Below are 53,708 nucleotides of genomic sequence, written 5' to 3' on the forward strand. Positions count from 1 at the left end.
AATCTACATGGCGGTAATTTCTTACAATCTCCATAGGCTCTGGAGTGCAGGGATGCTATAACTTGCAACTTGCGTTAAAACCTATTTCAATACCCCCTGAAACTATTCTGGTTAAAACCCAGTATCCGTGCAAGCTCCCGTCTTTCAGGTTTACCACATGCTCAAGATGCGCTTGCACCGCGTATGTTTTCTTAACCATTACAGAAAACTATGTTATAATAAACGAGGAGGTTTTGCAATGGCTATAACTGTTAGAGTCCCCACGCCGCTGAGAAGAGTAACCAACGGTCAGGGTGAAGTGCAGGTGCAGGCTGGCACCATAAGAGAAGCCATAGAGAAACTTGAAGAGGCATACCCTGGCTTTAAAGAAAGGCTTGTGGACGAGCAGGGTGAGGTAAGAAGGTTTGTGAACCTTTACCTTAACGACGAAGACATAAGATTTCTTAAGGGTCTTGATACAGAACTCAAAGATGGAGATGTTCTCTCTATAGTCCCTGCCATTGCAGGTGGTCAGAGGTAAACCCTTTCCAGATAAAGTAAGAGCTCTTCAAAAAGAGCCATTGCCATTTCTTCCGACGGCATATCCATATTTACCCTCTCCACACCGCCTGTAGATACCACAATCCTCTTTCCCTTTAATTCTACTGTCCTTATATGATAATACGGCACAACAAGGGTTTTCTCGTCAGTCCTGTAAATCAAGTATCTGCTCTCAAGCTCCACCCCCAGCTTTTTGAGGTTTTCCCTTATGCTCTTCATACCAAGCCTGGTGGTATCTTTATGGGGCTATGAAACCTTTCTGGTTCCTCCTTGACCACCATGGCATAGACTCCAAAGCAGTATCTGCCTAGCTCTACGACCCTTCCAACCCTCAAGCCTGCCTCCTCAAGCATAAGACCCACCTCCCATTCAGAATAAACTTCCTCTGGTGGAGGACCCTTGTCCCTCTCTTCCTTTTTCCAGTCTATTATAGCTACATAAGCGAGAGTTTTGCAAACTCTTTTTATCTCCTGCATAAAATCCACAGGGTTCTCAAGCTCATGAAAGACGAAAGCCATAAAGACAAAATCCACCGTGTTTTCTGGTAAAGGTAGACGGTTTTCTTCAGAGGGCAGGACCTCCACGTTGGAAAGTCCAAGGCTTCTGACTTTGTTGCTGGCGTATTCCACAGCGAGTGGCTCTATATCTATAGCATAAACTCTTCCTTCTGGTCCTACGGCCTCCGAAAGATAGGGAAGGTAAAAGCCTGCACCCGTGCCCACGTCAAGCACCCTCATGCCTTTTCTCAGCCCGAACTCTCTGAGGGTCTTCTGGGGGTCAAAAAGCTCAAGCCTGCCTGGGTCGTCCAGCTTCTGAAGTTTTGAGGGGTCAAACTTGTGTCCCATGGAAAAAATTATATGAGCTTTAAAAGCTCTCTTAGCTGTTTTATCTCATCTCTGAGCCTTGCAGCCTTTTCAAACTCCCACTTCTTTGCACACTCCCACATCTCCTTTTCCAGCTTGTTTATACGCTCTATAAGGTCTTCTTCTGAGGATATGCCCTTTGGAAGCTTCACCGGTAGTTTTACATAATCCAGCTCTTCTATTGCCAGCAGTTCTTTTATGGGCTTTACTATGCTCTTTGGTGTTATACCATGCTCCCTGTTATACCTTTCCTGAATCTGCCTTCTTCTGTTGGTTTCTTCTATGGCCCTCCTCATGGACTCGGTGACCCTGTCTGCGTAAAGTATGGCTTTGCCATTGATGTTTCTCGCCGCACGCCCTATGGTCTGTATAAGGGAGGTGTAGCTCCTTAAAAAGCCTTCCTTGTCTGCCTCCAGTATGGCAACAAGAGACACCTCTGGCAGGTCAAGACCCTCTCTCAGAAGGTTTACGCCCACTATTACTTCCACTGCACCTTCCCTCAGCTCCTTTACCACCTTCGCCCTTTCTATGGCATCCAGGTCTGAGTGCATATATTTTGCCTTTATACCCCTTTCGTTAAGGTATTCTGCAACCTCCTCCGCAAGCCTCTTTGTGGTGGTAAGCACAAGAGCCCTTTCCTTCCTTTTTCTTCTCTCCCCGATTTCCCTTATCAGGTCCTCAATCTGGTTTCTCGTGGGACGCACCTCTACCACAGGGTCAAGAAGTCCCGTGGGTCTCACGATTTGTTCCACCATTATGCCCTTGCTTCTCTGAACTTCCCATTCTCCCGGAGTTGCAGACATGTATATGACCTGGTTGAGTTTCTGCAGAAACTCTTCAAACTTGAGGGGTCTGTTGTCAAGGGCGGAGGGCAGTCTCCAGCCATACTCCACCAGCTTTTCCTTTCTTGACCTGTCTCCGTTATACATGGCTCTTACCTGCGGTATGGTCACATGGGACTCATCCACTACAAGGAGGAAGTCATCGGGAAAATAGTCAAGGAGCGTAAAGGGAGGTTCTCCTGGCTTTCTGCCATCAAAGTATCTGGAGTAGTTCTCTATACCCTTACAGTGCCCGAGCTCTCTTATCATCTCCATATCATGCATGGTTCTCTGATATAGTCTCTGGGCTTCCACCATCCTGCCCTGAGATTTGAACCACTCCACTCTTTCCTTGAGGTCTTTCTCTATCTGCTGGAGGGCTTCTTCTATTGTGTCTCTTGGTGCTACGTAGTGGCTTGCGGGGAAGAGCACCACCTTTTTAAGGTCTTTTATCTTATGCCTGTTGAGGGCATCCATCAGCTCTATGGACTCTATTTCATCATCCCAGAACTCTACCCTGATGAGCTGGTCTTCCATATCAGATGGCACCACTTCAAGGGCATTACCCTTTACTGCAAAGGTCGCCCTTCTTATAGCGTAGTCGCTGCGCTCATAGCCTATCTCCACTAGCTTTCTTGTAAGCCTGCTCAGGCTCAGCCTCTGTCCCACTTCAAGGGAAACTCTCATTGAGTAGTAAGCCTCCGGAGAGCCAAGGCCGTATATGCAGGAAACTGAGGCGACCACGATAACGTCCCTGCGTTCAAGCACGGACACGGTGGCTGAGTGCCTGTATCTTTCCAGAATCTCGTTGATGCTGGCGTCCTTCTCAATGTAGAGGTCCTTTTCGGGTATGTATGCCTCTGGCTGGTAGTAATCGTAGTAGGAGATAAAGTATTCCACCGCATTGTCTGGAAAGAGCTCTTTCAGCTCCCGATAGAGCTGTGCGGCCAGTATTTTGTTGTGGGCTATTATAAGGGTCGGCTTTCCGTGTTTTTCAATGACGTTGGCTATGGTGAAGGTTTTGCCTGTGCCTGTGGCACCCAGAAGCACCTGCTCCTTTACCCCAGACTCAAGGTTTTCCAGTAGCTCCCTTATAGCTCCCGGCTGGTCGCCGGCGGGTTGGAGGTCTGTTTTTATACTAAACCCCGACAGGGTTTTCATAACTTATCATAATTTAAACCGCTCCGTTGGCCTTGACCACATAAATCGCCGTGCCATTCTCTGGCACTCGTCAGACAGGGCAAGAATGCCGTCAGCAAGTTATAATTTAGACCCGTGAAAATACTGATTCTTACCGAAGGCTCTTCTCATATAGGCCACGGACACATCACTAGGTGTCTTTCCCTTTATGAAGCCTTCTCAGTATACGGTCAGAAGCCTTTTATGTTAGTGGCCGGAGACGGCTCGGTGGAGGGGGTTTTGAGAGGGGTAAACCATCGCATTTTTGACTGGCACGGGCGGTGGAAGGAGGTGAGGGATATCCTGAAAGACTATCACCTCGTTGTGGTTGACTCTTACATTGCGGGGAGAGAAATCTACGAAGACATATCCGGCTCTGCAAGGCTCGGGCTGTTCATAGACGACTACAAAAGGCTTGATTACCCACCAGGTGTTGTGCTCAACGGCGGAGTTTACGCAGAAGAGCTCTGCTATCCCGAAAGGACTGGGGTCAGATACCTTCTTGGACCAAAATACATACCCCTCAGAAGTGCCTTCTGGAAGATAGGGAAAAAAGCCATAAGAAAAAGGCTTAGAAGGGTTCTCATAACCTTTGGTGGGGACGACACCAGAAACATGACGCCACGGGTAGTCAATCTTCTTCTGGAAACCAGAAAAGACTTAGAGCTCTTTGTGGTTGTAGGCAAGGGCTTTGGCAACAAAGATGGCATTTACAGGTTCAGGCATGAAGGGGTAAAGATTTTTGAAGGTCTGTCTGCGGAGGGTATGAGGGATATAATGCTTTCTGTGGACGTAGCCATAAGCGCCGGCGGTCAAACAACCTACGAGCTTGCAAGAACTGGCACGCCTACCATTCTCGTTGCGGTCGCCGAAAATCAACTTCTAAACTGCAAGGGCTGGGAAAAGCAGGGCTCTGCCCTCTACGCCGGCTGGTGGGAGGAGAAGGTGCTTATGGAGAACTTGCTTTCTGCCCTTAACAGGCTTGCGGACTGGAACTTGAGAAAAGAAATGTCCAGAAGGGGCAGGAGGCTGGTGGACGGCAGAGGTGCTCTGAGAGTTGCCAGAGAGCTTTTGAGAACATATGATTATAAACATGGAGCAAGCAGAGCTTCAAAAGAGCTATACCATAAGAACCTTCCACGACATAGTATCAGCCCTGAAAGAAAACCCGGCCTGGCTTGAAGAACTCAGAATGCTCATACTCACCACAGAGCTGGTTGAACTGCCAAAGAAGTTTGAAGAGTTTGCGAAAGAGGTCAGGGAAAGATTTGACAGACTGGAAAAGGAAGTTGCATATCTAAAGGAAAAAAGCCAGAGCACGGAGCAGAAACTGGAAGAGGTCAAGAGTGATACTGAAAATCTAAAGACAAATATGGCAGTGGTGAAGGAGGATGTGGATACTCTCAAAACCGATATGACTGTGGTAAGAAAGGATATAGAATTCCTAAAGGGGGAACTGCAAATTGTAAAAACTGACGTTGCGGAGCTCAAAGGGGACAACCTTGAAAGGAAGGTAAGAGAGAGGGCCGGTGCTTATCTTGGCAGGCACTTCAGGTATTCGGAAGTTATAGACTTAAATGCCTTTGTGAGAAAACTTGACGAAGCAGAAGACAGTAGTATCATAACCGCAAAGGAAAGGGAAGATGCCCTTGAGCTTGACGCAGTGGTAAAGGCTAAAATAAAAGAAACAAGGCAGGATGTTATGCTTGCCATAGAAGTATCTTACTCAGTTCACGCAGAGGATGCAGAAAGAGCCATGAGGGGAGCCCAAACCGTCCAGAAAGTCTACAACATGACCACCCTGCCTGTAGTTATAGGCGTGAACGTGAGTAAAAACCCTTGCAGAAAAATACAGGGATGTGGTTTTTATAAAGCTCGCTCGCTCGCAGGATTAATCATCCCCATCACGATAACATCTTTCCACCTGCCATCCTTGAACACAAACTCCCTGAGCCTGCCCTCCTCCACAAAGCCCATCCTTTTGTAAAAATTTGTAGCCCTCTCGTTGTCCTCTATAACCTCCAGCTTGAGAGTGTGAAGTCCTGCCACCTCAAAGGCAAGACTTATGGCTGACCTTTCAAGAATCAGCCCCGCACCGTGTATCTTTTCCTCAGGGTTTGCGTAGATGCCAAAGTAGGCATTGCGGTTGTGAAGGTCCACTTTATTTAGATAAATGACACCGATTAACTTACCCTCTGAGCATACCAGATAGTAAAAGTTCCTTTTATCTCTTTTCAGGTTTTCTACAAACTCCTTGTGTTCCTCCACGCTTATTTCATGGTCCGTATACATCCACCTTCTAACCTCTGGATGGTTTCTCCACCTCCTGACCATCTCCCTCTCTTCTTCAGTCAGGTTCACAAAGTTTTTCAGAAGAACTTTTCCAAGCTCTATATCTCTCCTTAAGCTCTCTGATGGGCGTGTCCCATCCCTTTTCTCTGATGAAAGGTTCAAAGATTGCGTATTCTCTCCTGTAGTGCACTGACCCCCCCCGTGTTGCTTAAGTGGCTTGATTTCCATATTTTTTATTCTATCCCAGTTTTCTTTAAAAAGTTTCTGAATCTCTCTGTGAAGTTTCAGGTATGAGCTCCTGAGGGTTTCTTTTTCCTCATCAATGAAGACCTCCCTCTGCAGGAGAATGTCCCCTGTGTCCACGCCCTCGTCAACAAGGTGAATGGTAACCCCCTTGGGCGTATCCTCCAGAAAGCTCCAGACGTTGGGATACGCTCCCCTGTTGTAAGGCAAAAAGGATATATGCAGGTTTATTATCCTTGGACAGTATGCACGAACCACATCTCTGGGTATTATGTGCTTGTAGTTGTAGCTTATTATGAAGTCTGGGCTTATAGATTTCATATACTCAAGGTTCACCTGCTCTTCTGTGTATACTACATCCTCTACTATTTCTTTCAACCACTCAAAAAGCTCTAAGCTGTGCTGGTTTCCGCCAAGGAAAAGGATTTTCATAGTATTTTCCTCACCAGTTTAAAGCCTTCAGCATATTCACAACCTACCTGCATGCCCCTCAATTTTGCTAAATATTCTATTCCTTCTATGGACCTTGGATGGGGGTATTGCCTCAATTCACTCCTGTAGCATTGCATTGCCTCAATTTTCTTCCTGATGTGCTTCTCTGAAAGCGTAAAGTATGTGTCTGGTTGAAAACTGACTGGGTAAGCCCATTCTGTGGAGGATAGAACTTCACAGGAGTATATCTCTTTTACAGAACTACCCGGCTGAGGCCTCGTAGCCGTTAGCACGGCTCTGTAAGTTATCTGATGGTCTATGTTCAGGTCTCCTCCGTGATGGGTGAAAATTATTTCCGGTTTTATCTCCTCTATTACTTTTTCCACTGTTTTTACGATATCAAGCAAAGGGACGCTATCAAACCTGTTGTCCGGAAAATCACAGAATATTACTTTTTTAACACCCAGTAATCTGTTAGCCATTAAAGCATCTTCTCTGAGAGCTTCAAGCTCCACCTTTCTTGTCTTTGGCTCTCTTTTCTCATCCCTTGACGTTATACCTTCTCCAAGTATCAGAGTATAAACCTCATTGCCCTCTTCAGAAAACTTTGCAACTGTTCCCCCGCAACCGAGAACTTCATCGTCTGGATGTGCAATGATTAACAAAATACCTGAACTATGAGTCATCTTCTATAACCTCAAACCTGCCTACTACTTTATCTACTTTTAGAACTGCCTCAGTAAACTCTATTTTTAGTTTCCCCAATTTTATAAATGCCTTTGGATAATCTTCTGCATCAAGCATGCGTATAAAATCGTAGAAATCCTCTAAATTACTTATGTTCGCATCTAATATGTTGCTATTCTCTGGTTTTAGCCTTCTATATATGCTTCCTTTGCCTTCTTGCTTATAAGGCGTGATGTTACATTCAATAATTGTAGGTATCATGCTAAAGAAAATAATATTAGATATCTTTATAAACAACTCTTCTGCTGTGCCTAATTCCAACCAGATATCATGCTTTAAAAAGATATCTCCTTCATCAATGCCCCCTGATATCCTAAAGGCTGTAATTTTTGTTCTATAAATTTTTCTAATTATATGGTTTTGTAAAGGGCTCCCGCCTCTGCCTTCAGGCAAATCTCCTATATGAAACCCTATGCAATTATATTTAGTGTATAGCCACTCTGGGATCATCCAAGACCAGTGCGGGAAGAATACATAATCTGGATTAAGACTGTATAGCATATCTTCATTTAGGTCTTCAGGTTTTTCAACTATATGAGTTTGATATTTGTCTTTATATAAGTCTCTAAATCTTAAGGCATTTTTGACATTCCATCTTCTTATAGTAGCAATCAGAACCTTTTTCATAGTATATTTGTCTTATATAGTAGAGATATCTGCTTTTCCAACGCAAAACTTGTTCCATTCTTCATAATCCTTTTCATACTCTCCATACCCATGGCTAAAGTTTGCACCCGAATAGTATACTATAAGCTCACCCGTATTTTTCATCAATGGCTGGTTAGCAGTAGTTATCATTCCACAATCCCACTCTCCTTCTTCTCCAAGGGGTATGATAGGCTCATCAGAGACAAGCTCCCATTTTCTGCAGTCTTTGCTATAAGCAAGGTAGACCTCAATCTTCCCGTCGTGGGTGCCTCTGGGTATCTCATGGTCTATCATAAAAAGCCACAGAAAACCAAGGTAGTGGTCTTTATAGTTAAAGGGGCACAGCCCATAAAAGTCTGCCCATTTGAAGCCTCTCTTCTGGGCTATTCTGTCCTCCCTTTCTAAGGGTATCCATACAGTCCTTGGTTTGCTCCAGTTGAGGAAGTCTTTGCTTGTGGACATGCCCACACACCGGCGGGTTCTTCCCTGTGGGTCTATCTTGTAGGTCTTTACCATAGCTCTGTAGACCTTCTTCTTTTCGTCATAAAAAACCGGTGCCACATCGCTATACCAGACCTTTCTGGTCTTTTTGTTGGGAAACTTGAGCAGAGGGATAACTGGGTTTTTATCGTATTCTACAAAGTTTATTCCATCCTTTGAAAAGACAACACAGTAGCCCCTGTCTGTGTAGCCAAAGAGCTTGTAGGGATACTCGTCCTCTGGTATGTATATCACTGAGGGTATGTGGTAGTTTGCCACCACATTGCTCATACACTCCAGGGACTGGGTTTTGTGGTAGAAGTCAAGGACTTTGCCCTCCACCTCCACGGTGGGATACAGATGGGGCAGGCTCTCTTTGAGGGGTCTTATGAGGGGCTTTTGCCAGTGGATACCATCGGTGGACTCCGCAAGGCATACAAAAAAGCCTATCCCATCCACATAGCTCTGATAATACATCCTGAGCCTGTCGGGAAGCTCTATTACTGAGCCGTAAAGGTAGGTATGCTTTTCTTCCCATGGGTATTGGGGACACAGGACGGGTCTGGGGTATTTTTCAGCCCTGAGCATGCACCTCCTCAAAGTTCAGAATATCCATATACTCCCATTCCCTGAAAGCCATGGCGTAGATGCCTGCCTGAGACAGGAGCCTGATAAAACCCTCGCTGAAGCTAAGACTGCCCATGATGAGAATTAACTCTTTGTCCGCATACTCAGGGAAGTATTGCAAGAACCTTTTTGCCTTTTCTTTGAACTCCTCTATGTGCTTTTCTCTCGGTGTGGTCTTGACCTCAAGGAGAAAAACCTGCTTTTCACACACCGCAAAGGCGTCAAACTCTTCGTATATGCCCTTTTTTCTGTTTTCGTAAACCACCCTGAGATACGCCCTTTCAGGCTCACACTGGAAGTATTTCCTGACCACAGGCTTGAAAGCTGGAAATACAATATCCTCCACTATGGTTCCCATCTTATTCGCAATCTCACCCCAGCGTTTGTTTAATTCCCTTAGCTCTTTCCTGTGTTCCTCCCTATACTCCTCTATCTTGCGGTCTGTTTCTGCCGTATACCTTATAACCCATTTTTTAAAGTCCGCCATCTCTTCAATGAGGTATTCCATCAACCTCTCAAGCCTGTCAACTCTTTCCTCTACCTTTTCCATCTTAAATCTCCAGCTTTTAAATTTAAACCCTCACATCCTTCTGAAAACGGGCTGTAGCAGTTGCCCCTCCAGTAGCTCCTCCACCATCTCATACTCCACCGCATACTTTACGATGTCAAGCACCTCGTCGTAGACCTTCAGAGTTCTCTCTATTACCTTGTCGTCGTGGGGCAGAGCCATGTTGTGTCCGCCTGTAAAGAGCACTCCCCTTTTTGCACACTCCTGCTGAAAAAGTGTCTTGAGCTTCAGGCTCTCATCCCTGAAGTCCAATAAAAACCTGACCGGATAGCCCTTCGCATAGACAAGGCCCTCAAGTTCTTTCTCTTCTATGAGCTTCTGGATGCCCTCTTTGAGCTTCCGTCCCTGCTGCCACAGGTAGGGTATCACCTCGTGGTCTTTTAGATACTCTACGGTAGCCAGGGCTGACGCTATGCTTGCGGTCTCACCGCCAAAGGTAAAGGAAAAGAAAACCTCTTCAAAGAGCTCCATTATCTCAGCCCTGCCCACTACCGCAGATATGGGCATGCCGTTTCCCATGGCTTTTCCAAAGCAGGCAAGGTCTGGCACAACTCCAAAGTATTCCTGAGCACCACCGAGGGAAAAGCGAAAGCCGGTAACCACCTCGTCAAAGATAAGAAGTGCTCCGTGCCTGTGGGTCAGCTCTCTGACCTTCTGCAGGAAGTCTCCCTCTGGCTCTTCTATGCCTACCGGCTCCATTATGACGCAGGCTATCTGGTCAGGGTATTCTTCAAAGAGTCTCTGGAGGCTCTGGAGGTTGTTGTATTCAAAGGTGAGAGTGAGCCTTTTTACTTCTTCTGGCACCCCTCTACTACGGGTGGTCGTGCCAATATACCAGTCCTGCCAGCCGTGATATCCACAGCTGGCTATGTATTTCCTGCCGGTGTATGCCCTTGCAAGCCTGACCGCTGCGGAGGTGGCGTCAGAGCCGTTCTTTCCAAAGCGCGCCATTTCACAGCATGGTATGACTTCTCTCAGAAGCTCTGCAAGCTCAGCCTCCAAGTAGCTCGGCAGTGTAAAGACCGTCCCCCTTCTCAGCTCCTTTTCAACCCTTTCCAGCACTGGCTCAAAGGCATAGCCCAGGACGCACGCCCCCAGACCCATGGTGTAGTCTATGTAGGTGTTACCGTCAAGGTCTACCAGCTGACAGCCCTTCCCCTCCCTTACAAAGAGGGGCACTGCCCCCACAGAAAACTGAAGGTAGGACTTGCTAAAGGTCTGAGAGCAGTTAGGGACGAGCCTCTTTGTCCTCTCAAAGTGCCGAAGGCTTTCCTCAAGTTTTAACCTTCTTCCCTTCAGGCTTTTTATGAACTCCCTGTCCTCTCTCAGAGACCTGAGGTATCCCTCGTTAACAGGAATTTCTTTTTCTCTTTCAAGTAGTTCCGGTCTTTCCTTTATGAGCCTTACCACATCCCAGTATACAAAGTCCTCTCTCTGGAGGGCTGTGATTATCCTCTCTATGACAATTAGGTCCTCCGGGTAGTCCAGGCTCAGGTGGATGTGAGAGAGGTCTTCTTCATGAAGCCTATAAAAGAGCCTTTTTGCCCTCTTTGATTTCCTTATGTAAGGGCTCACATGCTCTCTCTCTGAGGGCAGTTTTGCCTTCTGGTCTGCTCTAAGTATCCACTCCCCCTTTATGACCTCCACATCAAAGCCATTGACTATGGCATTATAGGCGAAGTAATCAAGGTCTTCGTCCTTGTACAGCTCTACCGCCATATCAATAAGGTTGTGGTCTATAAGAGGGCAGTCCGCAGTCACTCTAATTACCGTATCCAGTTCAAAGTTGGCGGTCGCCTGTGCGTATCTGCTGAGAACATCAATGGGATGTCCTCTAATAACTTCCCAGCCCTTGCATACGCCTATCCTTTCTATTATGTCATCCTGCTCAAGCCACGAAGTGACAAGCACCCTGACATCTACCTTTGCCCTGCCAGCCCTTGAAAGAACCCAGTCCAGCACAAGCCTTTCGTAAAGAAGCTGAATGCTTTTACGGGGATACCTACTTGAGCCATTCCTTGCCTGTATGACTAGCCCTACTCTCATAACAGGACAAGTATCACTTTCTCCACCACCCATTCCAGCTCTTCCTCCCTAAGTGCCGGATAGAGTGGTAGGCTCATGACCCTCTCGTAAAAGTCCTCTGCCACAGGGCATAGCCCCCTCCTGTAGCCAAGCCCTTCCATAAAGGGGTGCCAGTAGACGGGGATGTAGTGCACCTGCGCGCCTATGCCCTGAGCCCTGAGCTTTCTGAAGACCTCCCTTCTCCTTTCCTTTTCCCTGAGCCTTACAGGATACAGGTGGTAAGAATGAAGGGCATAGGGCTTTTCTGCAGGGAGACTTATGGCGTCAAAGTCTTTGAACTTTTCCCCGTAGAGCCTTGCCAGCTCTCTGCGTCTTCTGACAAAACCCTCTAACTTCCTGAGCTGAGATATGCCAAGGGCACACTGAAAGTCCGTTATCCTGAAGTTAAAGGACGGAAACTCAACCCAGTATTCCCAGTCTTCGCCCCTGACTATGCCGTGGTTTCTGCACTGCATGAGCCTTCTGTATAGCCCTTCGTCGTTGGTGAGCACCGCGCCTCCTTCGCCTGTGGTTATGTGCTTGACAGGGTGGAAGCTAAAAACTGTCGCATGAGAGTATCTGCAGGAGCCCGTTTTATGCCCCCTATACTCAGAGCCAAGGGCATGGCAGGCGTCTTCTACCACATAAAGCCCATACCTCTGAGCGACCTGCCAGACCTTTTCCATGTCCACGGGATGCCCGGCGTAGTGAACTGGAACTATGAGCCTTGTCCTCTCCGTTATAAGGCTCTCCAGCAGGCTCACATCCATGTTTCCCGTGTCCCCTTCCACATCGCAGAATACGGGTCTTGCTCCCAGAAGAACCCCAGTGGAGACCGTTGCGGTAAAGGTTATGGGAGTGGTTATAAACTCATCACCCTCGCTCAGCCCTAGGGCTCTGTATACACAGTAAAGGGCAGAGGTGCCAGAGTTGAAGACAACCGCATATCTGGCTCCGCAGTAGCCAGCAAGGGCTTTTTCAAACTCTTCAATCTTTGGTCCCTGAGTGATAAAGTCAGACCTAAGGACCTCAAGCACCGCCTTTATGTCTTCTTCATCAATGAACTGCTTTCCGTAAGGTATCATTCTTCAAACTCGTAGCTGTGGTATAGCTTTATGCCCCTTTGCTTTGCAACTGCATGATTTAAAATTTATGCCTCCACACCCTCAAGGGCCTTCTCCAGAAAAATCTTCAGCTCTTCTCCTTCCAGCCACCAGTCGTTTCTGTCGCTCCTGTAGAAAAAGCCCTCGGGCATTCTCGGGTATCTCTGCCACTTCTCAAGAGCTCTGGCTTCAAAGCTGAAATGAGGCAGTATGACAAAGTATTCTTTATCCTCGTGCCTTACGAGCCTTACATCCCTTGCTTCATCCTCTGATATTAGACTCTCGTGGAGCTTCTCTCCGGGTCTTATCCCAATAAACTTAAAACTACATTCCGGACACATGGCTTTTGCAAGGTCCACAATCCTGACACTGGGAATCTTTGGCACAAAAACCTCCCCGCCATCTGCTTCCTGAAGGGCAAAGAGCACGAGCCTGACGCCCTCTTCAAGGCTTATCCAGAAGCGAGTCATAGCGGGGTCTGTTATGGGCAGCTCCCTTGAGCTTTCAGACAGGAGCTTCAGAAAGAGGGGTATGACGCTTCCTCTGCTTCCCACCACGTTGCCATACCGGACTATGCTAAAGGAGGTTTCCTTTGCACCTGCATATGAATTGCCAGCAATCAGCAACTTTTCCATGGTGAGCTTTGTGGCACCGTAGAGGTTCACCGGGCTCACCGCCTTGTCGGTGGAGAGGGCTACAACCTTTTTGACCCCCTTTTCAATGGCGACCTCTATGATGTTCTGGGCACCTATTATGTTGGTCTTTACCGCCTCAAAGGGGTTGTATTCAAGTATTGGCACATGCTTGAGGGCTGCTGCATGGACCACATAGTCCACACCGTCAAAGGCAAACCAGAGCCTGTCCTTATCTCTGATATCTCCCAGAAAGAACCTGAGCTGGGGATACTGGCTCTCTGGAAACTCTTTGCTCATCTGCCACTGCTTGAACTCGTCCCTGCTGAAGACGATTATCTTTTTGGGTCTGTGATGCCTGAGCACATACCTTATAAAAGCCCTTCCAAAGGAACCTGTTCCCCCGGTGATAAGGATTGTCTTTCCCTCCAGAAAGCTCATTCTATTAGCTCCCAGCTCAGGGGGGTGCCGGCAGGTATGTCAACCCTTGCCCTTCTTCCGAGGATTTCCTTCAGGTATCTGGGGTGAAGACCATAACCGGGTCGGACGCTCCGCACCTTCTCCTGAGTGAAAACCTCTCCAGCCTTGATGTCCTCTGCCACAAAGAGGCTCCTTGAGAACTTTCTCATCCTTTTCTGTTTTTCAGTTAGCTCGTAGCTCACCTTTCCAAGAGCCTTCTCCACCTGCCTTATGGCTTCCACCATGGCTCTGAACTCTGCAGGCTCAAGGGAAAAGGCACTGTCAGGACCTCCAAGGCTTCTGTCCAGAATGAAATGCTTTTCCACCATCACCGCTCCAAGGGTAACGGCCGCCACAGGCACCGCAATCCCCAGCGTGTGGTCAGAAAGCCCCACGGGCACACCAAAGGTCTCAATCATGTTGGGAATAGTCCTCAGGTTCGCATCTTCAAAGGGAGTGGGGTATTCAGACACACACTTGAGAAGGATTACCTGGTCGTTTCCGACCCTCCTGCATGCCTGCAGAGCCTCTTCTATGTCCGAGAGGGTGGCAATGCCTGTGGAGATTATGACCGGTTTTCCCTTGCTGGCAATGTATTCTATGAGGGGTATGTCGGTTATCTCAAAGGATGCCACCTTGTAGGCGGGCGTTCCCAGCTCTTCAAGAAAGTCTACCGCGGTCCTGTCAAAGGGTGAGGAGAAGCATATTAGCCCCAGACTTCTTGCAAACTCAAAGAGCTTCTGGTGCCACTCCCATGGCGTGTAGGCTTTTTTATAAAGGTCATAAAGATACTGCCCATCCCATAGCGTTCCCTCTCTTATCATGAAGTGTTCGTTTCTAATGTTCAGGGTTATGGTGTCTGGGGTGTAGGTCTGGAGCTTGACGGCGTCCGCACCCGACTCCTTTATGGCTTCTATGGTCTTCAGAGCCAGGTCAAGGTTCTGAAGGTGGTTGGCGGATAGCTCCGCAACTACAAAAACTGACTGGCCTTCACATATCTTTCTTTCTCCTATTTTCATCATCCAAAGTCCTCTAAAAGTTTCCTAATCTCCTTTCCAGCATCCCTGAGAAATTTATAGTATAACCCATAAAACCCTTTCACAAACTCTTTCATCCCATGCCCCTTCAAGCTGAGGGCGTGCCCCAGAGCTATCTGGCTCCAGCGGTGGGTGTTGTGATAGGTGAGGTTGTAAAGAAGAGGGTTTTTCATTAGCATAAGCTTTCTCACCAGCTCGCTAAAGCTGTAAACCGTATCGTGATAAGAAGAAAAATCAAACCTCCCTGGAAACTCTCTCACAAACTCTGAGAGGGTTTCAAAGTCTGTATGGAGCTTTCTCAGGACTTCTGAAGGCTTTACCATGTTCACATAGCGCGTGTCAAAGTTATCTTCTATGTTCTTTATAGCTGTATTCTTATCGGCGGATTTTTCCAGCCTGAAAAAGTCTATGGGCAGTGGGATGGCTCCCTCTATCTTTGCACCATCAGAGGTGTTGTAAACTTTTATTCCCTTTTTCTTTATGGTCTGCTCTATACCATACTTGGTGTTGAGAAACCACACGTGAGTTCTGACCTCACCCCCGAAGTTGCCCGGGACTGGTATTTCAAATTTAATCTCCGCCTTTGAGAGAAGGCTCTGGGGGTTGTAGTAGCTTGTGAGCTTTGAATGATGACTCTCTGTCTTTGAGCCAAGGTCAACCCCAAACAGGTATACCTCCTCAAAGCCAAACTCGGCGGCAAGGGCAACGCCTGCGGCGGTAACCGTGGGTCCCGTATGCCATATAATAGGCGAACCTGTAGGCTCAAGAAGCAATGCCCCTGTGTCATTGAGTTTGAGGAACATATAACCCTTTTTAAAGAGCTTAAAGCAATCCGTCCAGAGGGGGTTGTTGGCAATGAGCCTTGTCTTCTTTAGAAAGCTTCTGTCAAGCTCAATGAGCGTGTCGTAGGTGTATTTCGTTCTCTCTATTTCCACGTGAAAGTCTGGCACAATGCCAGCCCTCTGAAGGGCAGATATGGCAGTTCCGCAGGAGAATATGACAGCCCTGTCTTTATACTCCCTTATTTTATCTATGGCGTAGTCCAGAGAGGGACCCGCCCCCACCACAAAGGCAACCGAACCTTGAGGAACTTTCTTTTGAGGGTAGTAAAGGGGTATTTTCCTTTCAAACTTCTCAAGAGTCCATCTGAGAGACCACAGCTCGTCGTCAAAATATCCATGAAAAAGCTCCTGAAAGGCCGGGGAGGAATTAAACCAGTCTATGAGCCTGAGGGGTGGGTTATACTGAAGGTGTTCAAAGTAGTAGCCCCAGTAGAAAACTCCCGGGTTTAACTGTTGTATGGTTCTCAAAAGCTCCTGAAAGGCAATGTCAAGGTCTGGCTCAAGTATGAGCTTGTCGTGGACTATGAAGTTGAGCGTCCTGCCGGGCTTTGAATAGTATTCAAAGAGCCTTTCCCAGTCAAGGTAGTAAATGCTGAGCCTGAAAAAGGCCGGCACATCAAGGATTATGAGGTTCTGCACCTCGAAACGCTCCAGCAGAAGCTCAAGGTGTATCCCAAAGCCAAGCCCAGCCATGAGTAGCAGGGGAATATGTCTTGTGTTTCTGATAGTCTCTGGCTCAACTCTGTTGCCAATGAGCTTTATCAGTTTTGCATCGTATCTATGGGCGATAATCTCAGTGTCTTCTGATGTATCTGAGAGGTCTATATCAGGGAAAATCCTCGTTGGCTTGTCTTCAAAAGCCTGCACCTGAGAAAGGCTCATTGCATAGGCATCCCCTCCGTAGATGCCCCCACCCCCAAAGTCCACATCCAGCCTACCATCTCTGACTATTACATTGAAGTTTTGAGGAAGACTTGAGATAAGCTGGAGTATGCCAGGTGCTCTTCTGCTCAAAAACTGGTGGTTTTTGTAAAGCCTCTCCTTGAGGAACTCCTCAGTTATTTGCATGTATAGGATTTTACAGTATTTCAGGCAGGATGGGTAGGTCATATCAACTCGCTCTGCAGTAAAGCCTCTCTTGAAAAAGGTTGCACGAAGTCATGTATTAGGGGCTTAAAAATTTCTCTTTCCATCCGATAAAAACACATAACAAACCTTAAAGGAGGTGCAAACCATGGCACTGAGAGTGAACTTCAACTTTGAAGCGGCAGCAACCCATACCGCCATCCTTTCCAACGAGAGGGAGATGAACAAGTCTCTACTCAGGCTCTCAACGGGTATGAGAATACTCAACGCTGCGGATGACTCCGCAGGTCTGTTCATCGCAGACCAGCTCATGGTGGTTGGCTCTGGTCTTGAGGAAGGCAACAGGAACATCCAGACAGGTCTTTCTGCCTTGAGAATTGCCGAGAGCTCTGCAGGACAGATATTCAACAGGCTCAACGAGATTTACAAGAGGACAGTGCGTGCGGCAAACGACATAAACGACCCCAATGCGAGGGCGAGTCTTCAGAGAGAGATTGACAACTTCATTGATGCCATCAAGAAAATAGGCACAGACACCGAATACAACGGCATAAAGCTCCTTGATGGAACCTTTGCCGGCAGGGCAATTCACTATGGAGCAAGAAAAGACCAGATACTGGAAATTGACATTAAGAGCGTTTTGCCCAATGATATAGGTGCCTTCATGGTTAAAGGTCAGGGTGCAAGGTATACAAGTAGTGCTAATGCTGTGACTGCTGGAACATTTGTTGATCTTCTTAGTACTTCATCGAACTGGCTTGTTGATTCAGGAGACTATGTTGACATAGCGGGCATCAGGGTGCTTGCTTATGATGGAGTGCAGAGGTTTGTGGATGCAAAAACTCTTGCCGAAAACATAAACAGTAACAAAGCCCTTCAGGCTCTTGGCGTTGAGGCAGTGGCAAAGAACACAAACCATGCAAGTGCAAACTATGCTGGGTTTGCCAATTTTGTACAGATAGTCGGAACTGCTGGAACTGTTGACTCTGTCACCTTAGAATTCTACATAGGTAACGTTAATGCTGCTGGAAGCGCAAACTTTACAGTAACTATCAACAGCAACATAACAAGCGTGCAACAGCTTGCTGACGCTATAAATACAGCAGCTTCTGGAGCCAATGCTCCTGTAAGCGCCAAGGTTGTAAATAACAGACTCTTTCTTGAGACAAACAAGGGAGAAACTATTGCGGTCAGAACAAGCATATCAGCTACTGGACTTCCAAGCACTGCAACTGTCAATGTAAACTTGGGTCAGGTACTTGAAAACGCAGGAACTGTTAACTTTACAACAACAAGTAATTATGCCTTCTACATTGACGTAGGCACTATAGACATAGCCGGCGTTGAGACTTATAAGCTGGATTACAACGGAGTTTCAACTGCAACTTCAGGTTTCAACTTCAACGTTGCCACTGGAGGCAATGCCAACGCTAAGAACCTGTATGCTGTGAGCGTTCTTACCAACGAGCAGGCGGAGGAGTCCATGCTCATAGTCAAAAAAGCCCTTCAGCGTGTGGACACCATTAGAGCCCAGATCGGTGCGGTCATGAACAACCTGCAGTCCATATACGACTCTCAGAAGGTAGCCCTTGACAACACCAGAGAGGCTGAGAACGTGATAAGGAACACAGACTACGCAGAGGAGATGACCAACTTCACCAAGCTCCAGATAAAGATGCAGTCCTCCATGGCGATGCTTGCACAGGCAAACCAGCTTCCTCAGCTTGTGCTCCAGCTCCTCAGGTAATAAATATACGGGGAGGTTCCACCTCCCCCCTTTTTAAGTGAGGGGAGAAATGAAAATAGGACCTGTTGAGCAACAGGTGAATGCCGGGCCTCAGATGGTTGCCCAGAGGCAGGTTCAGGATGGAGCACTTGAGGGTATGAGAAAGGAGGTGGAAAGGGAAGTTCAGCAGGCACAACAGGAGGCTCAGGAAAACATAAGCATGAAGTCTGAAGAGCTTCGGAGATTACTTGAGGAAGTGAAAAGAAAGTTTGACATGCTCAGCAAGTATTTAAAAATAGACATAGACACGGAGCTTGAAATACCCGTTGCCAAGATAATAGAGAAGGACACCAACAGGGTGATTCGTCAGATACCCCCTGACTACCTTCTTGACCTGATGAAAAAGATTGACCAGATGCTTGGTATACTTTTACAGAAGGAGGTATGAGCTTTGGCCGGGGAAATATACTTTAACAACTTGACAGGCAGGTTTGACTGGGGCTCCATAGTGGACCAGATAATAAGGTTAAAATCTATTCCCATACAGAGGCTCTCTCAGGAGGCCCAGCAGGTGCAGGCAAGGCAGTCTGCCCTTCAGGGTCTATCCAGTGCTGTATCGGACCTGTCAGGGCTTTTTGAAACTCTTAATGTGAATGACCTTTTTAAGAGCAAAAGGGCTACTTCCTCAGACAGTTCAATATTGACAGCAACAGCTACAGAAAATGCACCCAACATAACTCTGAATATCTCTGTAAACCAGCTTGCCCAGAAGGAGGTTCTTATTACACAGCAGGGCATTTCAGACCTGAACACACCCATGAGCTGGAGTGACTTTCAGATAGCTTACAACGCGGGAAGTTCAACCCTTTACTTTGATGTGCAGGCAGGCTTTGGCAGACTTTCAGACCTGATAAACGCTATAAACCAAGCTGCCGGTGACAAGATAGTTGCCAGCATATTTTATGATGGTTCACAATACAGATTGATGCTGTCTGAAAAGGATGAATCCTTTTCAACTGCTGAGACAGCCTCCGGAAGCACAGTCATATCTTTCAACACCCCACCCATCATAAATGGAAACGCCTGGAGCCTTGATACTAGCAATCCACTTCAGAATGCCCGGAATGCCAGTATAAGCATAGGCTCCAGCATCCTCACAAGCCCCGGCAACAGGTTTGAAAACCTTGTGAGTGGTCTGAGCTTGGAGGTAAAAAGGGTGGGTGATGCCACGGTTTCCGTGAGCGACGACTATTCAGCAGTTTCCAGATTTCTGGAGGACTTTGTTAAAGGCTACAACGTTGTTATATCTCAGGTTAACAAGCTAACCGGTAAGGATGCACTCTTTCAGGGCGACTACTCCATAGTGGGTATAAAGACCGAGCTTTCAAGGATGCTTGATGGGCTTTTTGCCAACGACCTTATAAACATAAAGGAGGACGGCACCCTTGAGGTGAACAGTTCTGGGGTTAACTCTTTAGCGAGCTCAGACCCTCAGAGGCTCGGGGAGATTCTCACAGAACTCAAAAATACAATGGGAGGCTACGCCCTGAGAACTTCCACAACCCTTCAGACTTTCAATAACGACCTTCAGAGCAGACTGGACGCCATAAACACAAGGGCTCAGGAATTGGGGCAGCAACTGGTAAGGGAAGAGGAAAGGCTCAGGCTTGAGTATGCAAAGGTTGAAGCCTTTATGAACCGGGCTCAGGATATAATGGCAAGACTGCAGACCTTTATAGTCAGCCTTTCAGAAATGCAGGGAGGTAAGAGATGATTAACGCATACCTTGAGAACATGGTTTTGACCGCAAACCCCGTAAGGCAGGTCATTCTTCTGTATGAGAAGGCGATTTCATGTCTTGATGAAGCTACGGAGCTTATGGAAAGGGGTTCTGCAGGGGCTGAAGATATGAAAAGAAAGTATGAATCCATGGGCAGGGCTACGGAGATACTTACTGTTCTTGATGCAACCCTCAATATGGAACAGGGAGGAGATATAGCAAGGAGCCTCCATGAAGTGTATCAGGCTCTTATAAATGACCTTGTGAGGATTACTGTGGAAGGTGATGAACCTCAGACGCTCCGCAAAATGATAAAGATACTTACAGAGCTCAAAGAAAGCTGGGAAGAAGTGGAGAAGAAAGTATATGGAAGACCTGAAGCAACTGCTCCTGCGGTGTGAAGTCTATCTCCAGCAGGAAGACTGGGATAAACTGATAGAAACGCTGAGCAGTATAAATCAGGAGCATATGGAGAATCTGGACCTCCAGACTGCTCAGGAATGCCTCAGGATTCTTGAACATCTTATAGCACTGGGAGAGGTGTTTAGAAATAAACTTGCAGAGGGTCTTGTCAACCTGAAGAGGTTTAAGGAAAGTTATGGAGCTTAGCTTTCTCTGTGTATTAGTTTCAGTATCAGGTTCTCTATGCCGCCGGAGGCATCAAAGCCCCTTATGAAGTGTAAGACCTTCTCAATTTCAGTTGCAGCCCTCTCTCTTGTTTTTTCAACCCCGCCGTGTCTCAAAACGAGTGTTCTTAGTTTCTCGTGCCCACCATCGTAAAAAAGCACCCTTTCCTCCTCTTTCAGTTCAGGGAGCACGCACAGAAGGGGATAGGTGCATTTACCCTCTGCAAGGTCAGAACCCACTGGCTTTCCCAGTTTTTCTTCACTGCCCGCATAGTCCAGAGCATCGTCAATTAGCTGAAAGGCTCTGCCGACTATAAGCCCCATCTGGTAAAAATCCCAGTAATCTTTTCTGTCTGCCATAAGAGCACCCACTGCCATGCATGCTCCAAAAAGGGCCCCGGTCTTATAGTCTATTATCCTCATGTATGTTTCCTCATCAATAAGCCTGCCAAGGCTTCTGAGCTCTAAAAGCTGCCCCTGAGACATCTTCATAACTGCATCACTGAGCACTTCAATACTCTGAAGGTTTCCAAAGCGTGAATACAGAGAAAGAGCCTTTGCATACATATAGTCACCTGTCAGAACACATGCCTGATTGCCATAGATAAGGTTGGCACTCTTCTTGCCTCTCCTCCTTTCTGCCCCATCCACCACATCATCGTGAAGCAGAGAAGCTATGTGCACATACTCTATACCCACGGCGAGAGGAATAACCCTCTCCACATTACCTCCCAGCGCTTCGCATACCATTATGGTAAGAAGAGGCCTTACTCCCTTACCACCGGAAGATATGATATAGCTGCCTATATCGTAAACTTCTCTTACTTCGGGGTCAAGGTAAGAGAGTATCTTCTCTCTTATATTCTGAGTATCTACCATAGGCTAAAATAGTATAAACCAGCTCTACCACTGGGCGGTAATCTTTGCTTTTTTGTTCAGGTATTTGTCCACAGCAAGGGCAGCTTTTACACCATCTGCCGCTGCTATCACAGCCTGCTTTATGTTGGTGCAGAGCACATCTCCCGCAGCAAATACTCCGGGAACTGAAGTCATCATTTCTTCGTTGACCACTATGCAGTGTTCTCCGTTCATCTCCACCTGGTTCATAAGAAAGTCCACCGAGGGCTTGTTACCACCCAGGAATATGAATACACCATCCACCTGCAGGAGCCTTTTCTCCTTCGTTGTAATATTCTGAACCCACAGCCCCTCCACAAGGGATGTGCCTGAGATTTCCACAACCCTGTGATGAAGGAGTATTTCCACCTTTGGGTTGAACTGTATCTCAGAGACCATCTCGTGGGGTGCCTTTATCCTGCTGGAAGGGACAACGAGGTAAATCTTGCTTGCAAAACGGGCTATAAACTCAGTTTCCTCAAGGGCGTAGTCATCCTCTCCTATTACAGCCACAGGTCTGTCTTTGAAAAAGGCTGCATCGCAGACCCCACAGTAAGATACACCCTTACCGAGGAATTCTTCCTCACCTTTATACTTGTTCGTCCTTTCCATAGCTCCCGATGCAACTATCACAGCCCTGCCCTTAAATTCTCTACCATCTATGGTATATACTCTCTTTATATCATTCATCAGGTCCGTAGCTATTACCTTACCCCTTATAAACTCTGCACCAAAGGCTTTTGCATGTTCACGAATAAGCTTCAGAAGCTCATATCCAGATAAGGGACCCCTTATACCAGGGTAGTTCTCTATCTGTTGCGTCACTCCAAGCGCTCCATCTGCCTCAGCCCTATAAAGCACAAGGGTTGAAAGGCCAGCTCTTGCGGTGTATATGGCCGCAGAGGCACCTGCGGGTCCACCGCCAATTATAATTACATCGTAAACCTTATCTGTATGAAAATCCAGTGTCAGCTCCATACCTTATCCTCCATATAGAATATAAAAATATAGTCCCCCCAGTGGGGGAAGTTTCAAGTCTGCAGAGCCTCGTAAACTCTCCCTACAAGCTCCTGAGATGGCTTGAGGGTTTTCTCACCCTCTTTCCACTTTGCAGGGCAGGCCTCATCGGGATGGCTCATCAGGTATGCGTTTGCCTTCATCTTGCGCACCAGTTCTTCTGCGTTCCTTCCCACGTTGTAGAAGTTAACTTCAGAGCCAACAAGTATACCATCTGGGTTGATTATAAAGGTTCCCCTCAAGGCAAGCCCCGTGTTTTCATCGTAGACTCCAAAGAGCCTTGAGACCTTTCCTGTAGGGTCTGCACCCATGAGATATCTGACATTCTCCAGTAGTTTTTCTGCTCTCTGCCATGCAAGATGGGTGTATTTGGTGTCCGTTGAGACGGATATTACCTCAACCCCCATCCTCTGGAGCTCTTCGTAGTGCTCTGCAAGGTCTGCCAGCTCTGTGGGACATACAAAGGTAAAATCTGCAGGGTAGAAAAAAAGCACTGTCCATTTCCTCTCCCTGAGAAGGTCCTCCAGGGAAACCTTCCCAAAGCCGAGAGTTTTGGGGTCATACACCTCCATCTCAAAATTTGGAACCTTCTGTCCAACCTTAACTGCTTCCATGTCTTACCTCCTTAATCAAGTTTTTGTTATTGAATATTATAAGCTATTGAGAAAAATTTGCAATATGATGTAAGTCAACTCCAGGAATGAGAGTTTATAATCTTTAACCAAGGAGGGTTTATGAAAAAAGCCATTCTTGTAAGGCTTGTAGGTGTAATGCTACTTGCCTTTTTACTTATACTCGCAACCACGCTTTATACCTTCAGATCTCAGGCTATTGGAGAGTCCAAGCAGAGGGCATACATAATATCTGAACTGGTCAGGGATACACTTACCTCTTTTATGGTCATGGGCGTAATAAACAGGAGGGATGAGTTTCTTAGCAGAATAAGGGAGATAGAAGGGGTGGAGGAGATAAGGGTTATAAGGGCAAAGAGCGTGGTGGAGCAGTTTGGAGGTGGCATGAGGTTTGAGCTGCCAAAGGATGAGCTGGAAAGGGCAGTCCTCCAAACAGGCAAGACCATGGAGCATCTTGAGGAATCCCTCACCTCAGTTAAATACAGAATAGTTATACCTTACAGGGCAGAGCCTATAAAGGGGGTAGACTGTCTTCAGTGCCACAGGGCTAAGCCAGGTGAAACCCTTGGTGCCATAAGTCTGAGCATGGACCTGACTCACATAAGGTCAGCTTCTGCAAAGGTTCTCTCCGTGCTTACTGTTGCTTTCCTGCTTGCCCTTGCCGCGGTTGCACTTTTTATGAATCTTTTTATAACGAAGATAAGTAGCTTTATAAATGAGCTTGCTCAATTTATGAAGTCTGCGGGGGAGGGCTCCTTTAAATATGAAATAAAAACAGACCCAGGATATGAAGCCAGTGCACTGAAAGAGATATTATCCCAGTCCTTCAAAAGCCTTCACAATACCCTGAACTCTGTTGAGGAGAAGGTCAGGAGCATGATAGGTTATGGGGTGTTGAAAACTGGAAATGTGCTTTCGGACACTTCAAAGATTGTGGACGAGCTTCTTAACATCTATAAGTTCAAGAGGGTAATAGAAAAGGACAGGCGTAAGAAGGACGTTTACGAGAGGATAAGGGAGGTGCTGGAGGATTACATGAGCCTTGACAACTTCTGTCTGTATGAAGTGAACCAGGCAAAAAACAGGATGAGTCTGGTTTATGCCATAGGTTCCAAAAGCCGCTGCAATGAGGTTATACTTGAAAATGCAGAGGAATGCAGGGCAAAAAGAACAGGAACCAGCGTGGATTCAAGAGAGTTTCCCTGCATATGCCCAAACTTTGGAGATAACCAGGCATGCAAAGAAGGTAGACTTCATTACTACTGCATACCCGCATACGTGGGTGGTGCGGTGGGCAATGTGGTGCAGTTAATCTACGAACCTGAGATGGAGCCCTTTATAAACCTGTTAATACCATACATAAAGGGCTATCTCAATGAGGCGGCGCCAGTGCTTGAGGCAAGAACCTACATGGACATGCTCAGAGAGCAGTCATTCAGAGACCAGCTTACAGGGCTATACAACAGGAGGTTCCTTGAGGAGACGATTGATAAGCTGGTTGCCCAGACAAGAAGGCGTGGGACAGCTCTGGGCATTCTCATGGTGGATGTGGATTACTTCAAAGAGGTCAACGATAGATACGGTCATGATGTGGGGGATAGAGTTCTCAGAGAGGTTGCCCATCAAATACAAAAATCTGTGAGAGAGGCAGACATGGTGATAAGATACGGTGGAGAGGAGTTTATGGTGCTTCTGGTAGACGTGCAGCCTGGTAAGTCTGAAGAGGTGGCTGAGAAGATAAGAAGGGCTATAGAAAACCACACCATAGAGGCACCAGGGATTGTGCTGAAAAAGACCGTTAGCATAGGTGTTGCTGAATTTCCCCATGACTCTGATAAAATATGGCAGTGCATAAAGTTTGCAGATGTTTCTCTTTACAGGGCAAAGCAGGCGGGCAGGAACAGGGTTGTAAGGTTCAGAACCGAGTTCTGGCAGGAGGAGAGTTACTAAAATATTCTATTGATGAGAGAAAGAGACCTTATAAGGCTTGAGTTTTTTCATGTTCTGGACAGGATAAAGACCTATGCTCATTCAAAGGCAACAGAGAGGTTCATTGACCAGATAAGGCCCACAAGCGACAGGGATTCGCTGAAAGAAAAATTGAGCCTTGTGGAAGACTTTATGAAAGTTTCCAACAGAGTAAATCTATACAACTTTGAGGATGTGGAAGAACTTATAAAGAGGACTTCCATAAAGGATTATGCCATAACAGTGGATGAAGCCCTTGCACTTCTTAAGGTGATAAGGCTTATAAGGGAGCTCAGAAAAGTTCTCGGGGAAATGGTTCAGACATACAGGAGCCTTACCAGGCTTACAAAGGGGCTCCATCTTTTTAGCAGCCTTGAGAACATGATTGAGTCTGTTATAGACCCGCGGGGCTTTGTAAAAGACTCTGCAAGCGAGAATCTTAGGGAGATAAGGCAGAGGATAAGGGATACAGAAAAGGAGGTGCTTAAGAGGCTTGAAGCTGTCTTCTCAAGACCAGATGCTGACAGGGTCTTTTCTGACAAATTCGTTGCCTACAAAAATGGCAGGTATGTGTTGCCAGTAAAGACCACAGAGGTCAAGAAAGTGGTCGGTGTAGTGCACGGGACCTCCTCCTCTGGCTTTACCACATATGTGGAGCCTCAGAGCGTAATTGAGCTAAACAACAGGCTTACAACCCTACGAGATGAAGAAGAGGAGGAGGTAAGAAGGATACTGAAAAAACTCTCTTCCATGATTGGTGAGCAGTCCCAGAGGCTTATGGAGGCCTTCAGAACTCTTGTGAAGGTAGATTATCTGAATTCTGTTTCTCAGTTTTCCAGAGCATATGGAGGAAGGTTCCCCTCCATGGGTCAGCATGTGGAGCTTCTGGGGGTGAAACATCCGCTTCTGGTGTTTCTGAAGGAGGATGTGGTTCCTCTTGATATAGTCATAAAGGGCAAAAGAGGGCTTGTGTTAACAGGACCAAATACGGGTGGTAAAACTGTGGCCCTGAAAACTCTTGGCCTTTGCTGTCTTCTTTTCCAGTCTGGCATACCCATACCTTTGCAGGAGGGCACACTACCAGTTTTTGAAAATGTCTTTGTGGACGTGGGGGACGAGCAGAGCATAGAGCAGAGCCTCTCCACCTTTTCCTCTCACATGGTCAACATTGCTGAGTTCCTGCCCCATGTGAAGGAAAACACCCTGGTGCTTCTTGATGAGCTGGGTGCTGGAACTGACCCCGTAGAAGGTTCAGCCCTTGGAGTTGCAGTTCTGGAATATCTAAGGGAGAAAATGGCCTTTGTGCTTGTTAACACCCATCACACACCCATAAAGGTGTATGCCCTCAACTCTGACTACTACACGCCAGCAAGCACGCTTTTTGACAGAGAAAGCCTGAAGCCTCTTTACAGGATAGTATACGATGCGGTGGGGGAAAGCATGGCACTTTTTGTAGCCCAGAAGTGTGGTATGCCGGAGGAGCTGATACAGAAGGCAAGAAGATTTCTTCCTGCAGGCTTTGAGGAGTATTTTACCGCAAGAGAAATGCTTGAAAGTTATATAAGGGAGTATCAGGAAAAGCTAAGGGAACTGCAGGAGGAGAGAGAAAGACTTGAAAAAATGATAGCGGAGCAGGAAGCCATGCTTAGGGAGCTTGAAAGCAGAAAGAAGCAGGAGATAAGAAGAGCCATAGAGGATGTAAAGGAGCGTTTTGAGGAGTTTCTCCATGAGGCAGAAAAGCACATGAGAAGTCTAAAAGACAGGCAGAAGCTCAGGGAGCTGTTCAGGGAGAAGGTAGAGGAAGCCTACAAAAAGGAAAGGGAGGAAACCATAGAGGTTGGAGACTGGGTGGAGATATTTGGCTCAAAGGGTAGAGTGCTTGAAATAAGGGAGGGAAAAGCCTGCCTTCTGGCTGGTGGTGTAAGGGCATGGGTGAAGCTCTCAGAGCTAAGAAAGACCGAACCACCTCCAGAAGAGCAGCAACCGGAGAAGGTTTTTGAGATAAAGAGAAGTTCACCATCGGAGATAAACCTGACAGGCTTTAGCGTGGAGGAAGCAATCACCAAACTTGAACTTTTTCTTCAGGAAGCCCACAGCATGGGTCTGAAGGCTGTAAAGATAATACATGGTTATGGGACTCTGAAGAGAGCTGTTCAGGAATTTCTCTCTTCTTCACCCCTTGTGGTTTTCCACAGGGAGGGGTATCCAAAGGAGGGAGGAGCGGGAACCTCCCTCGCATATCTGAACAGAGACTAGCAGGCAGACCCTGGTGAACCGGAACAGTCAGAGCACAGGTGAATTGGGTGAATCTTCAGAAGGAATTCAAGCCCCTTTTCTTCAAACCACGGCGCCACGTCCCCGTGTTTTACCTTCCACAAAAAGTATTTTTCAAAGGCTGACTTGATGTAGTGCATTATGGCACCTTTCCTGTAAAGCACCGTTGACCTGGGAGGAAGCACAGGAGAAGCGAAGAAGCCCATGGCATCGCCACCCATATCCGCTATGCATATGGCAGACAGCTCAGGAGCGTATCTGTCTGGATTGTTCCTTATGTCGTTGATTATGTTGTGAGCAACCGCAAGAGCCATCTGCTCTATCATCATACCAGTCTTGGGTGCACCTGTGGGTATGGGTGTTTGCTCCACAGGAGGTATGGCAGTGACCACTCCTACTCCAAAGATATTCCTGTATGTGGGGTTCTGAAAGCATCTGTTGACTATGACCATCTTGTTGGCTGGGTTTGCCACCTTTTCACCTGCAGACTGAACTACTTCGGGACCCATAAACCTTGGCATAATCATGGAGAGTTTTGCAGGTGCCTCATAGGTCTTGCCCTCAAGGTCTTCGTATATTACCCTGTCCGGCTCAACCTTTGTTATCTTCACGTTGGCAACCCACTTTATGCTCCTTTCTGCCATTACATCTTCCATGAGCCTTCTGGAGGGTCCGACACCACCAAGCCCCATATGACCCACGTAAGGTTCTGATGTAATGTAGGTTATGGGCACCTTATGCCTTATGCCTCTCTTTTTGAGTTCATGATGGAGCATGAAGGCAAATTCGTAAGCCGGACCGAAACAGCTCACGCCCGGTATGGCACCCACCACCACAGGTCCCGGGTTTCTGTAGAACTCTTCAAGCCTTTTGTTGAGCTCCATGGCGTGCTCTGCAGTGCACACAGAGGTGGAGTTCTGCTCCTGACCCTCTGCGCCAAAGACAAGCTTTGGACCTGTGGCTATGACCAGATAGTCATACTCTACAACCTTACCACCCTTTGTCTTTACCCTGTTGGCTTCAGGGTCAATGCTCTCCGCATCCTCGTTTATGAAGTCTATGCCGTGCTTTGGAAGGAGTCCTGCAAGGGGGACACTTATGTCCTCGAACTTCCTCCAGCCCAGAGCGAGGTGGGGCCAGGAAGGAGTGAAGCCGAAGTAGGGTCTTCCCGATATGATGGTGACCTTCAGGCTTTTGTCTAACTTTTTGAGGTCGTAGGCGGTGGCTATTCCACCTATCCCACCGCCGATTATCACCACATGCTTGCTCATAACACAACCTCCTGAGTTTTATAAGTAATAGCTTATAATTATATAAGCAAAATGTTAGACATGTCAAATAAAATTACAAAAAACTCCTTTTGTCCTTTATAATTCCTTCTGATATAATTAAAATGTTATGAACTATGTCAGGAGGTAAAGTCATGGAAACTTCAAGAAGGGACCTTATGGGTCTTGCCATAGGCGGTCTCGGAGTTGTGGGAGTCCTTGGAGTCCTGTATCCAATAGTCAAGACTCTTGCACCAAGCGCTGCCTCACTTGCGGGTGCCATGGTGGAGGTGGATGTGGCTTCCATCCCAGAAGGGCAGGTCAGGGTTGTATCCTGGAAGGGCAAGCCTGTCTTTGTGGTCAAGCTCCCACAGGGCTTCCAGTGGACCGGTAAGGCAAAGGAGGAGGTCAATGCCAGACTACTTCAGGGTCAGGAGGCATACGCTCTCATAGCGGTATGCACCCACCTTGGCTGTGTTCCTCTCTGGAAGCCTCAGGGTGAGGCTGAGTTTAACTACCCTGTTTTTCACTGTCCCTGTCACGGAGGTTTCTATTCACCGTGGGGAGATAACATAGCCGGTCCTCCGCCAAGACCACTTCACGTGCCTCCGCAAAAGAGGGATGGCAACAAGCTTGTTATAGGTGAAGCAGGCTTTGTCAAGGAACTTACATAAGGAGGTGTGAAGATGCTTGGAAGGATTGGCAGATGGATTGATGAAAGGGCGCACCTTTCTGAGCTTTGGCAGTCTCAGATGGTGGACTACAAAGTGCCCAAAAACCTCACCTTCCCCTACGCTTTTGGGATTATGGCAATAGTGGCCTTTGCCATTCAGGTCATTTCTGGCATATTCCTTACCATGTATTATCAGCCAAACGTTCATACCGCTTTTGACAGTGCCAACTACACCATAATGAAAGAAGTGCCTTTCATGTGGCTCATAAGGCACGTGCACGCCGCGGGTGCAAACTTCTTCCTTGCGGTAGTCTACCTCCATATATTCACTGGCATATACTATAATGCTTACAAGAAGCCGAGGGAACTTACCTGGATTGTGGGATGGCTCATTTACTTTGTTCTCCTTGTAACAGCTCTTACCGGATACCTCCTCCCCTGGGGACAGCTTTCTTACTGGGGCATGGTGGTTACCGCAGAGATTCCTACTTCAATAGACTCTGCACCTCTCATAGGTCATCTCAAAATAGGAGAGACCATATCCATATGGATGAAGGGAGGTTATGAAATAGGTCAGATAACCCTCGGAAGGTTCTTCGGTCTTCATATATGGCTCCTGCCCCTCATACTTCTCCTTCTTGTAAGCATACACCTCTATCTAGTGCGTGCAGCGGGTATATCCAATCCAGAGGGAAGAGAGATAGACAAGAAAAAAGAAGGTGTCCCCTTCCATCCTTACATGACCCTCAAGGAGGGTGCCTACATAATGGGCTACCTTGCGGTGTTTTTCTTCTTTGTCTTCTTCTACATGCACCACTTCCTGCCACCAGACAACTATGACCCTGCAGACCCCTTCAAAACACCAGCCCACATAGCTCCTGAGTGGTATTTGCTGGCATACTATACCATATTCAGGTCCATACCTGACAAGTTCCTCGGTTTTGTGGCCTTCAATCTTTCCCTTGTCTTCTTACTTATACTGCCCTTCCTTGACTTTTCACCACTAAAGAGTGCGAGGAACAGACCTCTCTTTTTCATAATGTTTATTGTGCTGGTAATATCCTCCATGGCTCTTACTATACTGGGGACCATGCCTCCCACACCCACCAACGCCATGCTTGGCCTCGTGTTTACCGCAGGACTCTTTGCCTTCTTCCTTTCTCTCCCCATCATATCCATCATAGAGTGGGGATGGTATAAAGCAAGAGGAGGTGAGAAGCAATGATTAAGACCATCTTTTTTACGGTTATCATAGTGCTGTTTTTTTACATAATATGGATTAACAACATTTTTGCCCATCGTGAAACTTACGAGATGCCCTCTCAGTATGCAAAGATAGCAAGTGATGTGAAGAGCTACGCAAAGGAGGGTAAACAGCTATTTGAGCAGAACTGTCAGGCATGCCATTCTGTCAGATATGATGCGGTTTACATAAGCTCTGTGCAGGCGAACCCAAAACTCAAAACGCTACAGGAAAAGTATGGAAAGGTTCTGCCAAGAGATGTATATGAGGCGGTATTCCATGAAGACCTCATGGCATTGAAAGAGTCATTCGGTAAGGTTCCTCCAGACCTTTCCACCATGTATCTTGTCAAGGGTAAGGAATACTTATTCAACTTTACCCTTGAGCCTCAGAAGGTGCTTCCGGGAACATCCATGCCCCCGGTCATGGCAGGAAGACCAGAGGAAACTGCAAAGATAATCGCCTATCTCAAGTCTGTATCCGAGCCCTCTCCTGAGGAGAAAAACAAGAGGGTTCTTATGGGTGTGGGAACAATAGCCTACCTTGTGGTTATGGGTGTCCTTCTGTGGTTATGGAGAGGAAAAATTCTCAAGAGGATGGGCTTGCACTGATGCATTTGTCCTTCAGGGGGCACTCCCTACACAGGGGGTTGCTCCTGCAATACCTCTTTGCGTGCTCGTCTATGAGGGCGTGGAATTCTCTATAGACTTCAAGGTCCTGGGGGAGGTTTGACTCAAAGAAACTCTTGAGGCTGTGGTAATTTCCATCAACTCCCATAAGCCTTTTCATAAACCTCTGTGTGTATTTGTCCACCACGAAACTCAATCTTTCACCTGCATAGAGAAGTATGGCATCTGCAGTTTCAGGTCCTATTCCTTTGACCTTTAAAAGCCCCTCCCTTGATACCTCTCTTACCATGTCCGTTGGATTTATAAACTCTGCCACCGCCTTTAGTCTCTCTGCCTTCTGATGGTAGAAACCGGAGGGTCTTATGAGTTCTCTGAGCTTCTCAATCCTGGCATTCCTTATAAACCGAAGAGACAGCTCACCCTCCCTTTTCAGGTTTTCTAAAGACTTCTCCACGTTCTTCCAGCTTGTGTTCTGTGTAAGCACAGCCCCTATTATGACCTCATCCCTCGGGTCCGTGCCCTTGAGTTTGTGGTATTGAATGTCCACAGGCCACCATTTTTGAGGACCGTAAAGCTCAAGTAAAAGCCCGTAGAGCCTGAGCAACCTCATCATAGACCTTCTCACCCCCTGAATATCTCATACCAAGCTCCTTTGCCCTTTCCCTCTGAAGGAAGCCTTCCCTGACAAGCAGTTGAAGAAACTGAGTGAGGTTGTGTAGCTTTTTTGCTTCTGGGCTTCCCCTTTCAAAGTCAAGCAGATAAACATTCCCGTCTTCTCCTATGAGGGTGTTTTTGTCAAGCCTCTGAAGCTCCTCTTTGTTTATACCGAGGGAGTCAAGAATCTTTATTAGTTCAAGTATCCTGAGGTATATATCCACCTTCTCCTGAATTGTGAGTTTCTTTTTTTCTATGGGAACTCCTTCTATAAAGGTATAGACTATAAATTCCTCCCCGCAGTAGAGGAGCTGGGGAAACCCTTTCATTCCCAGCAGTCTTCTGAGTATCTCACATTCCTTTTTAATGGCATACACTCTTTCCCTGTCCCTTGCCACCTTTATAGCAACTCTTTCCCCCTTCCACACACCCCTGTAGATATAACCCCTCCACCCTCTGTTGAAGAGCTCAAGACCTTCCACTTCTGCCCTGAACTCTTCAAACCTCACCGACCACCCTGTAGCCCCACTCCTCTATTGCAGACTTTAGCGTGTGGAAGGGGATTTCTTCCTCCATACGGACCTGCACCTTCCCTTCCTGAAGAGTGACCTCCACATGGGATACACCTTCAAGGGAGTAGATTGCCCTCTTTACAGTCTCCACACAGTGCTGACAGGTCATACCCTCAACCTTCAAAGTTTTTTCCACCATAAGTCTTTAATATATACTCAGCATCTGTCTTCGTGTTCATGTTCAGGAAGGAAAGGAGCTCTGGGTCAAGTCCAATCACTTCCCTCTCGGTAAGTTCCTTGCGAGTAAACCTTTCCACGAAATCCACAACCTTCTCACCTCCAGAGTTGAGGTAGACCCTTAGCTCTGGCAAAACTTGCCTGTAGTATACCGCAAAAAGAGGATAGAGCTTTCCACCTATCCTGAAAAGGGTTATAGGTGGTTCTGCCCTTTCCAGCAGAAGCTGGACAACCTCCCTCTTTATCATGGGCATGTCTCCAGCCAGTATCAGGGCTCTATCCCCTCTGAGATTTTCCAGTGCTGTGTATACACCAGCAAGAGCGAGCTGTTTTGCAATTTTATCCTCCAGTATTTCCACATCCTTTAAGAAGGAAAACTTTTCTCTATCCTTAGTCACAAGGCAAAGCCTTTCGCAAAAACCTCTGAGGGCATCAACAGTGTATTCTATTACCTTCTTTCCACCAATCTGGTATAGCAGCTTGTCTTCACCAAAGCGTTTGCTGAGACCACCTGCAAGCACAAAGCATTCTGTCATTACTTGATGATAAGTTTTGCTCCGTTTGGCAGCCTTTCAACCCTTTCCGCTGAGTTCTGTTCCCTGGGTATGTAAACATATGTGCCTGCAGGTATAATCCCGGTTCTTATATGAGGATTGAGGTCTCTGAAGGTGCTTTCCCTTACACCTTTTCTTAATAGAACTTCCTCAACTGCAGTGTCTTTCTCCACAAGCCGCCTGTCTATTTCCATACCTTCAACCCTGACAGAAAGCCCGTACTTTTCAGGGTCTCTTGCGAGGAGGAGCACTGCAAAAAAGGCGGGAACGTAATTTCTGGTCTCCTCTGGCAGAAAACGCTGGGTTACCCAGAAGTCAACACCGCCAGTTCTTCTCGCCACACAGTTCTCACCACAATTGTAGCTGGCAAGGGCAAGCTCCCAGCTTCCAAACATACCGTAGAGGTCCTTGAGATACCTCATGGCAGCATCTGTGGCCTTCAGAACGTCAAACCTTTCATCCACATACTGGTCTACCCTGAGCCCATACCTCCTTGCAGTGGAAGGTATAAACTGCCAGAGTCCGGCAGCCCCGGACCTTGACACAGCAAAATTGTTAAAGGCACTTTCTATGACTGGAAGAAGGGCTAGTTCTTCAGGAAGACCATGCCTCTGCACTATTGGTCTTATGAGGGGCATGTAGTAGTTTGCCCTCTGGAGGGTAAGCTCAAAGAACCTTTTGTTGCTCAGGTAATAGTCCATAAACCTTCTTATTTCTTCTCTGTCCGGTATGGGTATGCCGAGAGCTTTTGCCTCCTCCCTTATAAACCTTTCCTCTTCCTCCGAGAAGTAAAAGCTCCCCCTCTGGACAAGGCTTACATTATGCTCTGCCCTGGGTATGGTTGCCTGACGAACCACTGGAGTGCAGGAGCTTAAGATTGTTGCTGATAGACACAGGAATAAAACCCCCTTTTTCATATCAACCCTCCAGTGTTTATTATACACTCATCGCCATCGGTGTTATAAATTTAATACATAATGCAGCTGCTTACCTCTTTCAATCTGGTGGAGCTGAGGGAAAGGTTTGGAGAGCTTGGGCTTGAATCCTACAGGGCTGCCCAGGTGCTTGACTGGCTTTACAAAAAGTTTGAAACGGATTTTCAGAAGATGACAAACCTTTCAAAGGCTCACAGGGTTCTGCTTTCTGAGCACTTCAGAGTTCATACCCTTGAGGCTGTCGGCAAGGTGTCCACTGAGGACTCGGTTAAATATATATTCAGGACAGAAGATGGCCATATGATAGAAACCGTTCTTATCTTTGAAAGGGACCACCTGACTCTCTGTGTATCCTCTCAGGTTGGCTGTGCGGTGGGTTGCAGGTTCTGTGCCACGGCAAAGGATGGACTTTTGAGAAACCTAACTCCAGCAGAGATAGTTGACCAGTATCTCCTCGTTCAGAGGGAAACGCCAGGCAGGATAAGGAATGTGGTCTTTATGGGTATGGGTGAACCCCTGGCAAACTATGAGGCGGTGAGGAAGGCTGTGGAGATAATGGTGAGCCCCTGGGGGATAGACCTTTCCAAGAGAAGGGTGAGCATATCCACCAGCGGTCTTGTGGCTCAGCTCAGAAAAATGTCAGAGGACCCCCTTATGAGAGAGCTCAACCTTGCCGTTTCTATAAACGCTCCATCCCAAAATCTCAGAGAGTTTCTCATGCCCATAAGCAGGACAAACAGCCTGCAGGAGCTTTTTCATGTCCTCGTAAACTTTCCCTACCCTCCCGACAGAAGGATAATGCTTGAGTATGTGGTAATAAAGGGTATTAACGACTCACCACGGGAAGCCAGAGAACTGGCAGACATGGTAGCTCCTTACAGGAGAAAATTCAAGGTGAACCTCATACCCTACAATCCTGACCCCTCCCTTCCCTTTGAAAGACCATCCCTGGAGAGCGTTTACGCCTTTCAGGAAGTGCTCAGAAGGTATAACATATCCACCTTCATAAGACTGAGCAAGGGTGTTGAAGTTTTTGGAGCCTGTGGGCAGCTCAGGAGCAAAAGGCTTGAGCTTATGGTAAAATAGAACAGGTGCAGTCAATTCCCAGATGGCTCAGGGAGCTTGTAATAGTTATAATAGTGGTCCTCTTTATAAGGGCCTTTCTTGTTCAGGCTTACAACATTCCCTCCGGCTCCATGAAGCCCACGCTTCTCGTGGGTGATTTTATACTTGTCAACAAGCTGGTTTACAGACTTTCTGAACCTCAGAGGGGGGACATAGTGGTTTTCAAATGGCCCATAAACCCCCAGATAGACTTTATAAAAAGAATCATAGGGATGCCTGGGGATACCCTTGAGATAAGGGGTGAGAGGGTTTTCATAAACGGTCAGGAGCTTCCCCTGAGGCTTGTGGAAGAGGTTGTGGAAGACGGGAATTTAAAATTTATATACGAGGAAGCCCTCCCAAACGGAGTAAGACACAGAATAGCCCTATACCAGAATCCCTTTATTCAGAGAAAAGATGTTTACTACGCCAGAATACCTGAGGGGCACTATTTTGTAATGGGAGACAACAGGGATAACAGCGAGGACAGCAGATACTGGGGGCTTCTGCCGAGAGAAAACATTGTGGGGAAGGCTTTTGTTATATACTTTTCTGGTGACATACCGCCCCTTGAGAGCACTGACGTGAGTATATTAACAGGCTTTAAACAGCTATTTCTTGCTCTGCTAAACCCAAGGTTTGAAAGAATAGGCAAACCCATCATATGGTAAGGGGAATACCTGCCATATAAAAGTGCCTTATAGTATGCTTTATGAGAGTTGGATTTATCCCCTTTGCATACATTAAACCCAGTATAAGAGGGGGTAAACTTTCAGGCTCAACGAAAGGCTCTACTATCTTTCCATCTTCCAGATATGCAAACTGATTAAACTCTTCAAGGAAAGATTGAAGCTCTGACGCCTCCATGTTGTCTCTCAAATATGCTACCAGGCTGTTGCATACCTCCAGAACTACCTCTCTATCATTAACTTCAAAAGCTACTGGCAGCAGACCCCTTTCTAGCCTGGCGAAGAGTTCCTTAACTCTTTCCTGAGAGTGCACGGGATTTCCAAACATGGGCAGTATGGAGTCCACCTCTTCCCAATTTATCCGCTTAAGTGCTCTGTTCAGGGTATCCTGTGAGGGTGCCATAAAGCCTGTGTATATGAGAACATCTTCTAAGTCACCCCCCTCTACAGGGTTCAGCTCTTCGTATGTGCAGAGAGAGCTCAGAAACCTGCCCGTGAACAGATAGCCCCTGCTTTCCTCAAGCATGGCAAAACTGCCCCTTTCAGGAAGAAAGGGTAGTGGGACAAATCTGAGCACATCCCCTGTAGCAAGCCTGAGCCTTCTGTTTGGGAAGGATTCAAAAGCCCTTATCCTGGCCTGGGGAATACCGAGGGCTTTTAACCTCTGGGCTATGCTCAGGGAAGTTATCACCAATGCCCTCTGGTTTGACTGAAGCATGCTGAGAATGCCCGAGCATTCATCCACAGCAGAGCCAAGGATTACTACCGCCCTTAAGGCATCCACAGTGCCAATCACCTGCTCCAGCTTTGCCCTTATAAGGATGTAATCCTGCATGGTGCCTATGTTTATCAGCACAGGGACCCTTATGCTTTCCCTTTCATATATACGCAGGTATGAGTTTTTCTGAAGCAATCCACCCTCCTGAGGCACTCCTATCCAGAAAAGTCCATCACCTGTTTCTATGGGCTGGCTCATATCAAGGACAGGCCTTGAAGTTGCAGGCTCCTCCTCTTTTAACCCCACCTGTGTCAAGAGTTGCTCTGGAACATAGCCATAGACAATAGTGGAAAGAAAGTCCCAGTTGTTTTTGTATACGTAGCTCATAACAGCCCTGTCTTCCTCATAAACATCAAGGGTGGTTTTCACATCTTTAGGAATTAGAGTAAGTATTTCCTCCCTGCCACAGCTACTGCCCTTTATAATGCCTTCATGTATGTATATGGTGCAGAAATTCTCTTCATCTTCTATATCTTCTATCAGGAGGGATGAGGTAACGCCCTTACGCAAGAGTTTAAGAAGCACATTGACAGGTCCCGTGGCAGAAAGGGAGGCCACATCCTGAGGCTCCCTGCTCAGGCTGACAATCTTGGTTAAAAGTTCCATAGGGTTGAAGGGTAAAACCACAGAGTTTAAATCTCTCAGTCCATATTTTCTTAATGACTCGGCCTCCTCATAGCTTTCCACGAACAGAACCGGCAATATGTATTTTTCAAGCTCAAGGAGTTTAAACCAGAAGTCTATGTCCTCTGCAGGTAGTATTAAGATTTCAGGCTCCGACACCTTTAAAAGCTCAAAGGCTTTGTTCTCATCAAGTGCTATAAGAAGCTTATGTCCGGTTATGTTGAATATGTCCGCAAGAAGGGAAAAATACTGCTTTTTCTTGTCCAGCAACATACACAGAACACCCATCAATAAACCTCCCCCTTCTGACCTGCTGTTCTCAGAAGCACCAGCTGTTCCCTGAGTATGTTTATTGACTGCACCACCATGAAAAAGGCATGTTCCACATGAAGAAGGGCAGACTGAAAGGAAAGGTCATCCTCAAGAAGTCTGAGCTCTCTGAACCTTCTGTAAAACTCATCCAGGTCTGTGCCGAACTCTAAAAGGGTCTTAAGGGTCTCTTCCGAGAGCTCTATAGCAGTTTTTTTAGTATCCATAGGCTACCTACCTCCTCTCCTTCTGCTCTTGGCATATTATACCTGCTGAAGAGTATTGATTCAACCATTCTGAGCTCATAGCTTTCCATGTTCTCTATCCATAGCCTTGCATTGCCCTCCTCAATGGTATGTTTAAGGATTATGTCCCCCTCCTCATCCATGTAAACGTCTCCACCGCCTGCCATAAAGCCCACTGTGACACAGAGGGTAAGAAAGTTCAGAGCCCCCACGCTCATTCTTGGCTTTTCGGTCCCCCTGTGTATCTTCAGGTATGTGCAAAGGGCAAGACCTACTCTCATAAGGTTTTCTGGCGTAAAAGGATAAAGCCCTATCTTTCCCTGCATGCAGTTTTCTTCAAACAACTTCCCTGACTGCACTCTCTACAGCCTCCTCCAGATTTTCTAAGGCTTTAAGATGCCTGCCTGAGAGAAGGAAGAACTCTTCATTTCCCTTTGTGCCCTTTGGCTTTGACTTTGTCACCCCAGCCACATTAAAGCCGGCAGAGGTTAAAAACTCAGCCACCTTTATGACAGCTTGTTTTTTGTCCTCTTCTCTTTTTACTATACCCTTCCTTACCCTTTCTGGACCCACCTCAAACTGTGGTTTTACAAGCACCAGCAAAATTCCCTCCTCCTTAAGGAATTTTACCACATGGGGGATTATTTTGGTAACCGATATGAAGGATACATCTACGGTTATCAAATCCACTGGCTCAGGTATGTGTTTATCCGTCAATTCCCTTGCATCTGTATCTTCATAGAGAATCACTCTGGGGTCTGACCTGAGCTTTGGGTCCATCTGACCCCGTCCCACATCCACAGCATATACCTTCTCTGCACCAAACATCAAAAGACACTGGGTAAAGCCACCCGTTGAGGAGCCCACATCTATAGCCACCATATCCCTCACATCAAGACCAAACCTGTTTATAGCCCATTCCAGCTTGTATCCTCCCCTGGAAACATACTTTGGAGGCTCTCTGACCTCTACCCTCTGCCCCTCTTTTACTCTTGTTCCTGCCTTCGTGACAGGTTTACCATCCACATACACGAGCCCTGCCATTATCATGGCCTGAGCCTTTTCCCGTGTAGAGACCAAGCCCCTTTCAACAAGATACTGGTCAAGCCTCAAAGCTTTAAAAGATACTTGATGAGATAGAGTATAAAAAGAAGAATAAGTGGGGAAAAGTCAAGCCCACCGGCTGGTGGGACTATTTTCCTTATTGGACTGAGAAGAGGGGCAATGAGGCTGTCAAGCCTTTCATAAAATTTACTTTCTCTTATTTTTGGTATCCAGGAACCCACCGCATGAAGCAGGACAAGGATTATAAGAAGGTTTATAAGGAAGGATAATATACCCTTTATCATTCTACAAGCTCAAGGAGGGCAAGCTCACAACCATCACCCTTTCTCTTTTCTGGTAGCTTTATTATCCTTGTATAGCCTCCATTCCTGTTTTCAAACCTGGGTGCCACCTCTTCAAAAAGCCTTTTCACCACCCTTCTGTCGGGCAGAAGCCTCAGGGCAAGCCTCCTTGATGCCAGGTCCCCCTTCTTACCAAGGCTTATCAACCTCTCCACAAAGGGCTTTACTGCTTTTGCCCTCTGAAGTGATGTCTCTATCCTCTCTTCCATAATAAGAGCCCTTGCAAGGGACCTGTAAAGGGCAAGCCTCTGCTCCTTTGTCCTGTCAAAGTGCTTTTTCTTGACCCTGTGCCTCATCCTTTACCTCCTGCTTTCTATATCCATGCCAAGGTGAAGCCCCATCTGTTTCAGGGCTTCCTTTATCTCGTTTATGGCCTTTCTGCCCACATTCTTCGTGCCCTTGAGGTCTTCTTCTGTGAGCTTTACAAGGTCTCCTATGGTGGATATACCCATCCTCTTTATGGAATTGAGAGCCCTCTGAGAAACATCAAGCTCCTCTATTGGAAGGCTGAGCTTTTCCACAAACTCCTCCACAACCCCAACTGGCTCCTCTATAACTGGCACTTCAAAGGATATGTTCTCAAGAGGGGTGAAGTTTTTCACTATAAGCCCCACCGCTTCCTTAATAACCTCGTCAGGTGTCTTTGTGCCATCTGTGTAGAGCTCCACTATGAGCCTGTCGTAGTCGCTTCTTTTCTCCACCCTTGTCTTTTCAACTCTAAAGGCAACTTGACGAACTGGGGAAAAATCTGCGTCCACAAGTATCCACCCTACTTCTCCAAGAACTTCCATCTCCTCTGTAGGCAGGTATCCAAAACCCTTTTCAATCCTGAGCTCTATGTTGACTTCTCTGTTCGGGTCAGTAATGGTGAGTATTTTCTGGTCTGGGTTTACCACCTCCACACTTGGGGGGAGGCTTATATCTCTCGCATATACAGCACCCTCACCCTTCTTTTTCAGATAGAGCACCTCCACATCAGAGGTGTGCATTTTAAACCTTACCCTTTTGAGGTTTGCTATTATTTCAAGAGTGTCTTCCTGAACACCCTCAACGGATGAGAATTCGTGATACACACCGTATATCTTCACAGCGGTCAGGGCAACGCCCTGTATGGAAGAGAGAAGCGTCCTCCTGAGGGAATTTCCCACAGTTATTCCAAAACCTCTCTCTAAGGGCTCCATCACAAAGCGGCCGTAGGTCTTTGTCCTCTCTTCCCAGTAGACCTTTGAGGGGAAAAGAAACTCTCTAAGCATACTCTTTCCTCCTTAGACCCTTGAGTAGAACTCTATTATGTACTGAAGGTTGACTGGAACCTCCAGCTGAATATCCTTTGGAAGGTCTATGACCTTTCCTCTGAAGTTCTCCTTGTCCAGCTCAAGCCAGGGTGGAACACTTCTCGGGTCTATGTTTTCCAGATTTTCCAGAACCTGTGCTATATCTCTGGAAGAGGGCTTTAGCTCTATTATGTCTCCCACCTCAACCCTGTAAGAGGGTATGTCCACCTTTCTGCCGTTTACCAGAAAGTGTCCGTGGGAAATCCACTGTCTTGCCTGTCTTCTTGTGCTTGCAAAGCCAAGCCTGTATACCACGTTGTCAAGCCTTCTCTCCAGAAGCTGGAGAAGAACCTGTCCTGTGTTGCCCTTGGAGCGTGATGCCTCGTCAAAATATTTCCTGAACTGCTTCTCCCTGAGACCTCCGTACAGGAACTTGAGCTTCTGCTTTTCCATAAGCCTTATGCCGTATTCGGTAAGCTTCTTCCTCCTGCCTTTTACCCTTCCATGCTGGCCTGGGGGAAAGTTCCTTCTTGCCAGGGTTTTGGGAGCACTCTTTTTCCCTGATACTACCACGCCGAGCTTTCTGTCAATTCTTACCTGAGGTCCCATATACCTGCCCATGCTTCAAACCCTCCTCTTAGCAGGTGGTCTGCATCCGTTATGGGGTATGGGTGTTATATCCCTTATTGCCTTTATCTTTATGCCTGCGGCATAGATGGCTCTCAGAGCAGATTCTCTTCCAGCTCCTGCCCCTTTAACTCTCACTTCTGCTTCCTGAAGCCCATATTCCTGAACTGCCCTCTTTGCAGCCTTCTGAGCGGCAAGCTGTGCTGCATAGGGCGTGCTTTTCCTCGTTCCCTTAAAGCCCACAGTTCCACCACTTTCCCAGACAAGCACATTGCCCTGCTTATCGCTTATGGTTATTATGGTGTTGTTGAAGGTGCTCAGTATGTGAACTATTCCTTCCGTTACGGTTTTTTTCTGCTTTTTGGGCTGTTGTTGCCTTCTCGCCATAAATTACCTCCTTACTTTGCTATCTTTTTCTTTGTGCCACCAACTGTTTTCCTCTTACCCTTTCTGGTTCTTGAGTTGGTCCTTGTCTGCTGACCCCTAACGGGCAGGCCCTTTACATGCCTCATACCCCTGTAGCATCCCATGTCTATGAGCTTCTTTATGCTCATCTGCACTTCCCTTCTGAGGTCACCCTCTACCGTGTAGTTCTGTTCTATAAACTTCCTTATGGTGTTTAGCTCCTCGGGTGTTAGCTCTCCCAGTCTCTTTGTGCCCTGTATGCCGGTTTTTTCACATATCTCCTTTGCCCTTGCCCAGCCTATACCATACAGGTATGTGAGGGCAACTTCCAGCTTTTTACCATCTGGAAGGTCAACTCCAGCTATCCTTGCCATATCTTACCTCCTTAACTACCCTGTCTTTGCTTGTGCTTTGGGTTTTCGCATATGACCATAACTCTTCCCTTTCTCCTTATCACCTTACACTTGGCGCATATTGGCTTGACAGAAGGTTTTACCTTCATGCTAACCTCCTTGTAAGCAGAAAATTATAGCACAAAATCATCCCCTGTAGACTATCCTCCCGCGGGTGAGGTCATAGGGAGAGAGTTCCACCTTCACCTTATCACCGGGCAGTATCCTTATGAAGTGTATCCTCATCTTGCCAGAGACGTGGGCAAGCACCTCATGGCCCGTTTCCAGCTTTACCCTGAACATGGCGTTGGGGAGGGCTTCAAGAACCTCACCTTCAAGCACTATACCCTTTTCCTTCTGCTTCTCTTCTCCTTTCTTCTTAGCCATTCTTAAACTCCGTGAGCACTATGGGCCCCTGCTTGGTTATGGCCACCACATACTCATAGTGGGCTGCGGGGCTTCCGTCTGCGGTTATCACCGTCCATCTGTCGCCATTGTGTGATATCTCTTCTGTCCCGAGGGAGAGCATGGGTTCAAGGGCAACCACCATGCCCTGTCTCAGCTTGTAGTCCTTCTTTTCCTGTTTTAGGGTCTCAGGATGGTTGGGTATGAAGGGGTCCTCGTGAACCTTCCTCCCTATACCGTGCCCACCGAGGTTTTTGAGAGGGTAGACGCCATACTTTTTTGCCACCCTGTGTATGGCTTCCACTATATCTGAAACCCAGTTGCCCGGTATACATACCCTTACCGCCTCCTGAAGGGCTTCCCTTGTAGCCTTCATGAGCATTTCCTTTTCTTTGCTTATCTCTCCAACCGCTACAGTGAGAGCAGAGTCCCCCGCGTATCCTTCCACATAGGCTCCGAAGTCCAGGCTGACTATATCACCCTCCTTTATTACCTGTTCCTTTTTAGGCAAACCGTGGACTACCGCCTCGTTCACGGAGACACACAGGCTTGCCGGAAACTTCTCGTTGCTGAAGGGTGGCTTGTAGTTGAGAAAGGCAGGCTTTGCACCTCTCTTCTTTGCCTCTTCTCTCGCTATAAGGTCAAGCTCGTAGGTGGATACGCCGGGTCTTACAAACTTCGCCACCGCCTGCAATACCTCAACCACCACATCGCAGGCTCTCTTTATCTTCTCTATCTCCTTAAAAGAATATAGCTCAACCGCCATTCTTTAGCACCTCTAAAAGCCTTCTGTTTACCTCCTGTATATCCTGTGCTGCATTCAGTCTTATCAATTTATCCCTCTGCTGATAAAATTCAACGAGAGGTCTTGTCTGGTCCGTGTATACCCTGTATCTCTTTCTGACTATCTCCTCTCTGTCATCCTCCCTCTGGACGAGCCTTCCGCCACAAAGGTCGCATATACCCTCCTCCTTGGGAGGGTTATACTTTATGTGGTATACGGCACCACACTGGGAGCACGTGAGCCTACCAGAGAGCCTCTCCACTACTACCTCTTCTGGAAGGTCAAAGAGAAAAACCCAGCTTAGCCCCTTTCCATGTTTCTGCAGCATATCATCAAGTGCTTCAGCCTGTGGCACTGTTCTTGGAAATCCATCAAGTATAAAACCGCCCTCCTGAGGCATCACCTCCTCTATGAGTGCTATCATAAGGCTGTCAGGGACAAGCTCCCCCCTGTCCATGTATTCCTTTGCTTTAATGCCAAGCTCTGTCTGGTTCTTGACCGCCTCTCTGAGGATGTCACCGGTGGATATGTGCACAAGACCCAGCTCCTGAGAGAGTTTTTTTGCCTGCGTCCCCTTGCCAGAGCCTGGTGGTCCAAGGAACACCACTATCATCTTACCTTCCTCCTATACTTGGTATACTTTTGCTGGAGGAGCTGAGCCTCGAGCTTGTTTATAGTGTCAAGGGCTACACCCACCACGATAAGGGCAGTTGTTCCTCCAAAGTAGAAAGGAACATTTAGCCAGAGACTTATGAAGATGGGCACTATAGCCACCACGCTCAGGAAGATGGCACCCACAAGGGCAAGCCTGTTAATGATGTATTCCAGGCTCTTCTGGGTATCCTGACCCGGTCTTATGCCCGGGATGAAGGCTCCAGCCTTTTTGAGGTTGTCTGCCACATCCACCGGGTTTATGATCACCGCTGTATAAAAGTAGGTGAAGAAGATTATGAAGGCTATGTAGAGGATGTTGTAGGGGAGTGTTGTGGGGTTGAAGGCATCATGCATAGCTCTGGCTATGGGGTGCTGTATGAAACCGAGAACTGTGGAAGGAATTATAAGAAGGGACTGAGCGAAGATTATGGGTATTACACCTGCGGGGTTTATCTTTATGGGAAGGTAGCTGGAGGAGCCCATAACCTCCTGTCTTCCCACCTGTCTTCTCGGATACTGTATGGGTATCCTTCTTTCTGCTTCCTGAATAAAGACTATGCCCACAACCACCGCTATAATGAAGATGATGGTGCCCACAAAGGCAAAGGGGGAGATATCACCGTTTCTGAGCATATCCCAAACCCTTATGCCAGCACTGGGGAAACCTGCCACTATACCGGCGAATATGAGAAGGGACATACCATTACCAATACCCTTCTCCGTTATCCTGTCGCCCACCCACACGAGAAACATGGTGGAGGAAACGAGGGCTATTATGGTGGTTATGGAAAAGAGAATTCCAGCATCTGGCACTATGGGGGTTCCCTTTGGCGAGACCTGCCCCTGCAGCCAGACAGCTATACCTATGGACTGAACAAAGGCAACAAGGAGGGTGAGATACCTCGTATACTGGTTTATCTTATACCTTCCATAATCACCTTCTTCCTTGGCAAGCCTCTGAAGCTCCGGCACCGCCACCGTAAGAAGCTGCATCATTATGGAGGCAGATATGTAGGGCATGACTCCCAAGGCGAAAAGAGTCATCCTGCTCAGGTTTCCTCCAGAGAAGATATCGTAAAGGTAGAAGAGGGTTCCCTGAAAGCTCTTGAAAAAATCCTGAAGGGCTGTTGTGTCTATGCCGGGCAGCGGAATATGACTGCCAAGCCTGTATATGGCAAGCATAAAAAGTGTGTAAAGGAGCCTCTTTTTGAAGTCCTCAAGGGAAAAAAGCTGTTTTATGTACTCTATCACCTTACCTCCTCGCAGACCCCGCCGAGGGATTCAATCTTCTGCCTTGCAGACTGAGAAAAGGCGTGGGCTCTTACCTTCAGAGCCTTTGTAAGCTCTCCATCTCCCAGCACCTTGACGGGCATCCCTTTTCTTACAAGCCCCTTTTCCAGTAGAGTTTCCGGGCTAACTTCCTGACCAGCTTCAAAGTATCTTTCAAGGGTCTTTAGGTTAACCACCGCATACTCTATCCTGTTTACAGGTCTGAAACCTCTCTTTGGCACTCTTTTGTGAAGGGGCGTCTGACCACCCTCAAACCAGGAGGGAAGTCTCCTGTCTCCTGACCTGGTTTTCTGCCCCTTATGACCCTTACCACAGGTCTTTCCCAGCCCAGAACCTATACCTCTTCCCACTCGTTTCCTTTCCTTTGTTGATCCTTCCTTCGGTGCAAGCTCATGCAGTTTCATTCCTTGACCTCCTCTACCTGAAGAAGATGAAGCGCCTTGCGTATGTTCCCCCTTACCATGGGGTTATCTTCAAGCAGGACTTCCTGGCCTACCTTTTTAAGCCCTAGGCTTTTTACGGCCTTTACCTGAGCCTCGGGCTTTCCTGCAAGACCTCTGACAAGTTTCACCTTAAGCCTGGCCATTACACTCCTCCTCAGGGTATACGAAGGTCTCTTGCGTATATGTGGTAGCGCTTCTTTATGAGCTCGGGGTCTATACCCCTCTCCTTTGCCACCTCTTCGGCAGACCTGAGCTTGAGAAGGGCGTCAAAGACAGCCCTTACCACATTGTTGGGGTTCGTGCTCCCTTGAAGTTTTGTGAGCACGTCCGTATAGCCTGCCAGCTCAAAGATGGGTTTTGCAGCGCCACCTGCCACAATACCTGTCCCCCGCCTTGCAGGTATAACCTTTATCATGGTGGGGCCGTAATGACCCACCACATCGTGGGGGACGGTTCCGTTTTCTATAGGGACCCTTATGAGGTGCTTTCTTCCATCCTCTATCGCCTTCGCAATGGCTATTGGCACTTCCCTCGCCTTTCCAAGTCCAAAACCCACAAAGCCTCTCTTGTCCCCTACTATAACCAGAGCACTGAAGGAAAACCTCTTTCCACCCTTGGTTACCCTTGTGGTTCTCTTGGCGTATATGAGCCTTTCCTCTATCTGCAGCTGGTCCTCAAGCTCTGCTATTCTCTGGTCTCTTCTCTTATTGTCAATGAGCTTTTCAATTGATACACCACCCATATCTGCCTCCTTTAGAATTCAAGACCAAGCTCTCTGCATTTATCTGCAAAGGCCTTTATCTTTCCATGGTAAAGAAAACCACCTCTGTCAAAGACCACCTTTCTTATGCCCTTTTCCATAGCCTTCTTTACCAGTATCTCGGCCACTTTCTGCACATCCTCTATGGACTTTCCTCCTCTCTTACCGGCAAGCTGTAGGAACTCCGGGTCTATGGAAGAGGCAGAAACCAGCGTTCTTGACTGGCCCCCAGAGTCATCAATCAGCTGAGCGTAGAAGGCATTCAGGCTCCTGTAAACGCTGAGCCTTGGTCTTTCTGGAGTTCCCACGATTTTCTTTCTTATCCTCTTGTGCCTTCTTTCTCGCTTTTCATGCCTGCCGAGCTTTGCCATAGCTTACCTCCTTACTTCTTGCCGCCTTTGCCCTTTCCTGCCGCCTTTCCAGCCTTGAGCCTGAGCACCTCACCCTCGTATCTTATGCCTTTGCCCTTGTATACGTTGGGTTTTCTGAAGGCCCTAATCTGGGCGCATACCTGCCCTACCCTTTCCTTGTTTATACCGCTGACGTATATTTTGTTTTCTTTTACCTCTATCCTTACGTCTGAAGGTATGGGATAAACCACAGGGTGTGAGAGTCCAAGGCTCAGCTCAAGGTTGTTTCCCTTGACTGCAGCTCTGTATCCAAGACCAACCACCTCAAGCACTTTTGTAAAGCCTTCGGTAACACCCTTTATCATATTTCTTATGAGTGCAGCGGTTGTGCCGTGCATGGCCCTGTGAAAGGGCTGGTCAGAGGGTCTAGTTACCCTTACGGTGTTTCCCTCCAGACTGACCTCCATATCTGGATGTAGCTTCATTGAAAGCTTGCCTTTAGGTCCTTCAACTCTGAGCTCACCATCCTGAAGGCTCACCTTAACACCCTGGGGGATTTCAATGGGTTTCTTGCCTATCCTTGACATGTCTGCACCTCACCATACATAGGCTAATATCTCCCCACCCTTGCCCAGCCTTCTGGCATCATGGTCTGTTATGAGACCTGAGTCGGTGGAGAGTATGGCTACGCCAAAACCCCTCTGAACGTGAGGGATTCTGTGCTTGGGAGTGTATATTCTCCTTCCAGGCTTTGAAACTTTCTGAAGCTCCGATATGGCGTTCCTTTCCTTCTTGGGGTCAAGATACTTGAGATGAACCCTCAGTATATACTGGGTGCCCTTCTTACCCTCCTGGAGTCTTTCCCATCCTTTTATGTAGCCTTCCTTCTTGAGAAGCTCAAGTATGGACTCTTTCAGCCTTGAAGAGGGGATGTCCACGTAATCCATCCTTCTCCTTATTGCGTTCTTTATGGCGGAGAACATGTCTGCCACTGGGTCCATATCTTACCTCCTTACCAGCTGGACTTTTTAATGCCTGGAAGTTCGCCCTTTAGGGCGAGCTCCCTGAAACACAGTCTACACATACCAAACTGTCTTATAAAGCCTCTTGGCCTGCCACAAAGAGGACATCTGTTCTTCTGCCGGACCGCATACTTGGGAAAATGCATTACATCCTTTGCCACCTTTGCCTTTCTTGCCATGTTAACCTCCTGCACTCCTAATGGGAAGCCCCAGCAGCGCCAGAAGCCAGAAAGCCTCCTCATCACTCTTTGCGGTAGTCTGAATGATTATGTCCATACCCCTTATGGCATCCACCTTTTCATAATCAATCTCTGGAAAAACTATCTGCTCCCCAATTCCAAAGGCGTAGTTTCCCCTTCCATCAAAGGACCTGGGGTTAAGCCCCTTAAAATCCTTCACCCTTGGAAGGGCCACACATATGAGCTTATCAAGAAAGTCCCACATCCTTTCCTTTCTCAGCGTAACCTTGAGACCAACGGGCATACCCTTTCTAAGCTTAAAGCCAGCCTCTGATTTCTTTGCCCTTCTTACCGCCGGTTGCTGACCTGTTATGGCCCTCAGGTCTTCCATGGCCCTTTCAAGGTGCTTTATGTCTCCAACCGCCTCACCTACGCCCATATTTACCACCACCTTAACTATTCTGGGGACTTCCATGGGGTTTTTGTAGCCGAAGCGGTTTATCAGCTGCGGAACCACCTCTTCCCTGTACTTGTTGTAAAGCCTTGATACATACCTGGTTTCTACGCTCATGCTTCAACCCTCACTTTCTCTCTTATAAGGTCGATGTTTTCCTTACACTTTTTGCAGAACCTGTATTTCCTCAGAGTATCACCTTCCCTGAGCGTTCTTATGCCTACCCTTGTGGGCCTTTCGCACTTGGGGCATATGAGCATTACATTGCTTATGTGGAGAGGAGCTTCTATCTCGTATATGCCACCTTCTCTCACGTTGGGTATTTCCTTGAGGTGTTTTTTCACCAGGTTAACATCCTTTACTATCACTCTGTTTTCTTCCCTGAGAACCTTTATGACCTCACCAGTTTTTCCCTTCTCCTTTCCTCTCAGAACAACCACTGTGTCGCCCTTCTTTATCCTCTGAGCCATCACACCACCTCCGGAGCAAGAGATGCCAGTTTGGTAAAGCCCCTGTTTCTGACCTCCCTGGCTATTGGCCCAAGTATGCGCGTGCCCAGAGGCTCTCCATATTGATTGAGAAGAACCACCGCATTGTCATCAAACTTTATGTAGCTGCCATCGGAACGCCTTACTTCTTTCTTTGTCCTTACCACCACCGCTCTGTAGACCTTGCCCTTTTTTGCCGGGCTGTTGGGTGCGGCAACCTTTACTGTGACAGTTACCACATCACCCACTGTGGCATACTTCCTCGGGGCGTAGGGTATGCCTATAATCTGAACCCTCTTGGCCCCCGAGTTATCCGCAACATTTGCATAACCCTGTCGCTGTATCATAGTCTTCCACCTCTGTTATAAGCTAAAAATTATACCACAAGTAAGCCCCTGTTGAAGAACTGGAGCTATCTAACCAAGGCTGTTTATTTTAATCTATAGAAGGGGCTTCTGTCAAGTGGTAAAGGCATAGACCCGTAATCAGGCTACATCAACGGGCTTATAAGAAGTTTCAGGCGTCCGCAGAGTGGGTTATACTTTCTTTCTTATGAGGGTAATTCTCTTCTCAGGCAAGGGTGGCGTTGGCAAAACCACCATATCAGCCGCAACCGCCTACAGGCTTTCAAGCCTCGGCTACAGAACCATCGTGGTTTCCCTTGACCCAGCACACAGCCTTGGGGATGCCTTTGATGTGCCAGAAGAGGAAAAGACCAGGGCAAAGGGACTGCCCATAAAAATCTCGGATAACCTCCACATACAGGAGATAGACATACAGGAGGAAGTGGACAGATACTGGGGTGATGTTTACAGGTTCCTGGAGCTTCTCTTCAACACCACTGGGCTTGATGAGGTTGTTTCTGAAGAGCTTGCCATACTTCCCGGCATGGAGGAGGTAACAAGCCTCCTGTATGTGAACAAATATTACAGAGAGAGGGAGTTTGATGCCCTTGTTCTTGACCTCCCTCCCACCGGCGAATCCCTGAGGTTTGTTTCTATGCCAACGGTTCTCAAGTGGTATATGAGAAAGATATTCAACGTGGAGAGGACCATTCTCAAGGTGGCAAGACCTGTAGCAAGGAGGCTTACGGATGTCCCAATACCAGACGATGAGTATTTCAGGGCTCTTGAGAACTTCTACGAAAAGCTAAAGGGTGTGGATGAGATTCTTGTTGACCCGGATGTAACCTCCGTCAGGCTCGTGGCAAACCCTGAAAAGATGGTTCTCAAAGAGAGCCAGAGAGCCTTTATGTATTTTAACCTCTTTGGGGTGAATGTGGATGCTGTTGTGGTTAACAAGGTTCTGCCTTCCTCTGTAGAAGGATGTGAACACTTTTCAAGGTGGGTGCTCACTCAGAGAAGATACCTTGAGGATATGCAGGCACTCTTCTACCCAGTTCCTGTGTTTACAGTTCCTCTCATGGAGGATGAGGTGGTGGGTGAGGAAAGGCTCAGGATTCTCTCAGACCTTATATACGGTGATACAGACCCTGCAAGGGTATTTCACAGAGAAAAACCCTACGAGTTTATAGAGCAGGATGGTGAATACATGGTCAGGCTGAGAGCCCCTTTCCTCACAAAGGAGGGACTCTCCGTCCTTAAGAGCGAGGGTGAGATTGTTATAAGGTGGAAGAACTTTAAGAGTCATATCTTGCTCCCCAGAAAGCTCAGGGACTATGAACCCAAGGGTGCAAAGATTGAAGAGGGATACCTTAAGGTCTTTCTCTCAAGAACTTAGTAGAAAGTCCCTTATCCTTCTCAGGTCTTCCACGAATTCCTTCTCAGCGCCCGGGTTTCTGAGAATGTAAGCAGGGTGGTAGGTGAGAAGGACCTTTATTCTTCTGTCGTAGGGGTAGTCAAAAAAGTTCCCTCTGTGTTTTGTTATTGGTAGTGATTTTCCCAGTATACCCTCAAGCGCTGTAGCGCCCAGACATACTACGAGCTTTGGGTTTATTATTTCTATTTCCTTTCTCAGGTAAGGCAGACAGGACTGCATCTCTTTTGCAGTAGGCTTTCTGTTGCCCGGAGGCCTGGACTTTACCACATTGGTTATGTAAACATCCTCTCGCCTGAGCCCCACCTCCTCAAGTTTCTGGTTAAGATACCTGCCAGCTCTTCCCACAAAAGGTCTTCTTAGCTGGTCCTCCTCTTCTCCTGGGGCTTCTCCTACAAAGACAACGGGCGAGTAAGGGTTGCCTTCTCCAAAAACATAACCGCTTGCACCCTCATAAAGGACGCACTTTTTTTCATCCACAATTTTCCTGTAGAGGTCACCAAGAAGTTCCTTCCTGTCCTTTTCCCGCACCGCTTGTGCTTCCCTACTCTGTGGTTTGCTTGCAGGAATGTTTACACTTTCAGTGTAAAGAACATCAAAACCAATCTTCTCCAGAGCCCTGAGGGTTGCCTGAAGCTTATATCTTTCCATTAGCTTAATTATAGCAGGGGACCCAGTCGGGTCCCCGGGAGGAGGGCGTCCTCTCCCCCTCTTACTCCTCCCAGCCTTATGAGAAACCATCCTGATGCTGGAAATTATAGAGATGTAAGCCTTAATTTATCAAGTCGCACAATGTAGCGTGATTGTCACTAACAGTGTCACGAAAGCACTGAAATATATGATTTAAATCATATATATTTGTATCCCATCCTCCTGTTAAAATATCAACGGAATGCTGCCTATCATAAGTCTCAGCCTCTTTGTCTTCTGGCTTGTATCTTTTCCAATGGGTGGCCCTCTCCTTCATGACATTGGCTATTTCCCTTTTTTTCTCCTGGGACACATATCTGGTTTTTTCCTCATAGCCTCAATAAAGGGATTCTTTCTCAGAACTTTCCCCTTTTTTATTCCAGCTACTGCTATATTAACTGCCTTTTTCCCAGTGTCCGACCAAACTCTCAGACCTTTACTTATGCTGCTCATTGGCTTTCTATCTTCCAGTCTTGCGGTGTATGTGGGGGTAATTCTGACAAATAGTGTTCAAAAAAAGGATATTCTTGGTCTGGGGATAGGAAATATCGCCATGGTTTTTCTCTCAAACATACCTGTAAGGGAAAATTATAAGTTTTTAATTTTAAGTATTGCACCAGTTCTGAGTCTTACTAAGAAATCTTTTGAAATTTCCTCTGAAAATATACCTCTTAGCTTATGGCTAAGATTTTTACCGGGCGTCTTTATTCTCTACCTCACGGGAGGTCTTATGTATGGTGTGCTTATGGAAGCCTACCGTAAGGAGGCCCTTCTGTATGGTATTGAGGTCATTTTCTACGCATCTGCTGTATTTCTGTGTGTAATCCTGCTGAAGGATTGGGATGAAAATCTACTGATTCTTTCCGTGGTTTCCTTTGCCCTGGGATACTTTCTGATGCATACGGGTAATGGTCTTGGTTTAAACCTTGCCATGTATGCGGTCCAGATAGGTTTTGGTTTTGCTGATGTATTTCTACTTTATACCTTGATAAAGCTCAGAAATCCCATAAAGGCATTTCCTGTTGGTTTTGGAGTTGTTTGCAGTGCTATTCTTGTGGGCTATTTCCTCTTTAAAATTATGGAAGACACAAGAAGTCTTATAGCTTTAGGGAATCTTATACTCGTGGGTTTTTCTGTATACTTAGTGCATGCAAACAGAGCTAATAGAAGAGGTTTGGAGGAGGTTTCTCAGAAGTCAGAGGATGTCCATGCAATTGAAAATATACCTCATACCCAGAAAAGTGCCTCGCCGGAAGGTTTTTTGCAGGAGCTATGCAGGAAAAGGCAAGCTTATAAAAAGACGCTTTCTAAGAGAGAGAGGGAAGTGGTTCTACTACTGCTTGAGGGTCTCAGCAACGAGGAAATAGGTCAATATCTCGGTATATCAACCTCAAGCGTTAGAGAATACTTGAGAAGAGCTACAGAAAAGCTTAGCATTGGTAGAGAAGAATTGGTTTCCATGTATGAAGAGTGGAAGAAAAACTTAGAAACGTAGATTATTTTTTGAAAAGGTCCTCCAGCCATGACCTTTCAAAGCACTTTACACCTTCTTCGTAGGACTGGCTTTTCTCAAGACAGCTCTTTATTCCATCAAGTCTCCTTACACCCAGATTCTTACACACGCTCCAGAAGTATCTGCAGTATTCTTTGTCCCTGAGTGGATTCGTCTGGCATCTCTGAGAGTCATCCTGAGCCCACACAAGAGCACCAAAAGTCAGGCTGAAAAATATAAAGAGTAGCTTCATATCTGTGCAGGGAAACTTTTTCTGTATTTTTCCCACTCCTGTGGAAACTTCTGCATAGTCTGGCGTATGAGCCTTCCGGCCACAGCCCCAAGCCCGCATATGGAGGTGGGTTGTATGTATGAGTTTACAAACTCAAAGCCTGCCCACTCCCTTTCATCTGCATGGTTGTGAAGTATCCTCTCAAGTAGATATGCCTGCTCGTGGGTTCCAACCCTGCAGGGCGTGCACTGACCACAGCTCTCATGGGCGTAAAACTCCGCCACCCAGAGACACGCCTGAACTATGTCATCCTCCTCTGTAAGCACTATAACCGTGCCCGTTCCACCAAAGCCAAAGGGTGAGTAGTCCATGGGTGTATCCAGCTCCTCCGTAGAAAAGCAGTCAAGGGCTCCAGAAAAGACGGCCTTTACCTTTTTGTTTCCTATCGTTCCACCCGCATACTTGAAGATGACCTCTCTCAGAGTTGTGTTCATAGGAAGCTCGTAAACCCCCGGCTTTTTGACCTTTCCACTGACGGGGAAAAGCTT

The 53,708-nt window shown here is 47.1% G+C and carries 66 protein-coding genes (1 of these 66 running past the window's edge); 16 read left to right on the forward strand and 50 right to left on the reverse strand.

Annotated elements, in window-relative coordinates; all coding sequences use genetic code 11:
• The first annotated feature begins 238 nt into the window (after positions 1-238).
• Complete coding sequence (locus WHS43_04275; protein ID MEJ5338853.1) at positions 239-520, forward strand: ubiquitin-like small modifier protein 1; 282 nt, start codon at positions 239-241, stop codon at positions 518-520.
• Here the strand turns inward: WHS43_04275 and WHS43_04280 are convergent.
• Genes WHS43_04280 through uvrB form a run of 3 tightly spaced genes read right to left on the reverse strand, consistent with a single transcriptional unit; the run spans position 511 to position 3,385 of the window.
• Positions 511-759, reverse strand: a complete 249-nt coding sequence (locus WHS43_04280) for a hypothetical protein (GenBank protein MEJ5338854.1) — start codon at positions 757-759, stop codon at positions 511-513. The genes WHS43_04275 and WHS43_04280 overlap by 10 nt on opposite strands.
• Positions 756-1,385 carry a class I SAM-dependent methyltransferase gene (locus WHS43_04285; GenBank protein MEJ5338855.1) on the reverse strand — a complete coding sequence of 210 codons (630 nt, stop codon included), beginning with the start codon at positions 1,383-1,385 and terminating at the stop codon, positions 756-758. Before WHS43_04285 ends, WHS43_04280 begins: the two co-directional genes overlap by 4 nt.
• Before the next feature lie 8 nt (positions 1,386-1,393).
• Entirely contained in the window at positions 1,394-3,385 is a 1,992-nt protein-coding gene (gene uvrB, locus WHS43_04290) for an excinuclease ABC subunit UvrB (GenBank protein MEJ5338856.1), read from the reverse strand.
• A gap of 114 nt (positions 3,386-3,499) precedes the next feature.
• On the opposite strand from uvrB, the gene WHS43_04295 reads away from it, so the two are divergent.
• Positions 3,500-4,585, forward strand: a complete 1,086-nt coding sequence (locus tag WHS43_04295; GenBank protein ID MEJ5338857.1) for a glycosyltransferase — start codon at positions 3,500-3,502, stop codon at positions 4,583-4,585.
• 684 nt (positions 4,586-5,269) lie between these two features.
• On the opposite strand, the gene pseH is transcribed toward WHS43_04295, so the two are convergent.
• The 10 genes from pseH to WHS43_04345 form a co-directional block, all read right to left on the reverse strand.
• Positions 5,270-6,370, reverse strand: a complete 1,101-nt coding sequence (gene pseH, locus WHS43_04300) for a UDP-4-amino-4,6-dideoxy-N-acetyl-beta-L-altrosamine N-acetyltransferase (protein MEJ5338858.1) — start codon at positions 6,368-6,370, stop codon at positions 5,270-5,272.
• Positions 6,367-7,056, reverse strand: coding sequence for a PIG-L family deacetylase (locus WHS43_04305; GenBank protein ID MEJ5338859.1), 690 nt, complete (start codon positions 7,054-7,056; stop codon positions 6,367-6,369). The genes pseH and WHS43_04305 overlap by 4 nt, the downstream gene beginning before the upstream one ends.
• Positions 7,046-7,744, reverse strand: coding sequence for a hypothetical protein (locus WHS43_04310; GenBank protein ID MEJ5338860.1), 699 nt, complete (start codon positions 7,742-7,744; stop codon positions 7,046-7,048). Before WHS43_04310 ends, WHS43_04305 begins: the two co-directional genes overlap by 11 nt.
• Before the next feature lie 12 nt (positions 7,745-7,756).
• Positions 7,757-8,833: a hypothetical protein gene (locus tag WHS43_04315; GenBank protein ID MEJ5338861.1), complete on the reverse strand. Its 1,077-nt coding sequence runs from the start codon at positions 8,831-8,833 to the stop codon at positions 7,757-7,759.
• Positions 8,820-9,422 (reverse strand): hypothetical protein, encoded by a 603-nt coding sequence (locus WHS43_04320; GenBank protein ID MEJ5338862.1) that lies wholly within the window; start codon positions 9,420-9,422, stop codon positions 8,820-8,822. The genes WHS43_04315 and WHS43_04320 overlap by 14 nt, the downstream gene beginning before the upstream one ends.
• A gap of 30 nt (positions 9,423-9,452) precedes the next feature.
• On the reverse strand, positions 9,453-11,486 hold the full coding sequence (locus tag WHS43_04325) for an aminotransferase class III-fold pyridoxal phosphate-dependent enzyme (protein ID MEJ5338863.1): 2,034 nt from the start codon (positions 11,484-11,486) through the stop codon (positions 9,453-9,455).
• Positions 11,483-12,589 carry a UDP-4-amino-4,6-dideoxy-N-acetyl-beta-L-altrosamine transaminase gene (gene pseC / locus WHS43_04330; protein ID MEJ5338864.1) on the reverse strand — a complete coding sequence of 369 codons (1,107 nt, stop codon included), beginning with the start codon at positions 12,587-12,589 and terminating at the stop codon, positions 11,483-11,485. Before pseC ends, WHS43_04325 begins: the two co-directional genes overlap by 4 nt.
• Before the next feature lie 65 nt (positions 12,590-12,654).
• Positions 12,655-13,680, reverse strand: coding sequence for a UDP-N-acetylglucosamine 4,6-dehydratase (inverting) (gene pseB / locus WHS43_04335; GenBank protein MEJ5338865.1), 1,026 nt, complete (start codon positions 13,678-13,680; stop codon positions 12,655-12,657).
• The gene (gene pseI / locus WHS43_04340) at positions 13,677-14,720 is read right to left on the reverse strand and encodes a pseudaminic acid synthase (protein ID MEJ5338866.1); all 1,044 of its coding nucleotides are present in this window, start codon (positions 14,718-14,720) and stop codon (positions 13,677-13,679) included. Before pseI ends, pseB begins: the two co-directional genes overlap by 4 nt.
• Positions 14,717-16,645 (reverse strand): 6-hydroxymethylpterin diphosphokinase MptE-like protein, encoded by a 1,929-nt coding sequence (locus WHS43_04345; GenBank protein ID MEJ5338867.1) that lies wholly within the window; start codon positions 16,643-16,645, stop codon positions 14,717-14,719. The genes pseI and WHS43_04345 overlap by 4 nt, the downstream gene beginning before the upstream one ends.
• Before the next feature lie 166 nt (positions 16,646-16,811).
• On the opposite strand from WHS43_04345, the gene WHS43_04350 reads away from it, so the two are divergent.
• Genes WHS43_04350 through WHS43_04370 form a run of 5 tightly spaced genes read left to right on the forward strand, consistent with a single transcriptional unit; the run spans position 16,812 to position 20,778 of the window.
• Entirely contained in the window at positions 16,812-18,410 is a 1,599-nt protein-coding gene (locus WHS43_04350) for a flagellin (protein MEJ5338868.1), read from the forward strand.
• A 49-nt stretch (positions 18,411-18,459) separates the two neighbouring features.
• On the forward strand, positions 18,460-18,837 hold the full coding sequence (locus WHS43_04355; GenBank protein ID MEJ5338869.1) for a flagellar protein FlaG: 378 nt from the start codon (positions 18,460-18,462) through the stop codon (positions 18,835-18,837).
• Positions 18,838-18,840: 3 nt separating this feature from the next.
• On the forward strand, positions 18,841-20,163 hold the full coding sequence (gene fliD, locus WHS43_04360; GenBank protein ID MEJ5338870.1) for a flagellar filament capping protein FliD: 1,323 nt from the start codon (positions 18,841-18,843) through the stop codon (positions 20,161-20,163).
• Positions 20,160-20,570, forward strand: a complete 411-nt coding sequence (gene fliS, locus WHS43_04365; protein MEJ5338871.1) for a flagellar export chaperone FliS — start codon at positions 20,160-20,162, stop codon at positions 20,568-20,570. Before fliD ends, fliS begins: the two co-directional genes overlap by 4 nt.
• Positions 20,536-20,778 (forward strand): hypothetical protein, encoded by a 243-nt coding sequence (locus WHS43_04370; GenBank protein MEJ5338872.1) that lies wholly within the window; start codon positions 20,536-20,538, stop codon positions 20,776-20,778. The genes fliS and WHS43_04370 overlap by 35 nt, the downstream gene beginning before the upstream one ends.
• Here the strand turns inward: WHS43_04370 and WHS43_04375 are convergent.
• The 3 genes from WHS43_04375 to WHS43_04385 are packed head-to-tail and all read right to left on the reverse strand — an operon-like array spanning position 20,775 to position 23,323.
• Positions 20,775-21,674, reverse strand: a complete 900-nt coding sequence (locus WHS43_04375; protein MEJ5338873.1) for a polyprenyl synthetase family protein — start codon at positions 21,672-21,674, stop codon at positions 20,775-20,777. The genes WHS43_04370 and WHS43_04375 overlap by 4 nt on opposite strands.
• Before the next feature lie 24 nt (positions 21,675-21,698).
• A complete protein-coding gene (gene trxB, locus WHS43_04380; protein MEJ5338874.1) occupies positions 21,699-22,670 on the reverse strand; it encodes a thioredoxin-disulfide reductase in 972 nt (323 codons plus the stop codon).
• A 53-nt stretch (positions 22,671-22,723) separates the two neighbouring features.
• Positions 22,724-23,323 carry a redoxin domain-containing protein gene (locus tag WHS43_04385; GenBank protein ID MEJ5338875.1) on the reverse strand — a complete coding sequence of 200 codons (600 nt, stop codon included), beginning with the start codon at positions 23,321-23,323 and terminating at the stop codon, positions 22,724-22,726.
• A gap of 120 nt (positions 23,324-23,443) precedes the next feature.
• Between WHS43_04385 and WHS43_04390 the strand changes: the two genes are divergently transcribed.
• Together WHS43_04390 and WHS43_04395 are read left to right on the forward strand one after the other, a co-directional pair.
• Positions 23,444-25,291, forward strand: a complete 1,848-nt coding sequence (locus WHS43_04390; protein ID MEJ5338876.1) for a GGDEF domain-containing protein — start codon at positions 23,444-23,446, stop codon at positions 25,289-25,291.
• A gap of 12 nt (positions 25,292-25,303) precedes the next feature.
• Positions 25,304-27,565 (forward strand): endonuclease MutS2, encoded by a 2,262-nt coding sequence (locus WHS43_04395; GenBank protein ID MEJ5338877.1) that lies wholly within the window; start codon positions 25,304-25,306, stop codon positions 27,563-27,565.
• On the opposite strand, the gene WHS43_04400 is transcribed toward WHS43_04395, so the two are convergent.
• Positions 27,562-28,854 (reverse strand): FAD-dependent oxidoreductase, encoded by a 1,293-nt coding sequence (locus WHS43_04400; GenBank protein ID MEJ5338878.1) that lies wholly within the window; start codon positions 28,852-28,854, stop codon positions 27,562-27,564. The genes WHS43_04395 and WHS43_04400 overlap by 4 nt on opposite strands.
• Positions 28,855-29,006: 152 nt before the next feature.
• On the opposite strand from WHS43_04400, the gene petA reads away from it, so the two are divergent.
• The 3 genes from petA to WHS43_04415 are packed head-to-tail and all read left to right on the forward strand — an operon-like array spanning position 29,007 to position 31,378.
• The gene (gene petA, locus WHS43_04405) at positions 29,007-29,525 is read left to right on the forward strand and encodes a ubiquinol-cytochrome c reductase iron-sulfur subunit (protein MEJ5338879.1); all 519 of its coding nucleotides are present in this window, start codon (positions 29,007-29,009) and stop codon (positions 29,523-29,525) included.
• Between the two features lie 12 nt (positions 29,526-29,537).
• Positions 29,538-30,749 (forward strand): cytochrome bc complex cytochrome b subunit, encoded by a 1,212-nt coding sequence (locus WHS43_04410; protein ID MEJ5338880.1) that lies wholly within the window; start codon positions 29,538-29,540, stop codon positions 30,747-30,749.
• Positions 30,746-31,378: a c-type cytochrome gene (locus WHS43_04415; GenBank protein ID MEJ5338881.1), complete on the forward strand. Its 633-nt coding sequence runs from the start codon at positions 30,746-30,748 to the stop codon at positions 31,376-31,378. Before WHS43_04410 ends, WHS43_04415 begins: the two co-directional genes overlap by 4 nt.
• Here the strand turns inward: WHS43_04415 and WHS43_04420 are convergent.
• From WHS43_04420 to WHS43_04440, 5 genes are read right to left on the reverse strand one after another with little or no spacing between them, the layout of a single operon-like run.
• Positions 31,356-32,006 (reverse strand): endonuclease III domain-containing protein, encoded by a 651-nt coding sequence (locus WHS43_04420; protein MEJ5338882.1) that lies wholly within the window; start codon positions 32,004-32,006, stop codon positions 31,356-31,358. The two genes, WHS43_04415 and WHS43_04420, sit on opposite strands and share 23 nt — an antisense overlap.
• Complete coding sequence (locus WHS43_04425) at positions 31,972-32,559, reverse strand: hypothetical protein (protein MEJ5338883.1); 588 nt, start codon at positions 32,557-32,559, stop codon at positions 31,972-31,974. The genes WHS43_04420 and WHS43_04425 overlap by 35 nt, the downstream gene beginning before the upstream one ends.
• A complete protein-coding gene (locus WHS43_04430) occupies positions 32,549-32,761 on the reverse strand; it encodes a copper ion binding protein (protein MEJ5338884.1) in 213 nt (70 codons plus the stop codon). The genes WHS43_04425 and WHS43_04430 overlap by 11 nt, the downstream gene beginning before the upstream one ends.
• On the reverse strand, positions 32,736-33,335 hold the full coding sequence (gene mobA, locus WHS43_04435) for a molybdenum cofactor guanylyltransferase MobA (GenBank protein MEJ5338885.1): 600 nt from the start codon (positions 33,333-33,335) through the stop codon (positions 32,736-32,738). The genes WHS43_04430 and mobA overlap by 26 nt, the downstream gene beginning before the upstream one ends.
• Entirely contained in the window at positions 33,335-34,270 is a 936-nt protein-coding gene (locus tag WHS43_04440; GenBank protein ID MEJ5338886.1) for a lytic transglycosylase domain-containing protein, read from the reverse strand. The genes mobA and WHS43_04440 overlap by 1 nt, the downstream gene beginning before the upstream one ends.
• Before the next feature lie 60 nt (positions 34,271-34,330).
• Between WHS43_04440 and rlmN the strand changes: the two genes are divergently transcribed.
• A complete protein-coding gene (rlmN, locus tag WHS43_04445) occupies positions 34,331-35,374 on the forward strand; it encodes a 23S rRNA (adenine(2503)-C(2))-methyltransferase RlmN (GenBank protein MEJ5338887.1) in 1,044 nt (347 codons plus the stop codon).
• Positions 35,375-35,388: 14 nt separating this feature from the next.
• On the forward strand, positions 35,389-36,063 hold the full coding sequence (lepB, locus tag WHS43_04450) for a signal peptidase I (protein ID MEJ5338888.1): 675 nt from the start codon (positions 35,389-35,391) through the stop codon (positions 36,061-36,063).
• Here lepB and WHS43_04455 read toward each other — a convergent pair.
• The 25 genes from WHS43_04455 to rplN form a co-directional block, all read right to left on the reverse strand.
• On the reverse strand, positions 36,053-37,771 hold the full coding sequence (locus WHS43_04455; protein MEJ5338889.1) for a hypothetical protein: 1,719 nt from the start codon (positions 37,769-37,771) through the stop codon (positions 36,053-36,055). The two genes, lepB and WHS43_04455, sit on opposite strands and share 11 nt — an antisense overlap.
• Entirely contained in the window at positions 37,771-38,019 is a 249-nt protein-coding gene (locus tag WHS43_04460) for a hypothetical protein (GenBank protein MEJ5338890.1), read from the reverse strand. Before WHS43_04460 ends, WHS43_04455 begins: the two co-directional genes overlap by 1 nt.
• The gene (locus WHS43_04465) at positions 37,995-38,363 is read right to left on the reverse strand and encodes a hypothetical protein (protein MEJ5338891.1); all 369 of its coding nucleotides are present in this window, start codon (positions 38,361-38,363) and stop codon (positions 37,995-37,997) included. Before WHS43_04465 ends, WHS43_04460 begins: the two co-directional genes overlap by 25 nt.
• 10 nt (positions 38,364-38,373) lie before the next feature.
• Complete coding sequence (locus tag WHS43_04470; protein ID MEJ5338892.1) at positions 38,374-39,150, reverse strand: TlyA family RNA methyltransferase; 777 nt, start codon at positions 39,148-39,150, stop codon at positions 38,374-38,376.
• On the reverse strand, positions 39,147-39,386 hold the full coding sequence (locus WHS43_04475) for a YggT family protein (protein MEJ5338893.1): 240 nt from the start codon (positions 39,384-39,386) through the stop codon (positions 39,147-39,149). Before WHS43_04475 ends, WHS43_04470 begins: the two co-directional genes overlap by 4 nt.
• Positions 39,383-39,739: a 50S ribosomal protein L17 gene (gene rplQ / locus WHS43_04480; protein MEJ5338894.1), complete on the reverse strand. Its 357-nt coding sequence runs from the start codon at positions 39,737-39,739 to the stop codon at positions 39,383-39,385. The genes WHS43_04475 and rplQ overlap by 4 nt, the downstream gene beginning before the upstream one ends.
• Before the next feature lie 3 nt (positions 39,740-39,742).
• The gene (locus tag WHS43_04485; protein ID MEJ5338895.1) at positions 39,743-40,696 is read right to left on the reverse strand and encodes a DNA-directed RNA polymerase subunit alpha; all 954 of its coding nucleotides are present in this window, start codon (positions 40,694-40,696) and stop codon (positions 39,743-39,745) included.
• 12 nt (positions 40,697-40,708) lie between these two features.
• Positions 40,709-41,338, reverse strand: a complete 630-nt coding sequence (gene rpsD, locus WHS43_04490) for a 30S ribosomal protein S4 (protein ID MEJ5338896.1) — start codon at positions 41,336-41,338, stop codon at positions 40,709-40,711.
• Positions 41,339-41,341: 3 nt separating this feature from the next.
• Positions 41,342-41,731, reverse strand: a complete 390-nt coding sequence (rpsK, locus tag WHS43_04495) for a 30S ribosomal protein S11 (protein MEJ5338897.1) — start codon at positions 41,729-41,731, stop codon at positions 41,342-41,344.
• Positions 41,732-41,742: 11 nt separating this feature from the next.
• On the reverse strand, positions 41,743-42,123 hold the full coding sequence (gene rpsM / locus WHS43_04500; GenBank protein ID MEJ5338898.1) for a 30S ribosomal protein S13: 381 nt from the start codon (positions 42,121-42,123) through the stop codon (positions 41,743-41,745).
• Between the two features lie 11 nt (positions 42,124-42,134).
• Positions 42,135-42,251, reverse strand: coding sequence for a 50S ribosomal protein L36 (rpmJ, locus tag WHS43_04505; GenBank protein ID MEJ5338899.1), 117 nt, complete (start codon positions 42,249-42,251; stop codon positions 42,135-42,137).
• Positions 42,252-42,288: 37 nt separating this feature from the next.
• Positions 42,289-42,528 carry a translation initiation factor IF-1 gene (infA, locus tag WHS43_04510; GenBank protein ID MEJ5338900.1) on the reverse strand — a complete coding sequence of 80 codons (240 nt, stop codon included), beginning with the start codon at positions 42,526-42,528 and terminating at the stop codon, positions 42,289-42,291.
• Complete coding sequence (gene map, locus WHS43_04515; GenBank protein MEJ5338901.1) at positions 42,521-43,312, reverse strand: type I methionyl aminopeptidase; 792 nt, start codon at positions 43,310-43,312, stop codon at positions 42,521-42,523. Before map ends, infA begins: the two co-directional genes overlap by 8 nt.
• Positions 43,302-43,943 carry an adenylate kinase gene (locus tag WHS43_04520; GenBank protein MEJ5338902.1) on the reverse strand — a complete coding sequence of 214 codons (642 nt, stop codon included), beginning with the start codon at positions 43,941-43,943 and terminating at the stop codon, positions 43,302-43,304. Before WHS43_04520 ends, map begins: the two co-directional genes overlap by 11 nt.
• Positions 43,940-45,235, reverse strand: coding sequence for a preprotein translocase subunit SecY (gene secY / locus WHS43_04525; GenBank protein ID MEJ5338903.1), 1,296 nt, complete (start codon positions 45,233-45,235; stop codon positions 43,940-43,942). The genes WHS43_04520 and secY overlap by 4 nt, the downstream gene beginning before the upstream one ends.
• Entirely contained in the window at positions 45,232-45,678 is a 447-nt protein-coding gene (gene rplO, locus WHS43_04530; GenBank protein ID MEJ5338904.1) for a 50S ribosomal protein L15, read from the reverse strand. The genes secY and rplO overlap by 4 nt, the downstream gene beginning before the upstream one ends.
• Positions 45,675-45,860: a 50S ribosomal protein L30 gene (gene rpmD / locus WHS43_04535; protein MEJ5338905.1), complete on the reverse strand. Its 186-nt coding sequence runs from the start codon at positions 45,858-45,860 to the stop codon at positions 45,675-45,677. Before rpmD ends, rplO begins: the two co-directional genes overlap by 4 nt.
• A gap of 11 nt (positions 45,861-45,871) precedes the next feature.
• Positions 45,872-46,405 carry a 30S ribosomal protein S5 gene (gene rpsE, locus WHS43_04540; protein MEJ5338906.1) on the reverse strand — a complete coding sequence of 178 codons (534 nt, stop codon included), beginning with the start codon at positions 46,403-46,405 and terminating at the stop codon, positions 45,872-45,874.
• Between the two features lie 65 nt (positions 46,406-46,470).
• Positions 46,471-46,848, reverse strand: a complete 378-nt coding sequence (gene rplR, locus WHS43_04545; protein ID MEJ5338907.1) for a 50S ribosomal protein L18 — start codon at positions 46,846-46,848, stop codon at positions 46,471-46,473.
• Positions 46,849-46,859: 11 nt separating this feature from the next.
• Entirely contained in the window at positions 46,860-47,414 is a 555-nt protein-coding gene (gene rplF, locus WHS43_04550; protein MEJ5338908.1) for a 50S ribosomal protein L6, read from the reverse strand.
• 9 nt (positions 47,415-47,423) lie between these two features.
• Positions 47,424-47,828, reverse strand: coding sequence for a 30S ribosomal protein S8 (rpsH, locus tag WHS43_04555; protein ID MEJ5338909.1), 405 nt, complete (start codon positions 47,826-47,828; stop codon positions 47,424-47,426).
• Between the two features lie 11 nt (positions 47,829-47,839).
• Positions 47,840-48,028 carry a type Z 30S ribosomal protein S14 gene (locus WHS43_04560; protein ID MEJ5338910.1) on the reverse strand — a complete coding sequence of 63 codons (189 nt, stop codon included), beginning with the start codon at positions 48,026-48,028 and terminating at the stop codon, positions 47,840-47,842.
• A gap of 1 nt (position 48,029) precedes the next feature.
• Positions 48,030-48,599, reverse strand: coding sequence for a 50S ribosomal protein L5 (gene rplE / locus WHS43_04565; protein ID MEJ5338911.1), 570 nt, complete (start codon positions 48,597-48,599; stop codon positions 48,030-48,032).
• Positions 48,596-48,952 carry a 50S ribosomal protein L24 gene (gene rplX, locus WHS43_04570; GenBank protein ID MEJ5338912.1) on the reverse strand — a complete coding sequence of 119 codons (357 nt, stop codon included), beginning with the start codon at positions 48,950-48,952 and terminating at the stop codon, positions 48,596-48,598. Before rplX ends, rplE begins: the two co-directional genes overlap by 4 nt.
• Positions 48,952-49,317 (reverse strand): 50S ribosomal protein L14, encoded by a 366-nt coding sequence (gene rplN, locus WHS43_04575; protein MEJ5338913.1) that lies wholly within the window; start codon positions 49,315-49,317, stop codon positions 48,952-48,954. Before rplN ends, rplX begins: the two co-directional genes overlap by 1 nt.
• A 205-nt stretch (positions 49,318-49,522) precedes the next feature.
• On the opposite strand from rplN, the gene WHS43_04580 reads away from it, so the two are divergent.
• Positions 49,523-50,710 (forward strand): TRC40/GET3/ArsA family transport-energizing ATPase, encoded by a 1,188-nt coding sequence (locus tag WHS43_04580; protein MEJ5338914.1) that lies wholly within the window; start codon positions 49,523-49,525, stop codon positions 50,708-50,710.
• Here the strand turns inward: WHS43_04580 and WHS43_04585 are convergent.
• Entirely contained in the window at positions 50,699-51,397 is a 699-nt protein-coding gene (locus tag WHS43_04585) for a uracil-DNA glycosylase (protein ID MEJ5338915.1), read from the reverse strand. The genes WHS43_04580 and WHS43_04585 overlap by 12 nt on opposite strands.
• A 769-nt stretch (positions 51,398-52,166) precedes the next feature.
• On the opposite strand from WHS43_04585, the gene WHS43_04590 reads away from it, so the two are divergent.
• Complete coding sequence (locus tag WHS43_04590; GenBank protein MEJ5338916.1) at positions 52,167-52,931, forward strand: LuxR C-terminal-related transcriptional regulator; 765 nt, start codon at positions 52,167-52,169, stop codon at positions 52,929-52,931.
• A gap of 1 nt (position 52,932) precedes the next feature.
• Here WHS43_04590 and WHS43_04595 read toward each other — a convergent pair whose 3' ends face one another.
• The gene (locus WHS43_04595) at positions 52,933-53,181 is read right to left on the reverse strand and encodes a hypothetical protein (GenBank protein MEJ5338917.1); all 249 of its coding nucleotides are present in this window, start codon (positions 53,179-53,181) and stop codon (positions 52,933-52,935) included.
• A protein-coding gene (locus tag WHS43_04600; GenBank protein MEJ5338918.1) for an NADH-quinone oxidoreductase subunit F crosses the window boundary here: on the reverse strand, positions 53,178-53,708 show its end. It continues 747 nt past the right edge of the window; only the last 531 of its 1,278 coding nucleotides appear in the window; its start codon lies off the right edge, out of view; its stop codon occupies positions 53,178-53,180. Before WHS43_04600 ends, WHS43_04595 begins: the two co-directional genes overlap by 4 nt.

It is taken from the genome of Aquificaceae bacterium (assembly GCA_037481935.1).
Lineage (GTDB): Bacteria > Aquificota > Aquificia > Aquificales > Aquificaceae > Pampinifervens.

Excerpts from the sequence above, each read along its gene's own strand:
- WHS43_04455 (MEJ5338889.1), bottom strand. The coding sequence starts at position 37,771 with ATGGGTGTTCTGTGTATGTTGCTGGACAAGAAAAAGCAGTATTTTTCC.
- WHS43_04400 (MEJ5338878.1), bottom strand. The coding sequence starts at position 28,854 with ATGAGCAAGCATGTGGTGATAATCGGCGGTGGGATAGGTGGAATAGCC.
- petA (MEJ5338879.1), top strand. The coding sequence starts at position 29,007 with ATGGAAACTTCAAGAAGGGACCTTATGGGTCTTGCCATAGGCGGTCTC.
- mobA (MEJ5338885.1), bottom strand. The coding sequence starts at position 33,335 with ATGACAGAATGCTTTGTGCTTGCAGGTGGTCTCAGCAAACGCTTTGGT.
- WHS43_04415 (MEJ5338881.1), top strand. The coding sequence starts at position 30,746 with ATGATTAAGACCATCTTTTTTACGGTTATCATAGTGCTGTTTTTTTAC.
- WHS43_04275 (MEJ5338853.1), top strand. The coding sequence starts at position 239 with ATGGCTATAACTGTTAGAGTCCCCACGCCGCTGAGAAGAGTAACCAAC.
- WHS43_04430 (MEJ5338884.1), bottom strand. The coding sequence starts at position 32,761 with ATGGTGGAAAAAACTTTGAAGGTTGAGGGTATGACCTGTCAGCACTGT.
- WHS43_04585 (MEJ5338915.1), bottom strand. The coding sequence starts at position 51,397 with ATGGAAAGATATAAGCTTCAGGCAACCCTCAGGGCTCTGGAGAAGATT.
- rpsK (MEJ5338897.1), bottom strand. The coding sequence starts at position 41,731 with ATGGCGAGAAGGCAACAACAGCCCAAAAAGCAGAAAAAAACCGTAACG.
- WHS43_04310 (MEJ5338860.1), bottom strand. The coding sequence starts at position 7,744 with ATGAAAAAGGTTCTGATTGCTACTATAAGAAGATGGAATGTCAAAAAT.
- map (MEJ5338901.1), bottom strand. The coding sequence starts at position 43,312 with ATGGCGGTTGAGCTATATTCTTTTAAGGAGATAGAGAAGATAAAGAGA.
- WHS43_04280 (MEJ5338854.1), bottom strand. The coding sequence starts at position 759 with ATGAAGAGCATAAGGGAAAACCTCAAAAAGCTGGGGGTGGAGCTTGAG.
- WHS43_04285 (MEJ5338855.1), bottom strand. The coding sequence starts at position 1,385 with ATGGGACACAAGTTTGACCCCTCAAAACTTCAGAAGCTGGACGACCCA.
- WHS43_04345 (MEJ5338867.1), bottom strand. The coding sequence starts at position 16,645 with ATGCAAATAACTGAGGAGTTCCTCAAGGAGAGGCTTTACAAAAACCAC.
- WHS43_04325 (MEJ5338863.1), bottom strand. The coding sequence starts at position 11,486 with ATGAGAGTAGGGCTAGTCATACAGGCAAGGAATGGCTCAAGTAGGTAT.
- WHS43_04590 (MEJ5338916.1), top strand. The coding sequence starts at position 52,167 with ATGTATGGTGTGCTTATGGAAGCCTACCGTAAGGAGGCCCTTCTGTAT.
- WHS43_04440 (MEJ5338886.1), bottom strand. The coding sequence starts at position 34,270 with ATGAAAAAGGGGGTTTTATTCCTGTGTCTATCAGCAACAATCTTAAGC.
- rplX (MEJ5338912.1), bottom strand. The coding sequence starts at position 48,952 with ATGGCTCAGAGGATAAAGAAGGGCGACACAGTGGTTGTTCTGAGAGGA.
- pseI (MEJ5338866.1), bottom strand. The coding sequence starts at position 14,720 with ATGATGAAAATAGGAGAAAGAAAGATATGTGAAGGCCAGTCAGTTTTT.
- WHS43_04355 (MEJ5338869.1), top strand. The coding sequence starts at position 18,460 with ATGAAAATAGGACCTGTTGAGCAACAGGTGAATGCCGGGCCTCAGATG.
- WHS43_04420 (MEJ5338882.1), bottom strand. The coding sequence starts at position 32,006 with ATGAGGTTGCTCAGGCTCTACGGGCTTTTACTTGAGCTTTACGGTCCT.
- rpmD (MEJ5338905.1), bottom strand. The coding sequence starts at position 45,860 with ATGGCCAGGCTTAAGGTGAAACTTGTCAGAGGTCTTGCAGGAAAGCCC.
- WHS43_04315 (MEJ5338861.1), bottom strand. The coding sequence starts at position 8,833 with ATGCTCAGGGCTGAAAAATACCCCAGACCCGTCCTGTGTCCCCAATAC.
- fliS (MEJ5338871.1), top strand. The coding sequence starts at position 20,160 with ATGATTAACGCATACCTTGAGAACATGGTTTTGACCGCAAACCCCGTA.
- rplR (MEJ5338907.1), bottom strand. The coding sequence starts at position 46,848 with ATGGCAAAGCTCGGCAGGCATGAAAAGCGAGAAAGAAGGCACAAGAGG.
- WHS43_04395 (MEJ5338877.1), top strand. The coding sequence starts at position 25,304 with ATGAGAGAAAGAGACCTTATAAGGCTTGAGTTTTTTCATGTTCTGGAC.
- WHS43_04460 (MEJ5338890.1), bottom strand. The coding sequence starts at position 38,019 with ATGGATACTAAAAAAACTGCTATAGAGCTCTCGGAAGAGACCCTTAAG.
- trxB (MEJ5338874.1), bottom strand. The coding sequence starts at position 22,670 with ATGGAGCTGACACTGGATTTTCATACAGATAAGGTTTACGATGTAATT.
- WHS43_04595 (MEJ5338917.1), bottom strand. The coding sequence starts at position 53,181 with ATGAAGCTACTCTTTATATTTTTCAGCCTGACTTTTGGTGCTCTTGTG.
- rplO (MEJ5338904.1), bottom strand. The coding sequence starts at position 45,678 with ATGAAACTGCATGAGCTTGCACCGAAGGAAGGATCAACAAAGGAAAGG.
- WHS43_04305 (MEJ5338859.1), bottom strand. The coding sequence starts at position 7,056 with ATGACTCATAGTTCAGGTATTTTGTTAATCATTGCACATCCAGACGAT.
- rplF (MEJ5338908.1), bottom strand. The coding sequence starts at position 47,414 with ATGTCAAGGATAGGCAAGAAACCCATTGAAATCCCCCAGGGTGTTAAG.
- rpsH (MEJ5338909.1), bottom strand. The coding sequence starts at position 47,828 with ATGGACCCAGTGGCAGACATGTTCTCCGCCATAAAGAACGCAATAAGG.
- WHS43_04485 (MEJ5338895.1), bottom strand. The coding sequence starts at position 40,696 with ATGCTTAGAGAGTTTCTTTTCCCCTCAAAGGTCTACTGGGAAGAGAGG.
- WHS43_04385 (MEJ5338875.1), bottom strand. The coding sequence starts at position 23,323 with ATGGAAGCAGTTAAGGTTGGACAGAAGGTTCCAAATTTTGAGATGGAG.
- rpsM (MEJ5338898.1), bottom strand. The coding sequence starts at position 42,123 with ATGGCAAGGATAGCTGGAGTTGACCTTCCAGATGGTAAAAAGCTGGAA.
- WHS43_04560 (MEJ5338910.1), bottom strand. The coding sequence starts at position 48,028 with ATGGCAAGAAAGGCAAAGGTGGCAAAGGATGTAATGCATTTTCCCAAG.
- rplQ (MEJ5338894.1), bottom strand. The coding sequence starts at position 39,739 with ATGAGGCACAGGGTCAAGAAAAAGCACTTTGACAGGACAAAGGAGCAG.
- rpsD (MEJ5338896.1), bottom strand. The coding sequence starts at position 41,338 with ATGGGCAGGTATATGGGACCTCAGGTAAGAATTGACAGAAAGCTCGGC.
- rplN (MEJ5338913.1), bottom strand. The coding sequence starts at position 49,317 with ATGATACAGCGACAGGGTTATGCAAATGTTGCGGATAACTCGGGGGCC.
- WHS43_04410 (MEJ5338880.1), top strand. The coding sequence starts at position 29,538 with ATGCTTGGAAGGATTGGCAGATGGATTGATGAAAGGGCGCACCTTTCT.
- WHS43_04390 (MEJ5338876.1), top strand. The coding sequence starts at position 23,444 with ATGAAAAAAGCCATTCTTGTAAGGCTTGTAGGTGTAATGCTACTTGCC.
- WHS43_04370 (MEJ5338872.1), top strand. The coding sequence starts at position 20,536 with ATGGAAGACCTGAAGCAACTGCTCCTGCGGTGTGAAGTCTATCTCCAG.
- WHS43_04350 (MEJ5338868.1), top strand. The coding sequence starts at position 16,812 with ATGGCACTGAGAGTGAACTTCAACTTTGAAGCGGCAGCAACCCATACC.
- pseH (MEJ5338858.1), bottom strand. The coding sequence starts at position 6,370 with ATGAAAATCCTTTTCCTTGGCGGAAACCAGCACAGCTTAGAGCTTTTT.
- WHS43_04375 (MEJ5338873.1), bottom strand. The coding sequence starts at position 21,674 with ATGGTAGATACTCAGAATATAAGAGAGAAGATACTCTCTTACCTTGAC.
- rpmJ (MEJ5338899.1), bottom strand. The coding sequence starts at position 42,251 with ATGAAGGTAAAACCTTCTGTCAAGCCAATATGCGCCAAGTGTAAGGTG.
- pseC (MEJ5338864.1), bottom strand. The coding sequence starts at position 12,589 with ATGATACCTTACGGAAAGCAGTTCATTGATGAAGAAGACATAAAGGCG.
- infA (MEJ5338900.1), bottom strand. The coding sequence starts at position 42,528 with ATGGCTAAGAAGAAAGGAGAAGAGAAGCAGAAGGAAAAGGGTATAGTG.
- pseB (MEJ5338865.1), bottom strand. The coding sequence starts at position 13,680 with ATGAGCTTTCTGGAGGGAAAGACAATCCTTATCACCGGGGGAACAGGT.
- WHS43_04475 (MEJ5338893.1), bottom strand. The coding sequence starts at position 39,386 with ATGATAAAGGGTATATTATCCTTCCTTATAAACCTTCTTATAATCCTT.
- rlmN (MEJ5338887.1), top strand. The coding sequence starts at position 34,331 with ATGCAGCTGCTTACCTCTTTCAATCTGGTGGAGCTGAGGGAAAGGTTT.
- uvrB (MEJ5338856.1), bottom strand. The coding sequence starts at position 3,385 with ATGAAAACCCTGTCGGGGTTTAGTATAAAAACAGACCTCCAACCCGCC.
- rplE (MEJ5338911.1), bottom strand. The coding sequence starts at position 48,599 with ATGAGCGTAGAAACCAGGTATGTATCAAGGCTTTACAACAAGTACAGG.
- WHS43_04580 (MEJ5338914.1), top strand. The coding sequence starts at position 49,523 with ATGAGGGTAATTCTCTTCTCAGGCAAGGGTGGCGTTGGCAAAACCACC.
- WHS43_04520 (MEJ5338902.1), bottom strand. The coding sequence starts at position 43,943 with ATGATAGTGGTGTTCCTTGGACCACCAGGCTCTGGCAAGGGGACGCAG.
- WHS43_04320 (MEJ5338862.1), bottom strand. The coding sequence starts at position 9,422 with ATGGAAAAGGTAGAGGAAAGAGTTGACAGGCTTGAGAGGTTGATGGAA.
- WHS43_04465 (MEJ5338891.1), bottom strand. The coding sequence starts at position 38,363 with ATGCAGGGAAAGATAGGGCTTTATCCTTTTACGCCAGAAAACCTTATG.